The sequence below is a fragment of the Variovorax frigidus genome, assembly GCF_051216515.1.
Classification (GTDB): Bacteria; Pseudomonadota; Gammaproteobacteria; order Burkholderiales; family Burkholderiaceae_C; genus Variovorax.
The window spans coordinates 170751-226711 of sequence record NZ_JBPJZF010000008.1 but is presented as its reverse complement, the minus strand read 5'-3'; the positions used below and the strand labels follow the sequence as shown (position 1 = coordinate 226711).

The 55961-nt window shown below is 69.2% G+C and carries 52 protein-coding genes (1 of these 52 only partly in view); 26 read left to right on the top strand and 26 right to left on the bottom strand.

Features of this window, described 5'->3' with window-relative positions:
- Positions 1-321 carry the 5' end (the start) of a SulP family inorganic anion transporter gene (locus tag ACSFBC_RS24285; protein ID WP_435512895.1) on the bottom strand. Its footprint begins 1131 nt before the window's first position, so 321 of the gene's 1452 nt are visible here — the first part of the coding sequence; it begins with the start codon at positions 319-321; its stop codon lies beyond the left edge, outside the window.
- Positions 322-397: 76 nt separating this feature from the next.
- Positions 398-1663: a phosphatase PAP2 family protein gene (locus ACSFBC_RS24280; protein ID WP_435512894.1), complete on the bottom strand. Its 1266-nt coding sequence runs from the start codon at positions 1661-1663 to the stop codon at positions 398-400.
- 152 nt (positions 1664-1815) lie between these two features.
- Between ACSFBC_RS24280 and ACSFBC_RS24275 the strand changes: the two genes are divergently transcribed.
- Positions 1816-2865, top strand: coding sequence for an adenosine deaminase (locus ACSFBC_RS24275; RefSeq protein WP_435512893.1), 1050 nt, complete (start codon positions 1816-1818; stop codon positions 2863-2865).
- Between the two features lie 9 nt (positions 2866-2874).
- Here the strand turns inward: ACSFBC_RS24275 and ACSFBC_RS24270 are convergent, their stop codons facing one another.
- The 3 genes from ACSFBC_RS24270 to ACSFBC_RS24260 are packed head-to-tail and all read right to left on the bottom strand — an operon-like array spanning position 2875 to position 5990.
- A complete protein-coding gene (locus ACSFBC_RS24270; protein ID WP_435512892.1) occupies positions 2875-3855 on the bottom strand; it encodes a Bug family tripartite tricarboxylate transporter substrate binding protein in 981 nt (326 codons plus the stop codon).
- A 35-nt stretch (positions 3856-3890) separates the two neighbouring features.
- Positions 3891-5042, bottom strand: a complete 1152-nt coding sequence (locus ACSFBC_RS24265; RefSeq protein ID WP_435512891.1) for a CaiB/BaiF CoA transferase family protein — start codon at positions 5040-5042, stop codon at positions 3891-3893.
- 12 nt (positions 5043-5054) lie between these two features.
- Entirely contained in the window at positions 5055-5990 is a 936-nt protein-coding gene (locus ACSFBC_RS24260; RefSeq protein ID WP_435512890.1) for a hydroxymethylglutaryl-CoA lyase, read from the bottom strand.
- A 129-nt stretch (positions 5991-6119) separates the two neighbouring features.
- Between ACSFBC_RS24260 and ACSFBC_RS24255 the strand changes: the two genes are divergently transcribed.
- Positions 6120-7037 (top strand): LysR family transcriptional regulator, encoded by a 918-nt coding sequence (locus tag ACSFBC_RS24255; RefSeq protein ID WP_435512889.1) that lies wholly within the window; start codon positions 6120-6122, stop codon positions 7035-7037.
- Positions 7038-7068: 31 nt separating this feature from the next.
- Here the strand turns inward: ACSFBC_RS24255 and ACSFBC_RS24250 are convergent, their stop codons facing one another.
- Both ACSFBC_RS24250 and ACSFBC_RS24245 read right to left on the bottom strand, forming a co-directional pair.
- Entirely contained in the window at positions 7069-7443 is a 375-nt protein-coding gene (locus tag ACSFBC_RS24250; protein WP_435512888.1) for a DUF1161 domain-containing protein, read from the bottom strand.
- Positions 7444-7492: 49 nt separating this feature from the next.
- Positions 7493-8428 carry a LysR family transcriptional regulator gene (locus tag ACSFBC_RS24245; RefSeq protein WP_435512887.1) on the bottom strand — a complete coding sequence of 312 codons (936 nt, stop codon included), beginning with the start codon at positions 8426-8428 and terminating at the stop codon, positions 7493-7495.
- 113 nt (positions 8429-8541) lie between these two features.
- Between ACSFBC_RS24245 and hpaH the strand changes: the two genes are divergently transcribed.
- The 10 genes from hpaH to ACSFBC_RS24195 all read left to right on the top strand — a co-directional run bounded on the left by hpaH (position 8542) and on the right by ACSFBC_RS24195 (position 18819).
- Entirely contained in the window at positions 8542-9345 is an 804-nt protein-coding gene (gene hpaH, locus ACSFBC_RS24240; RefSeq protein ID WP_435512886.1) for a 2-oxo-hept-4-ene-1,7-dioate hydratase, read from the top strand.
- Positions 9346-9363: 18 nt separating this feature from the next.
- Complete coding sequence (locus ACSFBC_RS24235) at positions 9364-10833, top strand: aldehyde dehydrogenase family protein (RefSeq protein ID WP_435512885.1); 1470 nt, start codon at positions 9364-9366, stop codon at positions 10831-10833.
- Positions 10834-10846: 13 nt separating this feature from the next.
- Positions 10847-11719, top strand: a complete 873-nt coding sequence (locus ACSFBC_RS24230) for a DODA-type extradiol aromatic ring-opening family dioxygenase (RefSeq protein WP_435512884.1) — start codon at positions 10847-10849, stop codon at positions 11717-11719.
- The gene (locus ACSFBC_RS24225) at positions 11716-12663 is read left to right on the top strand and encodes a fumarylacetoacetate hydrolase family protein (RefSeq protein ID WP_435512883.1); all 948 of its coding nucleotides are present in this window, start codon (positions 11716-11718) and stop codon (positions 12661-12663) included. Before ACSFBC_RS24230 ends, ACSFBC_RS24225 begins: the two co-directional genes overlap by 4 nt.
- An 84-nt stretch (positions 12664-12747) precedes the next feature.
- Positions 12748-13854, top strand: coding sequence for a BMP family ABC transporter substrate-binding protein (locus ACSFBC_RS24220; protein WP_435512882.1), 1107 nt, complete (start codon positions 12748-12750; stop codon positions 13852-13854).
- Positions 13855-13911: 57 nt separating this feature from the next.
- The gene (gene guaD, locus ACSFBC_RS24215) at positions 13912-15198 is read left to right on the top strand and encodes a guanine deaminase (protein ID WP_435512881.1); all 1287 of its coding nucleotides are present in this window, start codon (positions 13912-13914) and stop codon (positions 15196-15198) included.
- A gap of 160 nt (positions 15199-15358) precedes the next feature.
- Positions 15359-15925, top strand: a complete 567-nt coding sequence (gene dcd / locus ACSFBC_RS24210; RefSeq protein ID WP_435512880.1) for a dCTP deaminase — start codon at positions 15359-15361, stop codon at positions 15923-15925.
- Positions 15926-16040: 115 nt separating this feature from the next.
- Positions 16041-16295 (top strand): hypothetical protein, encoded by a 255-nt coding sequence (locus tag ACSFBC_RS24205; protein WP_435512879.1) that lies wholly within the window; start codon positions 16041-16043, stop codon positions 16293-16295.
- Between the two features lie 49 nt (positions 16296-16344).
- Positions 16345-17226 (top strand): KPN_02809 family neutral zinc metallopeptidase, encoded by an 882-nt coding sequence (gene ypfJ / locus ACSFBC_RS24200; RefSeq protein WP_435512878.1) that lies wholly within the window; start codon positions 16345-16347, stop codon positions 17224-17226.
- Between the two features lie 111 nt (positions 17227-17337).
- On the top strand, positions 17338-18819 hold the full coding sequence (locus ACSFBC_RS24195; RefSeq protein WP_435512877.1) for a DEAD/DEAH box helicase: 1482 nt from the start codon (positions 17338-17340) through the stop codon (positions 18817-18819).
- Positions 18820-18873: 54 nt separating this feature from the next.
- Here the strand turns inward: ACSFBC_RS24195 and ACSFBC_RS24190 are convergent, their stop codons facing one another.
- Complete coding sequence (locus ACSFBC_RS24190) at positions 18874-20496, bottom strand: rhodanese-related sulfurtransferase (protein ID WP_435512876.1); 1623 nt, start codon at positions 20494-20496, stop codon at positions 18874-18876.
- 31 nt (positions 20497-20527) lie between these two features.
- Positions 20528-21739, bottom strand: coding sequence for an acyl-CoA dehydrogenase family protein (locus ACSFBC_RS24185; RefSeq protein WP_435512875.1), 1212 nt, complete (start codon positions 21737-21739; stop codon positions 20528-20530).
- A 148-nt stretch (positions 21740-21887) separates the two neighbouring features.
- On the opposite strand from ACSFBC_RS24185, the gene ACSFBC_RS24180 reads away from it, so the two are divergent.
- From ACSFBC_RS24180 to ACSFBC_RS24155, 6 genes are all read left to right on the top strand, one after another.
- A complete protein-coding gene (locus tag ACSFBC_RS24180) occupies positions 21888-22994 on the top strand; it encodes an LLM class flavin-dependent oxidoreductase (RefSeq protein ID WP_435512874.1) in 1107 nt (368 codons plus the stop codon).
- 134 nt (positions 22995-23128) lie between these two features.
- Entirely contained in the window at positions 23129-24127 is a 999-nt protein-coding gene (locus ACSFBC_RS24175; RefSeq protein WP_435512873.1) for an ABC transporter substrate-binding protein, read from the top strand.
- Positions 24128-24188: 61 nt separating this feature from the next.
- Complete coding sequence (locus ACSFBC_RS24170; RefSeq protein WP_435512872.1) at positions 24189-25262, top strand: ABC transporter permease; 1074 nt, start codon at positions 24189-24191, stop codon at positions 25260-25262.
- A complete protein-coding gene (locus ACSFBC_RS24165) occupies positions 25256-26050 on the top strand; it encodes an ABC transporter ATP-binding protein (protein WP_435512871.1) in 795 nt (264 codons plus the stop codon). The genes ACSFBC_RS24170 and ACSFBC_RS24165 overlap by 7 nt, the downstream gene beginning before the upstream one ends.
- Positions 26051-26066: 16 nt before the next feature.
- Positions 26067-27215 (top strand): c-type cytochrome, encoded by a 1149-nt coding sequence (locus tag ACSFBC_RS24160; RefSeq protein WP_435512870.1) that lies wholly within the window; start codon positions 26067-26069, stop codon positions 27213-27215.
- Between the two features lie 27 nt (positions 27216-27242).
- A complete protein-coding gene (locus ACSFBC_RS24155) occupies positions 27243-28199 on the top strand; it encodes an ABC transporter substrate-binding protein (protein ID WP_435512869.1) in 957 nt (318 codons plus the stop codon).
- A gap of 264 nt (positions 28200-28463) precedes the next feature.
- On the opposite strand, the gene ACSFBC_RS24150 is transcribed toward ACSFBC_RS24155, so the two are convergent.
- Positions 28464-29306 carry a symmetrical bis(5'-nucleosyl)-tetraphosphatase gene (locus ACSFBC_RS24150; protein ID WP_435512868.1) on the bottom strand — a complete coding sequence of 281 codons (843 nt, stop codon included), beginning with the start codon at positions 29304-29306 and terminating at the stop codon, positions 28464-28466.
- Positions 29307-29328: 22 nt separating this feature from the next.
- On the opposite strand from ACSFBC_RS24150, the gene ACSFBC_RS24145 reads away from it, so the two are divergent.
- The 5 genes from ACSFBC_RS24145 (at position 29329) to ACSFBC_RS24125 (ending at position 35163) form a co-directional block, all read left to right on the top strand.
- Complete coding sequence (locus tag ACSFBC_RS24145; RefSeq protein WP_435512966.1) at positions 29329-30642, top strand: hemolysin family protein; 1314 nt, start codon at positions 29329-29331, stop codon at positions 30640-30642.
- On the top strand, positions 30629-31456 hold the full coding sequence (locus ACSFBC_RS24140; protein WP_435512867.1) for an alpha/beta hydrolase: 828 nt from the start codon (positions 30629-30631) through the stop codon (positions 31454-31456). The genes ACSFBC_RS24145 and ACSFBC_RS24140 overlap by 14 nt, the downstream gene beginning before the upstream one ends.
- A 238-nt stretch (positions 31457-31694) precedes the next feature.
- Positions 31695-33779 (top strand): TonB-dependent siderophore receptor, encoded by a 2085-nt coding sequence (locus ACSFBC_RS24135; RefSeq protein ID WP_435512866.1) that lies wholly within the window; start codon positions 31695-31697, stop codon positions 33777-33779.
- A gap of 29 nt (positions 33780-33808) precedes the next feature.
- Positions 33809-34981 carry a PepSY-associated TM helix domain-containing protein gene (locus ACSFBC_RS24130; RefSeq protein WP_435512865.1) on the top strand — a complete coding sequence of 391 codons (1173 nt, stop codon included), beginning with the start codon at positions 33809-33811 and terminating at the stop codon, positions 34979-34981.
- On the top strand, positions 34978-35163 hold the full coding sequence (locus ACSFBC_RS24125) for a hypothetical protein (protein ID WP_435512864.1): 186 nt from the start codon (positions 34978-34980) through the stop codon (positions 35161-35163). The genes ACSFBC_RS24130 and ACSFBC_RS24125 overlap by 4 nt, the downstream gene beginning before the upstream one ends.
- A gap of 29 nt (positions 35164-35192) precedes the next feature.
- On the opposite strand, the gene ACSFBC_RS24120 is transcribed toward ACSFBC_RS24125, so the two are convergent.
- Together ACSFBC_RS24120 and ACSFBC_RS24115 are read right to left on the bottom strand one after the other, a co-directional pair.
- Positions 35193-36176, bottom strand: coding sequence for a quinone oxidoreductase family protein (locus ACSFBC_RS24120; RefSeq protein ID WP_435512863.1), 984 nt, complete (start codon positions 36174-36176; stop codon positions 35193-35195).
- A 33-nt stretch (positions 36177-36209) separates the two neighbouring features.
- Positions 36210-36593 (bottom strand): DUF4259 domain-containing protein, encoded by a 384-nt coding sequence (locus ACSFBC_RS24115; RefSeq protein WP_435512862.1) that lies wholly within the window; start codon positions 36591-36593, stop codon positions 36210-36212.
- A gap of 193 nt (positions 36594-36786) precedes the next feature.
- Here ACSFBC_RS24115 and ACSFBC_RS24110 point away from each other — a divergent pair, with 193 nt between their 5' ends.
- Positions 36787-37329, top strand: a complete 543-nt coding sequence (locus tag ACSFBC_RS24110) for a CHRD domain-containing protein (protein ID WP_435512861.1) — start codon at positions 36787-36789, stop codon at positions 37327-37329.
- A gap of 90 nt (positions 37330-37419) precedes the next feature.
- The gene (locus tag ACSFBC_RS24105; RefSeq protein ID WP_435512860.1) at positions 37420-37881 is read left to right on the top strand and encodes a GNAT family N-acetyltransferase; all 462 of its coding nucleotides are present in this window, start codon (positions 37420-37422) and stop codon (positions 37879-37881) included.
- A gap of 235 nt (positions 37882-38116) precedes the next feature.
- Here the strand turns inward: ACSFBC_RS24105 and ACSFBC_RS24100 are convergent, their stop codons facing one another.
- The 7 genes from ACSFBC_RS24100 to aptA all read right to left on the bottom strand — a co-directional run bounded on the left by ACSFBC_RS24100 (position 38117) and on the right by aptA (position 47015).
- Entirely contained in the window at positions 38117-39229 is a 1113-nt protein-coding gene (locus tag ACSFBC_RS24100; RefSeq protein ID WP_435512859.1) for a hypothetical protein, read from the bottom strand.
- Between the two features lie 103 nt (positions 39230-39332).
- Entirely contained in the window at positions 39333-41081 is a 1749-nt protein-coding gene (locus tag ACSFBC_RS24095; RefSeq protein ID WP_435512858.1) for an ABC transporter ATP-binding protein, read from the bottom strand.
- The gene (locus ACSFBC_RS24090) at positions 41078-41896 is read right to left on the bottom strand and encodes an ABC transporter permease (RefSeq protein ID WP_435512857.1); all 819 of its coding nucleotides are present in this window, start codon (positions 41894-41896) and stop codon (positions 41078-41080) included. Before ACSFBC_RS24090 ends, ACSFBC_RS24095 begins: the two co-directional genes overlap by 4 nt.
- Complete coding sequence (locus ACSFBC_RS24085) at positions 41893-42837, bottom strand: ABC transporter permease (protein ID WP_435512856.1); 945 nt, start codon at positions 42835-42837, stop codon at positions 41893-41895. The genes ACSFBC_RS24090 and ACSFBC_RS24085 overlap by 4 nt, the downstream gene beginning before the upstream one ends.
- A gap of 16 nt (positions 42838-42853) precedes the next feature.
- Positions 42854-44464 carry an ABC transporter substrate-binding protein gene (locus ACSFBC_RS24080; RefSeq protein ID WP_435512855.1) on the bottom strand — a complete coding sequence of 537 codons (1611 nt, stop codon included), beginning with the start codon at positions 44462-44464 and terminating at the stop codon, positions 42854-42856.
- A gap of 29 nt (positions 44465-44493) precedes the next feature.
- Positions 44494-45588, bottom strand: coding sequence for a C45 family autoproteolytic acyltransferase/hydrolase (locus tag ACSFBC_RS24075; protein WP_435512854.1), 1095 nt, complete (start codon positions 45586-45588; stop codon positions 44494-44496).
- Positions 45589-45629: 41 nt separating this feature from the next.
- On the bottom strand, positions 45630-47015 hold the full coding sequence (gene aptA / locus ACSFBC_RS24070) for an omega-aminotransferase AptA (protein ID WP_475544565.1): 1386 nt from the start codon (positions 47013-47015) through the stop codon (positions 45630-45632).
- Positions 47016-47179: 164 nt separating this feature from the next.
- Between aptA and ACSFBC_RS24065 the strand changes: the two genes are divergently transcribed.
- The gene (locus tag ACSFBC_RS24065; protein WP_435512853.1) at positions 47180-48106 is read left to right on the top strand and encodes a GntR family transcriptional regulator; all 927 of its coding nucleotides are present in this window, start codon (positions 47180-47182) and stop codon (positions 48104-48106) included.
- Between the two features lie 192 nt (positions 48107-48298).
- On the opposite strand, the gene ACSFBC_RS24060 is transcribed toward ACSFBC_RS24065, so the two are convergent.
- From ACSFBC_RS24060 to ACSFBC_RS24030, 7 genes are all read right to left on the bottom strand, one after another.
- Positions 48299-49285, bottom strand: coding sequence for a Bug family tripartite tricarboxylate transporter substrate binding protein (locus ACSFBC_RS24060; RefSeq protein WP_435512852.1), 987 nt, complete (start codon positions 49283-49285; stop codon positions 48299-48301).
- A gap of 104 nt (positions 49286-49389) precedes the next feature.
- Entirely contained in the window at positions 49390-50370 is a 981-nt protein-coding gene (locus ACSFBC_RS24055; RefSeq protein ID WP_435512851.1) for a tripartite tricarboxylate transporter substrate binding protein, read from the bottom strand.
- A gap of 59 nt (positions 50371-50429) precedes the next feature.
- Positions 50430-51194: an SDR family NAD(P)-dependent oxidoreductase gene (locus ACSFBC_RS24050; protein ID WP_435512850.1), complete on the bottom strand. Its 765-nt coding sequence runs from the start codon at positions 51192-51194 to the stop codon at positions 50430-50432.
- Positions 51195-51340: 146 nt separating this feature from the next.
- Positions 51341-52939, bottom strand: coding sequence for a galactarate dehydratase (gene garD / locus ACSFBC_RS24045; protein WP_435512849.1), 1599 nt, complete (start codon positions 52937-52939; stop codon positions 51341-51343).
- A gap of 29 nt (positions 52940-52968) precedes the next feature.
- Positions 52969-54069 carry a lactonase family protein gene (locus ACSFBC_RS24040; protein ID WP_435512848.1) on the bottom strand — a complete coding sequence of 367 codons (1101 nt, stop codon included), beginning with the start codon at positions 54067-54069 and terminating at the stop codon, positions 52969-52971.
- 27 nt (positions 54070-54096) lie between these two features.
- Positions 54097-55392: a TRAP transporter large permease gene (locus ACSFBC_RS24035; protein WP_435512847.1), complete on the bottom strand. Its 1296-nt coding sequence runs from the start codon at positions 55390-55392 to the stop codon at positions 54097-54099.
- 4 nt (positions 55393-55396) lie between these two features.
- The gene (locus ACSFBC_RS24030; RefSeq protein ID WP_435512846.1) at positions 55397-55885 is read right to left on the bottom strand and encodes a TRAP transporter small permease; all 489 of its coding nucleotides are present in this window, start codon (positions 55883-55885) and stop codon (positions 55397-55399) included.
- Positions 55886-55961: the final 76 nt, after the last annotated feature.

Below are 55961 nucleotides of genomic sequence, written 5' to 3'. Positions count from 1 at the left end.
CAGCAGGCCGAACGCGACCTGCATCAAGCCTGCCAGCACGCCGGCCGCGAGCAGATAGGCCAGGCCGTGCGACTGCACCAGCGGTGCGGCCACCAGGGCGACCGAGCCGGCCGCCGCCGAGATCATGGCCGGGCGCCCGCCGGTGAAGGCGATCACCATGCTGATCACGAAGGAGGCGAACAGGCCCACCGCCGGGTCGACGCCCGCCACGAAAGAGAAGGCGATGACTTCGGGGATGAGCGCGAAGGTGGCCACGGCACCCGCCATGAGTTCGCGGGGGATGCTCGGCGCCCATTCGGCGCGCAGTCGGGAAAGAGACATGGGAAGGAAGACGGTGCGTTGGAATTCTGGTGGGACCGTTCGAGGCCCGGAGGTCGATGGCTCCTGTTCGGGCGGCTCAGCCGGCACCCACGAGACTCGGCGTTCTGCCGGTGCGCCGCAGCCGGGTCGGATAGCGACCGAGCCACAGTTGCACCACGGCCAGCAACGCCAGCAGCGGCAGTGAGAGTTCGAGGATCTCCTCCAGGCTCAGGAACAGATAGCGCAGTGCGGCCGGCACTTCGCGCATCGCACCGAAATCGAGCAGCATGGCCGGCATCCGGTCGAGCATCTTCGCCGTCACGAGCGCGACGCCGAAGGCAAGCCCGGTACAGGCGGCCGCGCGCCATCGACGGCGCGCGAGCGCGCTGCGCCACACGCGGTGCGAGCGACGCAACAGCCACCCCGCCGCGAGCACGATGGGCGAGAGCACGGCCAGCGCCACCGCGATCTGCCACAGCGCACCGCCGCTGTAGAAGCGCGCCTTGAGGATGCTGATGCCGAACAGCGCGACGTGCAGATCGGCCTCGCGCGCGGCCAGGGCCAGCAGCACGACGACCAGCGCGCCGACGTCGCGCTTCGACCATGCGGGCGGGCGCATCTTCAGCACCATCAGCGCCGCGAGCAGGTAGAAGAACAGCGTGCCGTTTTCGATGATGCCGCCTTCCTGCAGCAGCGTCGGCTGGATGCGCAACGGCGTGTTCAGACCGACCCCGGTCGCGACCAGCGCGAACGTGACCAGCAGCATGGGGCCGACACGCGGGCCGGCTGCGGTCCGGGCGAGCGCCGTGGTCAGCGCCGTCCACTGCGGCTCGGTGTGCTCGCGCACGCGAACCGTGCCGGCCACGGCGGCCTGCATCGCCAAGGCGAAGCAGCCGCCCAGCAGCGCACCGGCCAGCACGTCCATCGGGAAATGCACTCCGACGTACACCCGCGACCAGGCCGTGACCACCGACATGGCCAACACGGCCCAGCCGACGCTTCGCAGGCGCCGGTCGATCAACAGCATGAAGGCGACCGTGAACATCACCGAGGCATGGGTGCTGGGCATGCCCGCGCGCGCGCCGTGCTCGATGTGCTGCGGGCTGAGACCGAGCATGAAAGGCCGGGGCATGCCGATCGCCGTGGCGAGTTCGCGTGAGACGAAGGATGCCAGGCCCGCCACCAGCAACACCAGCGCGACGCGCGTGCGCACCGCGGGTTGCATCCAGGCCGCGCCGACGATCAGCGCGGCGCACAGCCAGGTGGAGCCCTCGGCGAGCAGCGAGGCGATGCGCAGCAGCGCGGGGTGGGGCGCGAAGCCCGCGCCCAGCAGGTCGAAAAGCGCCAGGTTCAACGCGTTCATCGACGGCCTCTTCGGACGTTGACGGCGGGACCCACTTGCTGCGACATGATGACGACCACTCTCTTCCGGGAAAAGACAGACCCGGCGACCATGGCGACGTCTGCAAAATGCCTATTGTCGCCGCGGCACGGAAATCGATTTAGAGTCCCGGCATGAACCCCCACGATTTCAAGATTTCCGCCGAACGGCTGCCCGAGCTGCTCTGTGCCATGCCCAAGGCCGAGCTGCACATGCACATCGAGGGCTCGCTCGAACCCGAGCTGATCTTCGCGCTGGCGCAGCGCAACGGCGTTTCGATCCCCTATGCGAGCGTCGAGGAACTGCGCCAGGCCTACGCCTTCACCAACCTCCAGAGCTTCCTGGACATCTACTACGCCGGTGCGAGCGTGCTCATCCAGGAGCAGGACTTCTACGACATGGCCTGGGCCTACCTCGAGCGCGCGGCCGCCGACAACGTGGTGCGCACCGAGATGTTCTTCGACCCGCAGACGCACACCGCGCGCGGGGTCGACGTCAAGGTGGTGATCGACGGCCTGCACCGTGCCTGCGTCGATGCCGAGGCCCGGCTGGGCGTGAGCGCCGCGCTGATCCTGTGCTTCCTGCGCCACCTGAGCGAGGAAGAGGCCTTCGAGACGCTCGAACAGGCGCTGCCCTACCGCGACAAGTTCATCGGCGTCGGCCTCGACTCGAGCGAGGTCGGGCATCCGCCCGAGAAGTTCGCGCGCGTGTTCGCACGCTGCCGCGAACTGGGCCTGCGCCTCGTGGCCCATGCGGGCGAGGAGGGCCCGCCGGCCTACGTCTGGAGCGCCCTCGACGTGCTGCACGTGGAGCGCATCGACCACGGCGTACAGAGCGCCAAGGACCCGGCGCTGATGGCGCGCCTGGCGAAGGAGCGCATCCCGCTCACCGTGTGCCCGCTGTCGAACCTCAAGCTCTGCGTGTTCCCCGACCTCGCGCAACACAACCTCGGCACGCTGCTCGACGCGGGCCTGGTCGCCACCGTCAACTCCGACGACCCGGCCTACTTCGGCGGCTACATGAACGAGAACTTCCTGCAGACCTTCGCCGCCACCGGCCTCACGGCACGGCACGCCTGGCAGCTCGCGGCCAACAGCTTCGAGGGCAGTTTCATCGACGACGCGGCCAAGGCGCGCTACATCGATCGGTTGAACGAGACCTTCGCGCGTTTCGCCGCAGCCTGAGTCCAGCGCTCACTCGACCTGCACGTTCGCCTTCTTGACGAGTTGGGCGTAACGCTCCTGCTCGGCCTTGAAGAACTGCACGGCGGCCTCGGGCGTGGTGGGGGCGATGAAGTTGTCCTGCCGCGCCATCGCGGCCTTGACCTCGGGGTCGTTGAAGGCCACCACGATCGCGTCGTGCAGCCGCTTGACCTGCGCCGCCGGCAGCTTGGCCGGCGCCACGAGCGCGAACCAGCCCTCCACATCCACCGTGGGGAAGCCCTGTTCGGCGAGGGTCGGGACGTCGGGCAGCGAGGCCACGCGCTGCTTGCCCATCACGCCGATGGCGCGCAGCGTGCCGGCCTTGAGATGGCCCTGCACCGCGGGCACCGCGCCCACGCCCATCTCGACCTGCCCTCCGACGATGTCGGCCAGCATCGGGCCCATGCCCTTGTACGGGATGTGGCGGACCTCGACGCCCGCGGCCTCCATGTACATCTCGCCCGCGAGGTGGATGATGGTGCCGTTGCCTGACGAGCCGTAGTTGTAGCCGCCCGGCTTGGCCTTGAGGAAGGTCTGCAGCTCCTTGGCGTTCTTCGCCGGCACCTTGGCCGGGTTCACCACCAGCACGAAGGGCGAGCCGCCGATCACGGTGATGGGCGTGAGGTCGGTGATGCCGTCGTAGGGGATCTTCTTGAACACGCTGGGGTTCACCGCGTGGTTGTTCGACACCACGCCCACGGTGTTGCCGTCGGGCGCGGCCTTGACCACCGCCTGCGTGCCGGTGATGCTGCCCGCGCCGGGCAGGTTCTCGATCACCACCGGTTGGCCGCCCAGCGCCTTCGACAGCGCCACCTGGGCCGACCGCATGATGGTGTCGACGCCCGAGCCTGCGCCCACGGGCAGGATCACGCGCAGCGGTGCCGTGCCCTGTGCGCTCGCCAGGCCGGCGGCTGTGCAGAGCGCGGTGGCGCCCAGGGCGAGAAGGGTGCGGCGTGCAATGGATGTGTTCATGTCTTTGTCTCCGTCTGGTGTCAATCGAATGGGGTTCAGCGCGTGTTCAACCCGGCCAGCACTTCGTCGGTGTGTTCACCGATCTTCGCCAGCGCCTGCCGCACGCCGGGCCGGCGCCCGCCCATGAGCAACGGCAGCAGCACGACCTGCGTCTGGCTGCCGTCCTCGGCCTGCATCGGCGACAGGCCGCCGCTGGCCAGCAGGTGCGGGTCGTCGACCAGTTGGTCGGGCCGGGTGATGGGCGCATAGGGCAGGCCGGCGGCTTCGAGCTGCAGCGAGAGTTCGTCGATGCGCCGGTGCGCCATCGTCTCGCCCAGCTGGCGCAGCAGCTCGGGCCGCACTGCCACGCGCTGCGCGTTGGTGGCCAGCGCGGGGTCGGTGGCCAGGTCGGGCCGGTCGATCACGCGGCACAGCGTCTGGAACTGCTTGTCGCTCACCGCGCCGATGAAGAGCTGTGCGCCCTCGGCCAGCGTGAACACGTCGTACACGCTCCAGGCCGACACGCGCGAGGGCATCGGCGGCGCGGGCTCGCCGGTCATGAGGAACTGCTGCACGTGCTGGGCCGACAGGAAGGCGCAGTTCTCGAACAGCGCGCTCTGGATCTCCTGGCCGCGGCCGGTGCGCTCGCGCTCGCGCAGCGCCGCCAGCACGCCGATGGCGCCGAACATGCCGCCCATGATGTCGTTCACGCTGGTGCCCGCACGCAGCGGCCGGCCCTCCGGCCCCGTCATGTACGAAAGGCCCCCCATCATCTGTACCACCTCGTCGAGCGCGGTGCGGTGCTCGTAGGGGCCGGGCAGGAAGCCCTTGTGGCTGACGTAGATCAGGCCCGGACAGCGCTTGGACAGCGATGCGTGGTCCAGGCCCAGCTGCGCCATCAGGCCGGGGCGGAAGTTCTCGAGCATCACGTCGCACTGGCCGATCAGCTCGACCGCGGTGGCGTGGCCCTCGGGCGTGTGGATGTCGAGCACCACGCTCTTCTTGTTGCGGTTGAAGCTGCGGAAGAAACCGATGCCCAGGCCCGGCAGCTTGCGCGTCTTGTCGCCGCCGGGCGGCTCGATCTTGATGACTTCGGCGCCGAGATCGGCCAGGATCATCCCGCAGGTGGGGCCCATCACCATGTGGGTGAATTCGATGACGCGCACGCCTTCGAGCGGCAGGCCGGTGGCGGTGGGGGAAGTGCTCATGGGGGTTTTCTTTCAGTGCGCCGCGGCGCGTCGGAAGGTCTTCGGCAGGCCGGCGCGCCACAGCGCCCCGTTCGTCTGCTCGCCTGCGAGCCAGCCCGCGACCTTGGCGCGCAGCGCGAGCAGGGCGTCCATGTCGAGGCCGGTGTCGATGCCCATCGCGCCGAGCATGAAGCCCAGGTCCTCGGTCGAGGCGTTGCCGCTCGCGCCCGGGGCGTGCGGGCAGCCGCCGATGCCGGCGAGCGAGGCGTCGAAGCGCGTCACGCCCAACTGCGCCGCGGCCAGCACATTGGCCAGCGCGAGGCCGCGCGTGTCGTGGAAGTGGCCGCAGCAGAAGCGGTCGCCCGCGATCTTCAGCGCCTGCTCGAACAGCCGGCTGACCGACAGCGGATCGGCATAACCCACGGTGTCGGCCAGGCTCACGCGATCGGCGCCGGCGTCGAGCAGGGCCTGCATCAGGCGCAGCACCTCGGCCGGCGCGACCGCCCCCTGCAGCGTGCAGCCGAAGGCCGTGCCCACGCCGCCCTCGATCAGCGTCTTGCGGCCCGAGGCGTCGCGCGCCGCGCGGATGCGACCGAGTTCGGCCACCACTTCGTCGGGCGTCTTGCGCAGGTTGGCCAGGCTGTGGGCGTGGCTCGCGGACAGCGGCAGGATCATCAGGTCGGCATCGCCCGCGAGCGCGCTCTCGGCACCGCGCAGGTTGGGCACCAGCACCGAGGCCGCAAGGCCGGGCAGGGTCTTGGCGTAGGCCAGCACCTCGGCCGTGTCGGCCATCTGAGGCAGCAGGCGCGCCGGCACGAAGGAGCCGACCTCGATCTCGCGCTGGCCTGCGGCCACCGCGTCGCGCAGCCATTCGCGCTTGCGTTCGGTCGGCAGCACCGTGGCGATGCTCTGCAGGCCGTCGCGCAGGCCGACCTCGCGCACCGTGGCGCGTGCGGGCAATCCATTCATCGTGTGTCTCCTGGTCGGGCCGCAGGCTGCGGCACGCTGTCGAAAGGACTATAGGAATTCCCGATGGCGCGCTCCAGTGGTAAATGGGAACAGGCAAAATTCCAAATCGGAATCTCTCAGGAAGACGCGATGCACGACCTCGATCTCAAGACTTTGCGCCTGCTGGTCGCGGTCTGCGACCACCGCAGCATCAAGCAGGCCGCGGCGCAGGAGCACATCGAACCCTCGGCCATCAGCAAGCGCATCGCCCAGCTCGAGCACCAGCTGGGCGCGCCGCTGCTGGTGCGCGGGCGGCGCGGCGTCGAGCCCACGCCGGCCGGGCTGGCGCTGCTCGAGCACGCGCGCACGCTGCTGTTCACCCTGGCGCGCATCGAGTCCGACGTGGCGGCCTTCGCGGGCGGCATCCGTGGCCAGGTGCGGCTGGTGGCCAGCGCCTCGGCCATCGCCGAGTCGCTGCTCGACGACGTGGCGGCCTTCATGCGCGAGCCCGCGCACCGCGACATCAAGGTCGACATCGAGGAGCGCTTCTCGCGCGACCTGGTGCGCATGGTGCGCGAGGGCAGCGCGTCGCTGGGCGTGTGCTGGGACAGCATCGGCTTCGAAGGCCTGCAGCACCGGCCGTACCGGCGCGACGAGCTCGCGGTGGCGGTACATGCCGACCATCCGCTGGCGCGCAAGCGCACGCTGCGCTTCGAGCAGACGCTGGACTTCGAGCACGTCGGCCTGCCGCCGGCCACGGCCGTGCACACCATGCTGCACCGCGCCGCGGCGCGCGTCGGCCGCACGCTGAGCTACCGCGTGGTGGTGTCCAACTTCGACGCCGCATTGCGCGTGGTCTCGGCCAACCTGGGCATCAGCGTGATCCCGCGCCAGGTCGGCCTGGCCTACGTGCGCACGGGCACGGTCAAGGTGATCCCGCTCAACGAAGCCTGGGCGCGCCGGCGCTTCGCGGTCTGCTACCGCGAGGCCGAGAGCCTGCAGCCCGCGGCGGCGAAGATGGTGGAGTTCCTGGTGAAGAAGGGCGAGGCCGAGGAGGCCGGCGCATGACGGTCACCGCGCGCGGCGCGGGCCGAGCGTGCTACTTGCGGCAGTCGCCGCCCATCGAGACCGAGCCATCGCGGCATTCGGTGACGATGGCCGGGCCGCGGGGCTTGGGCGCGACCTGGCCCTGCGAAGGCGCGTTGGCATTCGTCACTTCGTAAACGATCTTCTTCGAGCCCAGTTCGCAGCTGCCCACGACCTTGCCCTTCGCGGGGGCGTTGGCGTCGACCGTGGTCACGCTGAACTGTGCGACGCCTGCCGCGGCGATGCGCGATTCGATCTGCGCGCGCAAGGTTTCGCAGCTCGCGCCGGTGTTGTTCTGCGCGTGGGCGGCGCCGGCGAGCAGCGAGGCCGCGAGCCCCAGGCATCGCCAGGCGGCTGCGTTCCGTTGAAAGAGATTTCTTTTTTCCATGAGGCCCCGAGGTTGCCAGCATCCGGCCCCCCGGCTGCAACTGAATGCTTCAGCCACGCGGGCCCTTGGCGGCGCCTTCGGCATGCCAGCGGGGCAGCCATTGCGCGAGGTGCTCGCCGAAGCCCTGCGCGGCCGGCGACAGGTGCCGCCCCTGCGCCTGGTACAGGCAGACCGAGCGGATGGTCTCGGGCTCGACCACGCGCCGCATCACGAGTCCGAAGTGCGATGCCAGCGTCTGCACATAGGCGGGGGCCAGCGTGACCGCCAGGCCCTGCGCGGCGATGCCCATGGCGGTCGTGATGTGGTCCACCACGTCGACCGGCCCGACGCGTGCGCCTTCGGGCACGTTGAGCCGCATCTGCGCCACGCTGCGTTCGTGGTCGTGGCCCGCGGCCACCAGCGGCTGGTCGCGCAGGTCCTGCCAGCGCACGCGGCGGCGCTTCGCGAGCGGATGTGCGGGCGGGCACCAGAGCACCCAGGGGCTGTCGAACAGCGGGCTGCGTTGCACCTCGGCGCCCACGGGGCGATCGGGCCCGACGGCCAGGTCGACGTCGCCCGCGGCCACGCTGTCGACCAGCTGGTCCACCGGCAGGTCGCGGATGCGCACCACCACCTTGGGGCGTTCCCGCGCGTAGTCGCGGATCGCGGCGGGCAGGGCGGTGCTGGCGAGCGCGAGCGGGGCACCGATGCGCACCACGCCGGCGGCGCGGTGGCGCACGTCGTCGGCCGCGCGCTCGGCCGCATCGAGGTGGCGCAGCACCGTCTCGGCCGAGGGCAGGAAATCGCGGCCCGCGCTCGACAGCTCGACGCGCCGCGTGGTGCGGTCGAACACCCGGAAGCCCAGGATCGATTCGAGCTCGGCCACCAGCTGGCTCACGGCCTGCGCGCTCAGGCCCAGACGCTCGGCCGCGGCGCTGAAGCTGTGCAGCTCGGCCACGCCGGCAAAGGCTTCGAGCTGGCGCAGGCTGACGCGGGACAAGGACATGGGGCGATTATCAACCCATGGTTGCGAATGCCTCCAAAACCATTGCTTGTGAGCGGGCCGGGCGCGGCGGAAACTCATGGCCCGCACCCTGAACCACAAGACGGAGACACCCCATGCTCGATGCGTCGATCCACGCCGCGCTGGCGCGCGAACTGCAGCAGTCGCAACGCAGCCGCGTGCAGCTCGAACAGTTCTCGCGCCGCCATCCCGCGATGACCATCGAGGACAGCTACGCGATCCAGGCCGAGTGGATGAAGCTGTGCCTGGCCGAAGGCCGCCGCGTGATCGGCCACAAGATCGGCCTGACCTCGCGCGCGATGCAGCTCGCCTCGCAGATCACCGAGCCCGACTACGGCACGCTGCTCGACGACATGCTGCTGCGCGACGGCGCCGAGGTGGAAGCGAGCCGTTTCATCGTGCCGCGCTTCGAGACCGAGTTCGCCTTCATCCTCGCGAAGCCGCTCAAGGGCCCGGGCGTGACGCTGTTCGACGTGCTCAACGCCACCGACTACGTGGTGCCCGCGCTGGAACTCATCGACGCGCGCATCGAGCAGTTCGACCGCGAGACGAAGGCGCCGCGCAAGGTGCTCGACACCATCGCCGACAACGCGGCCAACGCGGCGATCGTGCTGGGCGGCCGGCCGATGCGGCCCGACGCGGTCGACTGGCGCTGGGCCGGCGCGCTGCTGTTCAAGAACGGCGTGATCGAGGAGTCGGGCCTGGGCGCCGCGGTGCTCAACCACCCGGCCAACGGCGTCGCCTGGCTGGCCAGCAAGCTCGCGGCCTTCGACCAGGGCCTGGACGCCGGCGAGATCGTGCTCGGCGGCTCGTTCACGCGGCCCGTGCCCTGTGCGGCGGGCGACGTGTTCCATGCGGACTACGGCCCGCTGGGTTCGATCTCCGTGCGGTTTGTTTAACCCGAACAAGGCTTTCCCATGACAACCCTCGACGTGGCCGGCATCGCCGTGTCCCCCGACCATTACATCGACGGCCGCCGCGTGCCGTCGGATCAGCATTTCGACCTGCACAGCCCGATCGACCAGCACCTGCTGGGCCGCATCGCCGAGGGCACGGACGCGCATGTGGAAGCCGCGATCGCCGCCGCACAGAAGGCCTTCCCGGCCTGGAGCGCACTGACGGCGGCCGAGCGCCAGCCGCTGCTCGACCGCTTCGCCGAGGAGATCGGCAAGCGTGCCGAGGCTTTCTGCGTGCTCGAGAGCAACGACGCCGGTGTGCTGCTCTCGCGCATGCGCCATGGCGTGGTGCCGCGCGCCATGCTCAACATCCGCTGGTTCGCGCAGCACGCGCTCACGCTGCAGGACCGCCCCATCGACACCGAGCAGGCGCGGCACATCGTGCGCCACGACCCGGCCGGCGTGGTGGTGATCATCACGCCCTGGAACGCGCCGCTGATGCTCTCGACCTGGAAGCTCGGGCCCGCGCTCGCGGCCGGCAACACCTGCATCCTCAAGCCGCCGGAGTGGGCGCCGCTGACCTGCTCGCTGCTGGCCGATGCCGCGCACGCGGCCGGCCTGCCGCCGGGCGTGTTCAACGTGGTGCAGGGCACGGGCGCGCGCACCGGTGCCGCGCTGGTGGCCGATGCACGCATCGCACGCGTGTCCTTCACCGGCTCCGTGCCCACCGCCAGGACCATCGCGCAGGCGGCCGGTGCCAACCTCGTGCCCTGCAGCCTCGAACTGGGCGGCAAGAGCCCCTTCATCGTGCTGGAAGATGCCGACCTCGACGGCGCCGCCGCCACCGGCGCGCTGATGTACCGCAACGCGGGCCAGGTCTGCCTCGCGGGCACGCGCTTCCTGGTGCACGAGAAGGTGGCCGAGGCCTTCGTGGCCGCGATGCGCGCGCATGTGGAGAAGCTCACGGTCGGCGATCCGCGCGAGGAGGCGACCGAGGTCGGGCCGATCATCCATCCGCGCCAGGTCGAGCGCGTGGCGGGCTTCGTCGAGCGTGCGGTGGCCGGCGGCGCGACGCTGCTGTGGGGCGGCGCGAAGCACGGCTTCGGCGCGCAGTACTACCAGCCCACGATGCTCACCGGCCTGAAGCAGGGCGACGAGATCGTGCAGAACGAGGTCTTCGGTCCGGTGCTCACCTTGCAGACCTTTGCCGACGACGAGGAGGCCATCGCACTGGCCAACGGCACCGACTACGGCCTGGGCGGCGTCTGCTACGGCGAGACCGCGCACGCGACCGAGGTGGCGCAGCGCGTGCGCACCGGCTTCATCTGGGTCAACAGCTTCGGCATCCGCGATCTGGCCGCGCCTTTCGGCGGCATCAAGCGCAGCGGCGTGGGCCGCGAGGGCGGCGACTGGAGTTTCGAGTTCTTCTGCGACGTCAAGGACGTGGTGGTCCCGAAGAAGCCGTTCAAGGCCAGTTTCAGCCACCGTTGAAAAGGAAAAAAACATGGGGACGATCGTTGGCGCCGCGCTGGTCTCGCACCACCCGGGCCTGATGCAGTGCGAGGAATTCCGCCGGCTCCAGGGCGCGGGCGAGGACTCGGACCTGATCGCCGGCTACGCCCGACTGCGCGCGAAGATCGCGGAGGTGAAGCCCGACGTGGCGGTGATCTTCGACACCCACTGGTTCACCACCGGCTACCACCTGGTCGACGGCGGCCGGCAGTACAGCGGCATGTACACCTCCGACGAGATGCCCTGGTACCTGCACGGCGTGCCCTACGACTACCGCGGCCATCCGGCGCTGGCGCAGGCCATCGAGACGGCGTCGCGCGAGCGCGGCGGCTACAACCGCGTGATCGCGCACCCGGACCTGGGCCGGCAGTACCCGACCATCAACCTCGTGAAGCACCTGCGCTTCGAGGAGCCGGCGCTGCCGGTGGTCACGGTGAGCTCGTGCCAGAACTGCGAGTGGCCGCACTTCCTGAAATCGGGCGAGGCCATCGGCGAGGCGATCGTGCGCAGCGACCTGCGCGTGCTGCTCATTGCATCGGGTGCGCTGAGCCACAAGTTCAACGGCATCGACTGGAAGCCCAACCATCCGCGCATCTTTCACGAGAGCAACGTGTCGCGGCCCGAGAACATCGCGAGCGACAAGGGCGCGATCGAGCTGCTGCGCCAGGGCCGGCACGACCAGATCCTCGAACGCTGGGACACCGAGTACCGCCGCCTGCCCTGGGAGGCCTTCGGCGCGCACTACCTGCAGATGCTGGGGGCGATGGGTGGGGCGCAGTGCCGCACGCCGGGCGAGACGCTTTCCGTGTATGAAAACGCCCGTGGCACAGGCAACATCCACATGTGGTTTCAGGGGACGCCATGAACTTCGAATTTCCATTCAACGAACTGCCCGCCGTGATGCGCGGCCCGCGCGTCGAGCGCCGCCGCGTGCTGGTGGGCGGCAGCGCCTTCTGGGGCACGGTGGTGGAGGAGGGCGCCGAAGCCGGCCGGCTGCGGCTCGACGATGGCCGGCTGCTCGAGGCCGAGGGCCAGCACTGCCTGCCGCCGGTGTCGCCCAGCAAGATCATCGCGGTCCACATCTCGTACAGCTCGCGCAGCCACGAGACGCGCAACAAGCCCAAGCCCAGCGAGACGCCGACCTACTTCACCAAGCCGCCGACGGCGCTCAACGGCCACGGCGGCCAGATCCTCAAGCCGGCCGACGTGAAGTACCTCAACTACGAGGGCGAGTACGCGGTGGTGATCGGCAGGACCTGCCGCAACGTGACGCCCGACGAGGCCTGGGACTTCATCGAAGGCTTCTGCCCCGCGCTCGACATGGGCCTGCAGGATTTCCGCGACACCGACCAGGGCTCGATGCTGCGCGTGAAGGGTGCCGACACCTTGCTGCCCATCGGGCCCGGCATCGTGCGCGGCGTCGACCTGTTCGCGCAGACCCTGCGCACCACGGTCAACGGCCGGGTGGTGCAGGAGGCGAACATCGGCGACGAGACGATCTGGGGCCCGCACTACGTGATCGCCGACATCGCGCGCCACATCACGCTGGTGCCGGGCGACGTGATCCTCATGGGCACGCCCTGCCATTCGCGCTCGGTCGATGCGGGCGACGTGGTGGCCTGCGAGATCACCGGCATCGGCCGGGTCGAAGGCACGGTGGTGGCCGTCGACGCGCCGCGCGCCAGCGTGCTGGGCGTGGGCCATGCGCCCACCGATACGTCCGAGGTGCGCCGCGTGGCGCTGGGCTTCGACGAGCGCGTGCCGCAGCATTTGAAGGACAACCTGCGCCAGGCAAAGGCGGGGCGCTGACGGTCGCTTAAAATACTGCCCCGCGTTGCAGGCGTCCCGGCTGCAACGCGTTTTTCATTCACCGGGGCCATGTAGAGGAACACCATGTACAAAAACCTCGTGGCCGCGCTCGCGGCTGCCTGTTGCTTTTCGTCTCCCGCCTTTTCTCAACCGAGCACCGCGCCTGCCGCACCCGCAGCACCGCCGCTCAAGATCGGCTTCGTCTACGTCGCGCCGCTGGCCGACGCGGGCTGGGTCTACCAGCACGACCAGGGCCGCAAAGCCGTCGAGGCCGCGCTGGGCGCCAAGGTGCAGACCACCTTCGTCGAGAACGTGCCCGAAGGTGCCGATGCCGAGCGGGTGATCCGCGACCTGGCCCAGCAGGGCAACAAGCTGATCTTCACGCCCAGCTTCGGCTACATGGAGCCGACGCAGAAGGTCGCGAAGGATTTCCCGGACGTGAAGTTCGAGTCGATCACCGGCTACAAGACCACGCCCAACGTCGCCACCGCCAACGCGCGCTACTACGAGGGCCGCTACCTGGCCGGTGTGGCGGCCGGACGCATGACGAAGACGCACGTGGCTGGCTATGTCGCAGGCTTCCCGATCCCCGAGGTGCTGCAGGGCATCAACGCCTTCACGCGGGGCATGCGCTCGGTCGACCCGAAGGCGCAGGTCAAGGTGGTGTGGCTGGACGTCTGGTTCGACCCGCCCAAGGAGCGCGACGCGGCCATGACGCTGTTCAACCAGGACGCCGACGTGATCGCCTTCCACACCGGCTCGACGGCCGTGATGGCGGCGGCGCAGGAGCGCGGCAAGATGGCCGTGGCCTATCACTCCGACATGCGCAAGGTCGCGCCCGATGCGCAGATCGTCGCGGTCACGCACCAGTGGGGCGGCTACTACACGCAGCGCGCGCGCGCCGTGCTCGACGGCAGCTGGAAGACCGGCAACGTCTGGGGCGGCGTGAAGGAGGGAATGATCCGCGTGGGCGACTTCGGCCCCAAGGTGCCCCGAGTGGTGCAGGACGAGGTGCTGGCGCGGCAGAAGGACATCGCCGCGGGCAAGCTGCGGCCCTTCGCTGCGGTGGCGGCCGATGTGCGCGACAACGACGGCCACGTCGTCATCGCGAAGGGCACGCAACTGAGCGACGAACAGATCCTCAAGATGAACTGGCTGGTCGAGGGCGTGCAGGGGCGTGTCGCCCGATAGCCGCTATACGCGAGGGCGGATTGGCGCCGGCACGTCTTGCGCTAGGCTTCGGCCACGATGAAAAGAGCCTACCGCGCCGCCCTCCTGCGCTTCGACGACCACGGTCGCCCCCTGTACGACGAAGACGGCCTCCTGGTCGTCGCGCCCGATGCCCAGGGCCGCCAGCGCGTGCTCGACGCCGGCAGCCATGCGACGCTGGCGCCGCGCCATCCCGATGTGGCGGTCACGCACTGGCCTGGCCGCATCCTGGCGCCGGGCTTCATCGACATGCACATCCATTTCCCGCAGACCGACATCATCGGCGCGCCCGCCGACGGCCTGCTGCCCTGGCTGGAGAACTACACCTTCCCGGCCGAGAGCCGCTTCGCCGACCCGGCCCATTCGGCCGCGGTGGCCGAGGTCTTCTTCGACGAGCTGCTGCGCAACGGCGTGACCACGGCGCTGGCCTTCGCGACCTCGCACGTGCCTTCCGTGCAGGCCTTCTTCGCCTCGGCGCAGCGGCGCCAACTGCGCATGATCACCGGCAAGGTGCTGCAGGACCGCCACTCGCCCGACGGCGTGCGCGACGACACGGTGCAAAGCCTGGTCGACACCGAAGACCTGATCCGGCAATGGCACGGCGTCGACCGGCTGGGCTATGCCATCACGCCGCGTTTCGCGCCCACCAGCACCGACGCGCAGCTTCGCGGCGCGGGCGAACTGGCCGCGCGCTATCCCGACACCTGGGTCCACTCGCACGTGGCGGAAAACAAGGACGAGGTGAAGTGGGCGCGCGAGCTGTTCCCGCATGCGCGCTCCTACCTCGAGGTCTACAACGGCTTCGGCCTGATGCGCGAGCGCGCGGTCTATGCGCACTGCATCCATTTCGACGACGCCGACCGGCAACTGATGCGCGACACCCGCACCGCCACCGCGGTGAGCCCGACCAGCAACCTGTTCCTGGGCAGCGGCTTCTTCGATTTCGAGGGCGCCGACCGCATCGGCTACCGCTACGGCCTGGCCAGCGACGTGGGCGGCGGCACCAGCTTCAGCCCGTTCACCACCATGATGGCCGCGTACTACGTGGGCCGCGAGGGGCAGACCAAGCCCGGCATCAGCATCGCGCCGTCCGAACTCTGGTGGCGCCACACCGGCGGCGCGGCCGAAGCGCTGGGCCTGGCCGGCACCATCGGCAACCTGCAGCCGGGCTGCGAGGCGGACTTCGTGGTGATCGACCCCCGGGCCACGCCGCTGCTCGCGCGCAAGACCGGGCTGGCGCAGAACCTCGAGGAGCTGCTGTTCGCGATGATCGTGCTGGGCGACGACCGGTTGATCGAGCGCACGGTGATTTCGCAGGCGGGCTGATCGGGGCACGCGATCCGTCGTGCCACAATCGCCGCCCCAGCGAGCGCAGCGAGGTCCCTTCGGGAAACGCCGCGGAACCGGCTTTGCCGGGCCGCTGGTGTTGCCCCCTTGAGGGGGTTGGCGAAGCGACACGAAGTGCGCGAAGACTGGGGGTGTTTTTATGTCTATCAAGAGCGACAAGTGGATCCGGCGCATGGCCGAGCAGAACGGCATGATCGAGCCTTTCGAGCCGGGCCAGGTGCGCGAGGCCGCGGGTCAGAAGATCATCAGCTACGGCACCTCGAGCTACGGCTACGACATCCGCTGCGCGCCCGAATTCAAGGTCTTCACCAACATTCACAGCACCGTGGTCGACCCGAAGAACTTCGACGAGAAGAGCTTCGTCGACATGCATGGCGACTACTGCATCATCCCGCCCAACAGCTTCGCGCTGGCGCGCACCGTCGAGTACTTCCGGATCCCGCGCAACGTGCTGACCATCTGCCTGGGCAAGAGCACCTACGCGCGCTGCGGGATCATCGTCAACGTCACGCCCTTCGAGCCCGAGTGGGAAGGCTACGTGACGCTGGAGTTCAGCAACACCACGCCGCTGCCGGCCAAGATCTACGCGGGCGAAGGCTGCGCGCAGGTGCTGTTCTTCGAGAGCGACGAGGTCTGCGAGGTCAGCTACAAGGACCGCGGCGGCAAGTACCAGGGCCAGCGCGGCGTGACCCTTCCCAAAGCCTGAGGCACGGGGCCGCTGCGGTCCTACAGCCGTTTGCGCTCCGACGCCCGTGGGCCGAGGGCTTCGGCGCGGCAATATCGCACCCGGCCGCGCTGTGCCCGCGGTGACGGAGTCCCCCATGCGCAAGTCGACCGCCCTTCGTGAACAGAGCCCCTACCGTTGGCTGCTGCTCGCCGTCCTGTTCAGTGTCGTGCTGGTCCAGATCGTCTGGATGGTGTCGCTGACCCGTTCGCAGGTGGAGAAGGCCGCCCAGTTCTACGCGGCCGAACGCCAGGGCACGACCGCGTCGAACATGCAGCGGTCGCCGACCGCGTCGCAGCGCGCCGCCGCCCCGGCCGGCGTGGTGAGCGTCAGTTACGTTTCGGCCCGTTGAACGCGTACGATCCGGGCGTCGCCGTCATGCATCGGCGAAGGAGAGCGCGATGAAGTGGGAAGGCAACGAACAGTCGGACAACGTCGAGGACCGTCGCGGTAGCGGGGGTGGAGGCGGCGGTGGTTTCCCGATCGGGGGCCGCAGCGTCGGCATCGGCACGGTCGCGGTCGCGCTGATTGCCGGCTGGATCTTCGGCATCAACCCGCTCACCGTGCTGGGCCTGCTCAGCGGCGGCGAATCCGCCCCCCAGGTGCAGCAGCAAGGCCCGGCCCAGAAGCCGCCGCCCGAGGACCGCGAAGCGGCCTTCGTCTCGACCGTGCTCAAAAACACCGAGGTCGTCTGGACCGCGGCCTTCCAGCAGAACGGCGGCAGCTACACGGCGCCGCGGCTGGTGCTGTTCCGGGGCGCCACGCCCACGGCCTGCGGCACCGGCCAGTCGGCCATGGGCCCCTTCTATTGCCCCGGCGACAAGAAGGTCTACATCGACCTCGGCTTCTTCGACACGCTCAAGCGCGACCTCGGTGCGCCCGGCGAATTCGCCCAGGCCTACGTGATCGCGCACGAGGTCGGCCACCACGTGCAGGACGAACTCGGCATCACGGCCAAGGTCGATGGCATGCGCGGGCGTCTGAGCCAGGCCCAGAACAACGCCCTCAGCGTGCGGGTAGAACTCCAGGCCGACTGCTTCGCGGGCGTCTGGGCCAACCGGTCGCAGCAGTCCAAGCAATGGCTGGACCCGGGCGACATCGAGGCGGCCATGAACGCGGCGCAGAAGATCGGCGACGACGCACTCCAGCGCTCGGCCGGCCGGGCGGTGGTGCCCGACAGCTTCACGCACGGCACCAGCGCCCAGCGTCAGCGCTGGTTCGGCAACGGCTACAAGACGGGCAACATGCAGGCCTGCGACACCTTCGCAGCCAAGCAGTTGTAAAGACTGTAAGCGCCCCGGCGCGTGGTTTTCGCGCCACCCGAGGGGCTCGGAAAGCCGCTTTTCCGCGTTGTCATCGCCGTTTTTTGCCGCGGTGCGACAATAGCGGGCTTCATGACAAGCTCCTTCTCCAATCTTTCGCTGGCAGAACCGCTGGCGCGCGCCGTAGCCGAAATGGGCTACGAGACCATGACTCCGATCCAGGAACAGGCCATTCCGGTGGTGCTGTCGGGTCAGGACGTGATGGGTGCCGCCCAGACCGGCACCGGCAAGACGGCCGCCTTCTCGCTGCCCCTGCTGCAGCGCATGCTCAAGCACGAAAACAGTTCGACCTCTCCCGCGCGCCATCCGGTCCGGGCGCTGGTGCTGTTGCCGACGCGTGAACTGGCCGACCAGGTCGCCCAGCAGGTCAAGCTCTATGCCAAGTACACCAACCTGCGCTGCGCGGTGGTGTTCGGCGGCATGGACATGAAGCCCCAGACGCTGGAGCTCAAGAAAGGCGTCGAAGTGCTGGTCGCCACGCCCGGCCGGCTGCTGGACCACATCGAGGCCAAGAACGCGGTGCTCAACCAGGTCGAGTACGTGGTGCTCGACGAGGCCGACCGGATGCTCGACATCGGCTTCCTGCCCGATCTGCAGCGCATCCTGAGCTACCTGCCCAAGAAGCGCATCACGCTGCTGTTCTCGGCCACCTTCTCGCCCGAAATCAAGCGTCTGGCCGGCAGCTACCTGCAGGACCCGATCACGATCGAGGTCGCGCGCCCCAACGAAACCGCATCGACCGTCGAACAGCGCTTCTTCAGCGTGGGCGACGACGACAAGCGCCGTGCGCTCAAGCAGATCGTCCGCCAGCGCGGCATCACGCAGGCCTTCGTCTTCGTGAACAGCAAGCTGGGTTGCGCCCGGCTGGCGCGCTCGCTCGAACGCGAGGGTCTCAAGACCACCGCGCTCCACGGCGACAAGAGCCAGGACGAACGCCTGAAGGCGCTCGAGGCCTTCAAGAAGGGCGAAGTCGACCTGCTGGTGTGCACCGACGTCGCGGCCCGCGGCCTGGACATCAAGGACGTGCCGGCGGTGTTCAACTTCGACATCCCGTTCAACGCCGAAGACTACGTGCACCGCATCGGCCGCACCGGCCGTGCCGGCGCTTCCGGCCTGGCCGTGAGCTTCGCCAGCGGCGGCAACGACGCACGCCTGGTGGCCGACATCGAGAAGCTGATCAAGAAGCCGATCGAGCTCGAGGCCATGGAGTACGAGGAAGACCTTCCGCGCGGCCGCATCAACGACGGCCGCCGCCATTGGCGCGAAGAGGGCGAGGCCGGCGACGCACGCGATGTGCTCGACAAGCTCGATGCCCCGCGCGAACAACGCCCCGATGTGCGCAGCAGCGTCCCCGCGCGCGGCCCTGCCGGCGGCCGTCCGCACCGCTCGGCTTCGCGCGACCCGTTCTTCGACAAGCCCTACGAACCGGGCGAGCCCGACGCCACCCCCGCCTGGGAAGCCGCCGCCAAGGCCGCGCCTGCGCGTGGCATCTCGAGCAACATCAAGCCCAAGCGCAAGGTCGCAGCGCTGTTCAAGAGCGCCGAGACGAGCTGAGCGCCCGCTTCGGCGCAGCGATAGGAACGGGCCCCTCGGGGCCCGTTTTCATTTTCAGATCACCTGGAAGTGGTGCGTGCCGTCGCGCCCCAGCTGCGCGACCAGGCCGAATTCCCAATCCAGGTAGGCCTGCATGGCCTCGGCCGGCGCATCGGTGCCTTCGTAGGGCCGGCGGTAGCGGTCGGTGCGCGGGGTTGCCAGATGCGTCTCGCCGCTCTCGCCGGCGAAGCCGGCGGCGAACCAGGCGGTGTTGCCGCCTGCCAGCACCTGCACTTCGACATCGGCCTGCCCGCGCGCATCGAACAGTGCGCGCAGATCGGCTGCGGCATAGCGTGCGAGCAGGCTGCTGCCGCAGGTCAGCACGTAGCGCTTCGCGGCCGGGATCACTTCCAGCGCATCCGCGAGCTGCGCGCGGATCGCCCACCAGGCGCCCGGGATGTGCCGCTTCACATGGTTGGCGCTGGTCGTCACGTCGATCACGGCAATGCCAGAGGGCTGCTTCAGCAGCGCCGCGAGCTCGGCCGGCGTGATCTCCTGCACCACGGCGGCCACCGGTGGCCAGGCGGGCGAGGGCGCGGCCTTCTCGCTGAATGCCGCGGCCTCGGGCAGGGCATCGGGCACATAGACCTCCCAGCCCATCTGCGCGAGCCAGGAGGCGCTCATCGAAGCGCGCACGCCGTCGTCGTCGGCCAGCACGATGCGCGCGCCGCGCACCGGCACCTGGTGGTCGGTCTCCTGCACCAGCTGGCCGCCGGGCGCGCTGGCGAAGCCCGGCAGATGGCCGGCCGCGTACTCCTCGGGCGTGCGCACGTCGAAGCGGTAGACGGTGCGTCCGGGCGCCTCCAGCGTGGGCAGGGTCGCCAGGGCGATGCGGCGCACGCCGGCCTGGTCGGCCACGCGGCGCGCATCGGCCTGGGCTTGTGCGCGCTGCGCGTCGGTCAGGGGTGCCGTCGCCCGGCGGTCGGCGCCATGGTCGAGCGTCTGGCCGGCCAGCTTCCAGCCGATGGTGCCGTTGCGCAGCGCGGCCACGGGGTTGGGGATGCCCGCGTTCACCAGCGACTGCGTGCCGATGATGCTGCGCGTGCGGCCCGCGCAGTTCACGATCACCTGCGTCGCCGGGTCCGGCGCCAGCGTGCGCACGCGCAGCACCAGCTCGGCGCCGGGCACGCTGGTGGCCGAGGGGATGCTCATGGTCTGGTATTCGTCGAAGCGGCGCGCGTCGAGCACCACCACGTTGGCCCGGGCCTCGACCAGCGCCTTGACTTCGGGTGCCGACAGCGAGGGCGTGTGCCGCTCGTGTTCGACCAGTTCGCCGAAGGACTTGCTCGGCACGTTCACGTCGCGGAACAGCTCGCCGCCGGCCGCGCGCCAGCCTTCGAGGCCGCCTTCGAGCCGGTGGACATTCGTGTAGCCCAGCGCGGCGAAGGTCTTCGCGGCCTGGGGCGCGAGGTCGATGCCGCCGTGTTCGCCGTACAGCACGATCAGCGTGTCGCGCCGCGGGATCCGGCGCCAGGCCTCGATCTCGATGCGCGACAGCGGCAGGTTGGCGGCCCACAGCGGGTGCGCCTGGGCGAAGGGGTCTTCCTCGCGCAGGTCGATCAGCGCGATCTCGGTGTCGCGCGCGAGCAGGTGGCGGCGGACGTCGGCGGGGGTGAGCGTGGCGTTGGCAGTGGTCATGGAAAGGGATTGTCGATCGTTCGGCGGCCCGTCAGGCCGCGGTGCGCAGCGCAGCCTTGCCCGCGGCCAGCAGGATGGCGTCGTTCTGCGGTGTGTGGATGCGGCTGCAGAGCACGTCGCGGTAGTGGCGCTCCAGCGGGTTGCGGCGGTTCAGGCCGTGGTTGCCGCACAGCTGCAGCGCGATCTCCACGGCGCGCACCGCGTCGCGCGTCACGGTGTATTTCAGCAGCCCGCTGTCGACTGCGCCGGGCGCGCGGCCGGCATCGACCTCGGCCGCGGCATGGTCGAGCAGCACCCGGTTGCTGCGCAGCAGCGCGCGGATCTCGCCCACCTGTTCCTGCACGCGCGGCAGGCTCGCCAGCGGCGCGCCCAGGCTGCCCGGCGCGCGTTCGTTGAGGAAGCCGGCCAGCCAGTCGGCCGCGGCCTGCGCGACGGCGTCGTAGAGGGAGCCCAGCAGCACCACCATCCACGCCTGCTGCGTGGCGTGGCCGTCGATGTCGGTCTGGCTGCCGGCATCGGGCGCCCAGTCGGCCGGCGCGCGCAGGTCGACCGCATGGTCGAGCGGGATGCGCACGTTCTCGAACACCACCTCGTGGCTGCCGGAGGCGCGCAGGCCCAGGTGGTCCCAGCTCTCGATCACGCGCACGCCGGGTGCATCGCGCGGCACGAGGAAGGTGCCGACCCGTGGCGCGGCCTCGTCGGTACGGCCCCAGACCGCCAGCCAGCGCAGACCCTCGATGCCGGTGGTGTAGAGCTTGTGGCCGTCGATGGCCCAGCCGTCGCCCTCTCTGCGCGCCACGGTGCCGGGCAGCCCGCCCCGTGCGGGCGAACCCAGCGCCGGCTCCACGCGCAGCGAATTCATGAGGGCACCGCGCTGGACCGCGTCGTGCAGCACGCGCTCGCGCAGGTGCCGCGGCCAGCGGCTGTCGGCCCGCGCGATGGCGTTGTGCTGCAGGTAGGTCATGGTGAGGATCAGCGCGGTGGCGGGCTCGCCGCGCGCCACGGCCGCGATCACCCGCCGTGCCGTGCCCAGCGACGCACCGCCCCCGCCGACGGCGGTGGGCGCCACCAGCGCGATCAGCCCGTGCTGCTGCAGCGCGGCGAAGTTGTCGTGCGGGAAGCCGCCGAAGCGGTCGTGGTCGGCGGCGGTCGCGGCGAAGCGCGCCGAGAGTTGCGCCAGCAACACATCGTCTAAGCCGGTGTCGGGTGAAGGGGCGGGGCGTTGCAGGGCATGGGTGCTCATGGCACCGAAGGTAAAGCCGGGCCCCCGCAGCGCGAACAAAGTTTCGCGCATATCCAAACACGCTTTTCCTCCTTGGGTTTCGCGCGCTCGGCGCTTACGGTCTCGGTCCTGCATCTCCGCTTTGCACGTCCACGTCGAAGGAAATCCCATGCGCAGTCCCATCGAATTCATCGGCATGATCCAGGGCCAGAAGGTCTCGGAAGTCCATGCACCCAGCGGTCCCGCGATCGACCGCGATTACGTCCGGGCCTTCGCCCAGGCGCACGAGAACGCGGGCTTCGACCGCATCCTGGTGCCGCACCATTCGACCGGCCCCGACGCGACGCTGACCGTCGCCTACGCCGCCTCGGTCACCGAGCGCATCCACTTCATGCTCGCGCACCGGCCCGGCTTCGTGTCGCCCACGCTGGCCGCGCGGCAGTTCGCCTCGCTCGACCAGTTCAGCGGCGGCCGGCTCGCAGTGCACTACATCTCGGGCGGCTCCGACGACGAGCAGAAGCGCGACGGCGACTGGCTCGACCACGACCAGCGCTATGCGCGCACCGACGAGTACCTCGAGGTGCTGCACAAGGTGTGGCAGGCCGACAAACCCTTCGACCACGAAGGCGCGCACTACCGCTTCCAGAGCACCTTCTCGGAGGTCAAGCCGGTGCAGACGCGCAACGGCAGGCCGCACGTGCCGGTGTACTTCGGCGGCGCGTCGGCGGCGGCGATCCCGGTCGCGGGAAGGTACGCCGACGTGTATGCGCTGTGGGGCGAGTCGCTCGACCAGGCCCGCGAGCTGACCACCCGCGTGCGTGCCGAGGCCGCGAAGCACGGGCGCAGCGTGCGCTTCTCGGTGTCGTTCCGCCCGATCCTCGCGCAGACCGAAGAGGCCGCCTGGGCGCGTGCCGAGACCATCCTCGCCGAGACCAAACGCCTGCGCGTGGTGCAGGGCTACAACCGCGGCGGACCGCAGCAGAGCGAAGGCGCGAAGCGCCTGCTGGCCGCGGCCGCGCAGGGCTCGCGCGTCGACAAGCGGCTCTGGACCGCGGTGGCCGAAGAGATCGGCGGGCGCTCCAACAGCACCGCGCTGGTGGGGACGCCCGAGCAGGTCGCCGATGCGCTGCTCGACTACTACGACCTGGGCGTGACCACCTTCCTGATCCGCGGTTTCGACCCGCTGGAGGACGCGGCCGACTACGGCCGCGCGCTGATCCCGCGCACGCACGAACTGGTGGCGCAACGCATCGCGTCGGCCCGCAAGGCCGCCTGATTTTTCTCCTTCTCCCTCCCCCGTCGGGGGAGGGCAGGGGTGGGTGCCCGCAGCCGTCGATGCCGTGACGTTGGTTGACGCCGTCGAGCCCGAGCCCGAACTTCTCCTGTCATTTCCCTGCGAGGTCCATCCACATGAACACATCCCTTTCACGCCGCGGCGTCCTGCGTGCCGGTGGTGCCGCCGCCGTGGTCGCATCGAGCGGTCTGCTCGCTTCGCGCGCCTGGTCGCAGCCGCGCAAGCTCACCTTCGCCTGGAACGCCTCGGCCTTCTGCCTGTCGCCGGTGGTGGTGGCGCAGGAGCGTGGCTTCTTCGAGAAGAACGGCCTGCAGGTGGACCTGATCAACTACACCGGCTCGACAGACCAGTTGCTCGAGTCGCTGGCCACGGCCAAGGCCGATGCGGCGGTCGGCATGATCCACCGCTGGCTCAAGCCGCTGGAGTCGGGCTTCGACGTGAAGATCGTGGGCAGCTCGCACGGCGGCTGCGTGCGGCTGGTGGGCGTGAAGGAGGCCGGCATCACCGACCTGCAGAAGCTCAAGGGCAAGACCATCGGCGTGTCGGACATCGCGAGCCCGGGCAAGAACTTCTTCTCGATCCTGCTCAAGAAGAACGGCATCGACGCCGACAAGGACGTGAGCTGGCGGCAGTACCCGGCCGACCTGCTCGACATCGCGGTCAACAAGGGCGAGATCCAGGCCATCGCCGACGGCGACCCGACGCTCTACCTGATCGAGAAGCGCAACAAGGGCCGCTACGTCGAACTCGCGTCGAACCTCTCGGGCGAATACAAGGACAAGGTCTGCTGCATCGTCGGCGCGCGCGGCGAGCTGGTGCGCAAGGACAAGCCCACGGTGGCGGCGCTGGTGCGTTCGATCGTGCAGGCCTCGGACTTCGTGGCCGAGAACCCCAACGAGTCGGCCAAGCTGTTCGCCAAGTACTCGCCCAAGGTGCCGGTCGAAGACCTGCAGGCGCTGCTGGGCACGCTCACGCACGGCCACCATCCGGTGGGCAAGAACCTGCGCGACGAGGTCGAGTTCTATGCGCGCGACTTCCGCTCGGTCGGCGTGCTCAAGGCCTCGACCGATCCGGCGCGGCTGGCGAATCACGTGGCGGTGGACGTGCTCTCATGAGCGCCGCGCCGGGCCGCCCCAAGCAAGCTCGCACCGCAGTGCGCAGCACGGAGGTGCTCCTATGACGACGGCAGAACAGCTTCTGGGCGGTCGCATCGACAGGCCTGCGCCTGCGGCTGCGCGGGTGCAGCCCGCGCGCGCGGCGGCCGTGCCCGCATCGCTGCACGACGTCGTCGTCACCGGCCTCTGGCGCACCGGCATCGTGGCGGCCCTCGCCTGGCTGGCCTTCGGCGCGCTCACGCTCTACTGGCCCAACAAGGAAGTGGGCTTCAACGACTGGACCTTCACCACCGAACTCGGCGTGGCCGCGCTGGTCGCGGGCGTCGTGCTGCTGCTCGTGGCACTGCTCGGCGCGCACGCCGGTGCGGCAGGCCGCCGGTTGCGGCCCGCGGGCCAATGGCTGATCGCCGCGCCGCTGCTGCTCGCGCTGTGGGAAGTGCTGACCGCCAAGCTGGGCCTGCTGCCGCCGCCCTTCTTCGCGCCGCCGCAGAGCCTGATCGACGTGGCCTACGAGGACTGGGCCCGGCTCGGCCTCTCGACCGCGCATTCGCTGCGCCTGCTCGCGCACGGCTTCGTGCTGGGCGCGCTGGTCGGCTTCGGCACCGGCGTGTGGATCGGCTGGTCGCGCATCGCGGGCTACTGGGTGCATCCGGTGCTGCGCTTCCTCGGGCCGGTGCCCGCGTCGGCGCTGCTGCCGCTGGCCTTTTTCTTCGCGCCCTCGAGCTACGCCGCGGCGGTGTTCCTGGTCGGGCTCGCCACCTTCTTCCCGGTGGCGGTGCTCACCTGGTCGGGCGTGGCCTCGGTGAACAAGAGCTACTACGACGTGGCGCGGACGCTGGGCGCGTCGGAGTGGTTCCTGGTGCGGCGGGTGGCGATCCCGGCCGCGCTGCCGCAGGTCTTCGTGGGCCTGTTCATGGGCCTGGGCGCTTCGTTTTCGGTGCTGGTCACGGCCGAGATGATGGGCGTCAAGGCCGGCCTGGGCTGGTACCTGCAATGGGCCCAGGGCTGGGCCGCCTACGCCAACATGTACGCGGCGCTGCTGGTGATGGCGGTGCTGTGCTCGGGCCTGATCACGCTGCTGTTCACCGTGCGCGACCGTGCGCTGTCGTGGCAGAAGGGGACCGTCAAATGGTAGGCGCCGCATCGGCAACGCGTGCGCCCGCCAAGGCTGGCGCGCACATCGACATCGAGGGCGTGAGCCACTGGTTCAAGCAGCAGGACGGCGTGCTGCAGGTGCTCGACCACATCGATCTGCGCGTGCAGCCCGGCGAGTTCGTCGCGCTGCTCGGGCCCAGCGGCTGCGGCAAGTCGACGCTGCTGCGCCTCGTGGCCGGGCTCGAGCCCGCGACCGTGGGCCGCATCGCGCAGGACGGTGAAGCGATCACCCGGCCCGACCCGTCGCGCATCGTCGTGTTCCAGGACCCGACGCTCTACCCCTGGCGCAACGTCCGGGACAACGTGGCGCTGGGCCTGCAGGCGCGCGGCCTGTGGAAGACGCAGCGTTCGCGTGTCGACGATGCGCTGGCGCTGGTGGGCCTGACTGACTTCGCGAAGAGTTTTCCGCACCAGCTCTCGGGCGGCATGGCGCAGCGTGTGGCACTGGCGCGCGCGTTGGTCAACGACCCGCAGCTGCTGGTGCTCGACGAGCCGCTGGGCAAGCTCGATTCGCTCACGCGCATCGCGATGCAGAGCGAGCTGGTCAAGCTCTGGCAGCGCGCGGGCTTTTCGGCGCTGCTGGTCACGCACGACGTGGAGGAGGCGCTGTTCCTCGCCAACCGCGTGATCGTGCTGAGCGACCGCCCGGCGCGCATCGCGGCCGAACTGGTGGTCGACCTGCCGTACCCGCGGCACCGCAATCATCCGCGGTTGGTCGAGTTGCGCCATCAGGCGCTGCGGCACCTCGGTTTGGACGCCAGCTGGTGAGGGAGTCGGTCGAGCCGTGGACGCTGTGATCGAGAGCGGCTGGCTCAACGCCCTGATCACGTTGCTGCATTCGGTGCAACTCTCGCTCCTGCGCGTGCTCGGCTGGCTGGGCTTGGCGGACACCAGCCATGGCCAGACCGCATGGCCCTGGGCATGGCGGCTGTCGGGCGAGAACCTGCTGATCGACGGGGGCCAGGCGCGGCGACTGGGCTCGACGGTGGCGGTGCTCGTGCTGTGCGGGCTCGTGCTGTTGCTGGCGATCTTCTGGCGCCGGCGTCGCTGGTACTTGCTGGCCACCGTGCCCCTGCTGCTGCTCGTCGCGCCCTGGCCCGACGCGCACGTGGTCTGGGTGCCGGCCACGCCGAGCAGCTTCCATCGCTCGCCCAGCGGCTTCACGGTGCAATCCATCGCGCAGGGCCGTGCGCTGTATGCGCAGCATTGCCTGGCCTGCCACGGCAGCGACGGGCGAGGGCAGGGGCCGCTCGCGGCGGCGCAGCCGGTGTGGCCGCCCAACCTGAGCGGCCCGCTGCTGTGGCGGCGCGCCGACGGCGACCTGCTGTGGCATGTGCTGAACGGCACGCGCGATCGCCATGGCGCACCGTCGATGCCGGCCTTCGGCGGCGTGCTGCGCGACGACGAGGCCTGGGCCCTGATCGATTTCATGAAGGCGCAGGCCGCGGGCGAGACCTTGCGCGCGACCGGCGCCTGGGCGCTGCCGGTGGCGCTGCCCGATGCTGCGGTGCGCTGCGATGGCGGCCCGGCACGCACGCTCGCGAGCTGGCGCGGCCAGCGCGTGCGCATCGTGGCCGCGGGCGAGCCGCCCCTGGAGGACCCGCGTCTCGTGACGGTCTGGCTGCGCCCCACCGCCTCGGCCGGGCCGAGCGCGGGCTGCGTGCTCGAGGGCGATGCCGCCTGGGCCGCGTTCTCGCAGGTCGCCGGCAGCGCTGCGCTGGCGGGCGCCGAACTGCTCGCCGACCGCGACGGCTGGCTGCGCGCGCTCGGACGACCGGGGCAGGCGGGCTGGTCCGACGACGACCTGCTGTGCCGCACCGAACTCGCGCCGCGCGCCGCCGACGCGTCACCGCCCACCGACGGCCTGGAGGCGCTGATCCGCCGCATGGACGCGCAGCCGGTGCGCTTCGTCAAGGGCGGCTTCGTCCACTGAATTCACTCGTCTCTCAAGGAAAAAACCATGACCTTCGCATCCCGCCGCCAGTTCGTGGCCCAGGCCCTCGGCACCGCCGCGGCGCTGGCCTTGCCCGCCGTCGCCTCGCACGCACAGGCCCGCCCGGTGCTCAAGGCCGGCGACCAGAAGGGCGGGCTGCGTGCGCTGCTCGAGGCCGCGGGCGGACTCGAAGGACTCGGCTACGACATCCAGTGGTCGGAGTTCCCGGCCGCCGCGCCGCTGGCCGAGGCGCTCAATGCGGGCGCGGTCGATTCGGGACCGATCGGCGATGCGCCGCTGATCTTCGCGCTGGCCGCGGGCACGCGCGTGAAGGCCATCGGCGCGAACCGTTCCGACGCCTACGGCACGGCCGTGCTCGTGCGCCCCGACTCGCCACTCAAGACCGCGGCCGACCTCAAGGGCAAGAGCATCGCGACCAACCGCGGCTCGATCGGGCACTACGTGGCGCTCAAGGCCATCGGCTCGGCCGGCCTGAAGCCCGAAGACGTGAACATCCGCTTCCTGGCGCCCGCCGATGCCAAGCTGGCGCTCACGCAGGGCTCGGTCGACGCCTGGGCCACCTGGGAGCCCTACACCGCGCTGGCCGAGGTGAGCAGGCACGCGCGGGTGCTGGTGAGCGGGCGCGGCCTGCTGCCGGGCCTGAGCTACCTCGCCGCCACCGACAGCGCCATCGCCACCAAGCGGCCGGTGCTGCAGGATTTCCTGCAGCGCGTGGTGAAGGCGCAGCACTGGTCGTACAACAACGTCGACGCCTACTCGGCGGCGCTGGCCCGGATCATCGGCATCCCGCCCGAGGCGGCCAAACTGCAGTTCGAGCGCCGCCAGCAGAAGTGGGTGGCGATCGACGCGCAGGTCATCGCCGACCAGCAGGCCACGGCGGACTTCTACCTGCAGGTCGGGCTGATCAAGCAGCGGCTGGATGTGAAGGGGACCTTCGACACCGGGTTCGGGGTCGCGGGCTAGGGCCTGTGAGCGCTATTTCCGGGGATCGCGTTGGTTGAGCCAGGGGCTGGATGCAAGGCGCACGCGCGCAGCAAGGCTGAAGCCTTGCAAGCGTGGGCAACGCCGCAGACGGCCCCTGGCTCAGCCAACCCTTCGGGAAGGCCCGCCATGACGGGCCACTCGGCGTTGCGTTCCTTGCGCGTGCTTCAGCACGCGCGGCGTCACGCGCCTTGATTGGCCCGCCATGGCAGGCCTTCGCGACCCCGGAAATAGCGTTCACAGGCCCTAACCCGGCTTCTGCGCCTGGTCGCACTGCACCTCGAGGTGCTCGATGTCGTCCAGCGTGGCGCCGATGCGTGCCGCGCTGAGGCAGCCGCCCCAGACGCAGCCGGTGTCGGTCGAGAGCAGGCCGGGCCGGTCGATCCAGCCCAGTGTCGACCAGTGGCCGAAGGCGACGGTGGCGTTCGCGGCGCGGCGCTGCGGCACCTCGAACCAGGGCATGAAGCCGGCCGGCGGGGCGTCGGCGCTGTCCTTGGTGTCGAAGTCCATCACGCCGTCGGCGGTACAGAAGCGCAGCCGGGTCAGCCCGTTGACGATGGCGCGCAGCCGCGCCGTGCCGGTCAGCGCGTCGCTCCATTGCGCGGGCTCGTTGCCGTACATGGTGCGCACGAACTCGCCCAGCGTCGGGCCGCGCAGCACCGACTCGACCTCCGAGGCCAGTACCAGCGTCTGCGCCACGCTCCATTGCGGCAGCACGCCGGCATGCACCATCAGCAGGTCGCGCCCGCCCACGGTCTGGTGCAGCGCCATCGCCTGGTGGCGCAGCCAGTCGATCAGCGCGTCGCGGTCGGGCGCGTCGAGCACGCCGTCGAGCGTGTCCTTGCGGCCCGATTTGCGTGCGCCGTGCGCCACGCCCAGCAGGTGCAGGTCGTGGTTGCCCAGCAGGCTGCGGGCCGCGCCGCCCAGCGACTGCACCCGGCGCAGCACCTGGGCCGAGGCCGGGCCGCGGTTGACCAGGTCGCCCAACAGGACCAGCGTGTCGCGGCTGGGAGAGAAGTCGATGCGCTGCAGCAGGCGGCCCAGGGCTTCATCGCAGCCCTGCACGTCGCCGATCAAGTAAAGTGCCATGTCCCCATTCTCTCCTTCGTTCATGGATGTTTTCCTGCTGGCCTTGCTGACCACGCTCAACGCGCTGTTCGCAATGTCCGAAATGGCCCTTTCCACCAGCCGTCGCGCACGGCTCGCCGCATTCGCAGAAACGGGGGATGCCGGCGCTGCCGCAGCGCTCAAGCTGATGCAGGACCCGACCCAGTTCCTGTCGAGCGTGCAGATCGGCATCACGTCCATCGGCATGCTCAGCGGCATCGTCGGCGAAGCCGCGTTCGCGGCCCCGCTGGCGGTCTGGATGGAAAGCGTGGGCATGGGGGCCGGCACGGCGAGCATCGCCTCGACCGCGGCAGTCGTGACCTGCATCACCTTCTTCACCATCATCTTCGGCGAGCTGGTGCCCAAGCGCATCGGCCAGCTCTACCCCGAGCCGGTGGCGCGTTTCGTGTCGCGGCCGATGCGTGCGCTGGCCACCGGCGCCAAGCCCTTCGTGCTGCTGCTGTCGGGCGCCACCGCGATGATCCTGAAGCTGCTGCGCATCGACTCCAACGCCGCCCGCACGGTGACGGAAGAAGAAATCTCCGCCAGCCTGGAGGAGGGCGTGGATGCCGGCGTGATCGAGATGCACGAGCACCAGATGGTGCGCAACGTGTTCCACCTCGACGACCGTCGCCTCAGTTCGCTGATGGTGCCGCGGGCCGACATCGAATGGCTGGACGCCACCGACACCGTGGCCTCCAGCCTGCAGAAGGTGGCGGACGCCGGCGCGCTCAACCTGGTGCATTCCTGGTACCCGGTCTGCCGCAACTCGCTCGACGACGTGGTGGGCGTGATCAGCGTGGCGCACCTGCTGCGGCTCGGCCCGCAGCACGACGGCACCATCGAGGGCGTGGCGCAGCCGGCCTCCTTCGTGCCCGAGACGCTGACCGGCATGGAGCTGCTCGAGCAGTTCCGCATGCGCGCCGGGCGGCTGGTGTTCGTGGTCGACGAGTACGGCGTGGTGCAGGGCCTGATGACGCCACGCGACCTGCTCGAAGCCATCACCGGCGAGCTGCAGTCCAACACCACCACCGACGCCTGGGCCCACAAGCGCGAGGACGGCGCCTGGGAGCTCGACGGCCTGATGCCGGTGTCGGAGCTGCGCGCGCGGCTCGCAATCCGCGAACTGCCCGAGGAAGAGCGCGGCCGCTACAACACCGTGGCCGGCCTGCTGATGGCGGTGTCGGGCCAGTTGCCGATCGTCGGCGAGCGCATCGAGTGCGCGGGCTGGACCTTCGAGGTGAAGGCCCTCGAAGGTCGCCGAATCGACCGCGTGGTGGCCCATGCGAGCACCGAGGCCGACGATGGACGATCCTGAATTCGAGTACCTGAAAGGCCAGGCCCGGCCGGGCTTTCCCGCGCTGTTCGCCGAGTTCGCGCAGAGCAGCGCCGAGGCGGTGCGCCAGGGCCCGTGCACGCTCGACCTGCACTACGGTGTCGGCGAACGCTGCACCTTCGACTTCTTCGACGCCGGGCCGCGCGCCCGGGGCGTGCTGGTGTACCTGCACGCGGGCTACTGGCAGTGGCGCGACAAGGCGGGCTTCCGCTTCGTGGCGCCGTCGCTGGTGCAACGCGGGCTGCACGTGGCGATGGTCAACTACCCGCTGTGCCCGGGCGTCTCGCTGGCCGCGCTGACCGAGACCGTGCGCAGCGCCATGCCGGCGGTGCTCGCCCATGCCGACGCCGCATTGCCCCTGATTGCTGCGGGCCATTCCGCCGGCGGGCACCTGGCGATGGAGATGGGGCTCACCGACTGGGCGGCGCGCGGTCTGCCCACGGTGGAAGTGGCGGGCGTGCTGGCGCTGAGCGGTCTCTACGACCTCGTGCCGCTGGCGCAGACCTCGCTCAACGAGAACCTGCGGCTCGATGCCGACAGCGCGATGGCCGCGTCGCCGCTCTACCGCGCGGTGTCGAACGGCCCGCCGCTGCTGCTGGCCGCCGGGGCCGACGAGACGCCCGCGATGCGCGAGCAGAGCCGGCGCATGCACGAGGTCTGGCTGGCCATGGGCAACCACTCCGCGCTGCACTTCGAGCCCGGCGCCGACCATTTCAGCCTGCTGCAGCGGCTGGTCGAACCGGGCAGTGCGCTGGGGCGGCAGGTCGATCTGCTGCTGGAACATGCCTTGAGCTGAGAGCGTGCGAATGAGCCTGCTGCGCACGCCGATCCCGCATCTGCGGTGCTCACGGCACGGCAGTGCGGCTCCGCTCCAGACCCCAGCCTTGGCAGGCTCGGCGCGCTCGCGACGGCTCCTTCACACGTTCTGAGCCGTTGAGGCGTCCATGCAACGCTTCGGCGTGCGCAGGCACCGCGAAGGTCGATCGATGGGTAGAATGCGAATCCTTCTCATTTAACCATCGGTGACGATTCGCATGACGCCACATTTCGCCCGTCGATCGACGCTTTCCCTTGCACTGGGCCTTCTGTCGCTGCAGGCGGCCGCGCAGGGTGCCAGCGCCACGTTGCCCGAAGTGCGTGTCGACGCCAACGCCGAGCGGGAGACCGCCACCTCGGCGGTGATCGGCTACCGCGCGAAGAACGCCGTCACCGCGACCAAGACCGACACGCCGCTGGCCGAGACGCCGCAGGCGGTCACCGTCGTGACCCGCGACCAGATCGTCGACCAGGGCGCGACCAGCCTGCAGGACGCACTGGGCTACGCGGCGGGCGTGCGTTCCGACGCTTACGGCCTCGATGCGCGGACCGACTCGGTGCGCGTGCGCGGCACCAGCCCCGACGTCTACCTCGACGGCCTGCGCCAGGCCTATGGCTACTACACCAGCACCACCCGAACCGAGCCCTACACGCTGGAGCGGCTCGAGGTGCTGCGTGGGCCCGCGGGCATGCTGTTCGGCTCGGGCACGGCCGCCGGCATCGTCAACATGGTCAGCAAGCGGCCGCAGACCGAGACGCAGCGCGAAGTCGGCGTGCAGTTCGGCAACTGGGGCCGCAAGCAGATCCAGGCCGACCTGACCGGTGCGTTGAGCGCGGACGGCGACTGGTCGTACCGCCTGATCGCCCTGCACCGCAATGCCGACACGCAGGTCGACCACGTGCCCGACGACCGCAGCCTGATCGCGCCTTCGCTGACCTGGCGCCCCAGCGCGGCCACCTCGCTCACGCTGCAGGCGCTGTGGCAGAAGGACAAGAGCGGTTCGAGCTCGCAGTTCCTGCCGTGGGAAGGCACGATCCTGCCCAACCCCAACGGCCGCATCCCCGCGAGCCGCTTCATCGGCGAGCCTGGCGACTACTACAACAGCGAACGCAAGACCTTCGGCTGGCTGTTCGAGCACAAGTTCAACGACACCTGGACGGTGCGCCAGAACTTCCGCATGGCCCAGAACGACAACGACAACCGCTACCACTACGGCGACTTCTTCAGCACCGTCGGCGGCTGGGGCCAGGACCCGATCAACAAGCGCCTGCTGGGCCGCGTGACCGACAGTTCGGCCACGCGCAATCGCATCACCGCGATCGACAACCATGCCGAGGCGCACTTCGCCACCGGCGAGGCTCGGCACACGCTGCTGATCGGCGCCGATTTCTCGCGCCAGACCGAGAACGTCGCGAGCGGCTATACCTTCAGTGCGATCGATGCGTACGCGCCGGTCTATGGCAACTTCACCGAGCCCGTGCGCTCGGACCGGCCGCGCACCACCCAGCGCAACGCGGGCCTCTACGCGCAGGACCAGATCAAGTGGAACCAGTGGATCTTCCTGGCCGGCCTGCGCCATGACCGCGCCGTGTCGGGCTCGGCCGGCAGCGAGGACCAGACGACCAGCGCCACGACCAAGCGCTTCGCCGTGATGTACGCGCTGCCCTCGGGCTTCTCGCCCTACGTCAGCTACGCCGAGTCCTTCACGCCGCAGGCCGCGGCCATGGGCCAGACCTTCAAGCCGCTGCGCGGCGAGCAGTGGGAAGTGGGCGTCAAGTACGAGCCCAAGGAACGTGCGATGGCCTACAGTGCCGCCGTCTACGACCTGCGCGAGAAGAACCAGATCCGCCAGCCGATGCCGGGCGTCTTCACCCAATTGGGCGAGACCCGAAACAAGGGCGTCGAGCTCGAGGCCAAGGGTTCGATCGGCCGCGACCTCGACCTGATCGCGAACTACCACTACATCGATGCCGACGCGCAGCTCGAAGGTCTGCCCAAGAACCAGGCCAGCGTCTGGGCCAAGTACCGCTTCGCGCTGGCCGGCACCACCGGCTTCTCGGTCGGTGCAGGCGTGCGCTACCTGAGCAACTTCCGCGACACTTCGGGCGGCGGCTACGGCCCGAACATTCCGAGCGTGGCGTTGCTCGACGTCGTGCTGGCCTACGAAACCGCCCAGTGGCGCTATGCGCTCAACCTCAACAACGCCACCGACAAGACCTACTTCAGCACCTGTTTGGCGCGCGGCGACTGCTGGTACGGCAAGGGCCGGGAAGTGGTGGCCAGCGCCACCTACCGCTTCTGATCCGCAGCTGAAAAATGACAAAGACCACGATGAACAGCCGAAGAATCAAGACCTGGGCCTGGGTCCACAAGTGGAGCAGCCTGGTCTGCACCGTGTTCATGCTGCTGCTGTGCATCACGGGGCTGCCGCTGATCTTCCACCACGAGATCGGCCACCTGCTGGGCACCGAGATCGAGGCGCCGAAGATGCCGGCGAACACGCCGCGCGTGAGCCTCGACCGCGTGCTCGAGGTCGCCAAATCGAAGCACCCCGATCGCGTGGTGCAGTTCGTCTCGCAACCCGAAGACGACGACGGCCTGTGGTTCGTCACGCTCACGCCCACGCCCGCGCCCACCGACGATTTCAAGTCGGTCGCGGTCGATGCGCGCACCGGCGACGTGCTGGCGCAGCCCAAGTTCGACGAGGGCTTCATGTACGTGATGTTCAAGCTGCACGTCGACCTGTTCGCGGGCCTGCCGGGCAAGCTCTTCCTCGGCTTCATGGGCCTGCTGCTGCTGGTCGCCATCGTCTCGGGGGTGGTGCTCTACGCGCCCTTCATGCGCAAGCTCGAATTCGGCACGGTGCGCCACGACAAGCGTCCGCGCCTCAAGTGGCTGGACCTGCACAACCTGCTGGGCGTCGTCACGCTGGTGTGGGCCTTCGTGGTGGGCGGCACCGGCATGATCAACACCTGGGCCGATCTGGTGATCAAGTACTGGCAGTACGACCAGCTGAGCGCACTGCTCGCGCCCTACAAGGACCAGCCGGTGGTGGCAGTGACCGAGCGGGCTTCGGTGCAGAAGTCGCTCGACGCGGCCTACGCGCAGGCGCCGCAGTCCAAGCTGTCCTTCATCGCGTTCCCGGGCACGGCCTTCTCGAGCCCGCACCACACGACGGTGTTCCTGAAGGGCAACGAGCCCTTCACCTCGAAGCTGCTGCAGCCGGTGCTGGTCGACGCCAAGACCGCGACCGTGACGGCCGCGCCCAAGCTGCCCTGGTATCTGACGGCACTGCTGGTCTCGCAGCCGCTGCACTTCGGCGACTACGGCGGCATGCCGATGCAGATCCTCTGGGCACTGCTCGACATCGCGACCATCATCGTGTTGGGCAGTGGCCTCTACCTGTGGCTCAAGCGCGGCAACAGCGTGCCGCTGCCGAAGGGCAAGGCGCCCGCGGCAGCGCAGCCCCAGCCCGCGCTGGCCCTGAAGGAGGGCCGCCCATGAAGCCCAGGCACGCGTTTCGGAAACTCTGGGGCTGGCCGATCGCGCTGGGCCTGCTGACCACCGTGGGCCTGATCTCCGCGCTGTTCAGCGACGGCGGCGCGGGCGACATGCTGGCCTGGCTCACGCTGGGCATCCCGGTCGGCGTGTGCGTCTGGTTCGGATGGGTGCGCAAGCCGCGTTAAGCCCTTTGCACGCCGGGCCTGCGCTGTCGTCAGGGGCGCAACACGATCGCGCCGGTGCTTGCGCGGCTCTCCGCGGCCCGGTGGGCGTCCGCCACCTGGTCGAGGCGGAAGGTCGCGCCGATCGTGGCACGCACGGCGCCGCTCTGCATGGCGGCGAACACATCCGCTGCGTTGGCGCGGAAGGTCGCCACGTCGGCGTTGTGTGGAAACACGGACGGTCGGGTGAGGAACAGGCAGCCCTTCTTGTTCAGCAGTTCGGGGTCGATGGCGGGCGCCGGTCCGGAGGCTGCGCCGAAGAGCACGACCATGCCGAAGGGCGCCGCGCAATCCAGCGAAGCCATGAAGGTGTGCTGGGCCACCGAGTCATAGACCACGCGGGCCTTGCGTCCGTCCATGGCCGCGAGGACCTGGGCCACCCAGTCGGGCTGTGAATAGTCGATCGCGGCGTCGCAGCCGGCGGCCAGCGCCGCCGCACACTTGGCCTGCGAACCGGCGGTGCCGATCACGGTGGCCCCCAGCGCCTTGGCCCAGCCGCTGAGGATCTGCCCGACCCCGCCCGCCGCGGCGTGGACCAGCACCATGTCGCCCGGCTGCACGGCATAGGTCTTCTTGACCAGGTACTGCGCCGTCATGGCCTTGAAGAACACGGCCGCGGCGTCTTCGTCGCTGATGCCGTCCGGAATCTTCACCAGCTTGCTGGCCGCCACATTGCGCCGGTCCGCGTAGGCGCCGACACCGGCATTCATGTAGACGACGTGGTCTCCCACCGCCAGATCGGCAACGCCCGCGCCCAGCACCTCCACCACGCCGGCAGCTTCGTGGCCCAGGCCGGTCGGCGTCGGCAGCGGGTACTTGCCGGCGCGCTGGTAGATGTCGATGTAGTTGAAGCCGATCGCGGTCTGGCGCAACTGGACTTCGCCCGCGGCCGGCGGCGGCAGGTCGACCCGTTCGAGGCGCATGACCTCCGGTCCGCCGAAGGCCGTGAGTCGGATGGCGTGTGCAACGTTCGTCATGGAAGATTTGCTCCTGTGGGAATGGCCGCAGCCTCAGCGAAGTCCGGCCTGGATGCGCCTCAGCGTCGAGAGCCACGCGAGATAGTCCGCATCGTCTTCGCCCAGCTCCGCCCAGGTGTCGTGTCCGTCCGCCTCGGGGTCGTCGAGGATGGCCTGGATGGCATCGACGGCGGCTTGCCTGAGCGCGGCCGGGGGTGCCGCCTTTCCGACGCACCAGGCGGCGACGTCCGGATGAAGGTCGATGCCGTCGTGGCCGCCGAGCACGGCCAGCACCGCCCCGGCCGCGACGACGCTTTCCGTCGAACCCGTGTTCAACGTCTCCTGGATGAACGACAGCGGGTTCGGCGCTTCGCGCAGTTCGCCAAACCAGTCCAGTGCATCGTCATTGCCAAAACTCTCGGTAGACCACGTGCCCATCTTCAGACTCCCATGTCGATGTGTGGATGCCAATGCCGCATTCTCGTCGCGATCCGCTGGCACCCGCGCTGCTGCGCTTCAATCACCACGGTGAGCGGACCGGGGCGCGGTCGGCCCCGGCATCGGCTATCGTGCTGACCCCGGGCCGCTCGCCCGCACTCTGGTCCTTTCCGCCATGCCTCATCCTGTCCCCATGACTCTCGGACGAAGATTCCTGCTCTTCGGCGCCGCACTGGCAGCGCTGGTCGCATCGGGCTGCGGGAGGATCGTTCGAGCCGAACCTTCGGCGCTCGCGACGGAACCGGCACGCGGCGATGCGCCGGAGTGGCTCACGGTCGACTGCTCGCTGGAACCCGGGGACGTGGTCCCGAGCCGCGCGGGCAATGCGGGCGGCTCGATGTCCGGCACCCTGACGCTGAACACGGGCGACTTCAGATGGCGCCTGAACTACGCGCGGCTGAGCGGGCCGGCGACGCTCGCCGGCTTTTACGGCCCTGCCGCCCCGGGCAGCAACGGCCCGCTGGCGATCCAGTTGCCGCCGCACAGCCAGGCCGTGCAGCACAACCCGGGCCCCGACGCCGGCTACGAGCTGACTGGCCACAGCAGGTTGACGCCGACACAGGTGGCCGAGGTCAGGGCCGGCCTCTGGTACGTCAGCGTGTCGACCCGCGCCTGGCCGGCGGGTGAAGTCCGCGGGCAGATGAAGCGCAGTACCTTCGGCGCGCACGGTGTCTGAGCGATGCGCTTCGAGACATCGCTCGGCTGCAGCCGAAATTCGAAGCTCACCCGCCCTTCGCTTTTCCCCAACCCCACTTGAGTTCATCCCGTGCCCGAACAGTTCCTCATTCGCCCCGCCGTCGAAGGCGACTTCGATGCATGGCTTCCCCTGTGGGACGGCTACAACGCGTTCTACGGCCGCAGCGGTGCGACAGCGCTACCGAGCGACATCACACGAACGACATGGTCGCGCTTCCACGATGCCGACGAACCGATGCACGCGCTGGTGGCCGAAGGCGAGGCGGGCCTGCTCGGCCTCGCCCACTTTCTTTTCCATCGAAGCACGACGCAGATGGGGCCGAGTTGCTATCTGCAGGATCTGTTCACGGTCGAAGCCGCCAGGGGAAAAGGCGTCGCGCGCGCCCTCATCGAGGAAGTCTATCGGCGGGCGAAGGCCGGCGGTTCCCCGAGGGTGTACTGGCAGACCCACGAGACCAACACAACGGCGATGAGGCTCTACGACCAGGTGGCAGAGAAATCGGGCTTTGTTGTGTATCGCAAGATGCTTTGACCCGACATCGGCGCGACGCATGTCGATCCGGTTGCGCACTTGATGAGCGCGCACGCCGATGGGCGCGTCGGCATGCATGCACTGTCGGTCCGCTTCGTCGAACGCTCTCATGGCCGCGGCGACGCAGGTGCGCCGTGGTCGGGCGCAGACGCCGCCGAACGCATCGGTGAAGACCGCTTGCGTCCGGCCACGGCCTCTGGCGATCCCCGAAACGTGACGGGGTCGCGGGTCGCTGTCAGTTCTGGTCGCTCGTCTCGGTGCGGTCCGGCGACAGGCACAGCGGGCCGGTGCAGGCCGATGCCCGGAAGAACAACGGCGAGTCGGGCTGGCCGAAGTAGCGCAGACCGTTGGCCGTCTGTGCGTTGGCCTGGATGGCGTTGGCCTCCTGCAGGCCGAACACCGGATCCGGGTTGTCGAGGAACTCGTAGGCGAAGCTGCTCGACTGCGTCGTGTCCTTCACGTAGAAGAAGAAGTTCTTGCTGTCTTCCATGAACTGGTTCTTCAGCATCCGGAAGCCCTGCGTCCCCTGGTCGCGTATCTGCGCCTTGAGGTCGTCGGGCGTGCCGCCGACCACGCTCAGCGGGCTGATCACCGCCTTCACTTCGTAGCGTGCCGCGCTGCTCAGGTCCTTCAGGAAGAACTGGTAGTTGCCCTGGTTGTACAGGCCCGGCGTGGCCCACGGCCGGTAGCCGCTCGCACCCTGCGCGTTGGCCCGGTTCACGTACTCGGCGGAGGTGGTGGCATAGGGTTCGGCCGACAGGTCGTAGGTGGCCGATGTGCCGAGGTCCTTGCGGTAGAGCACGGCGAACTCGGGCTCGTTGTTGCTGTTGAGGTCGATGGGCGCCAGGATCTTGAGCAGCACCATGCCGCGCGAGCCCTGGTCCTTCGCCTGCGCCAGCAGCGCCTGCAGCGCGTTGGTCTGCAGGATGTTGTAGGTCAGCCGCTTGTATTCGTAGCTGTAGGTGGTGTCGCTGTCCTTGACCATCATGAAGCGGTCGTGCAACGACAGGGTGCCGCCTCCGGTCTCGCCCTCGAGGTAGCGGTAGCCGGCCGCGCCTTCGCGGTTGAGCAACGCGATGTAGTCGTCGAATCGCTTCTCGGCCGAGTCGGTGTCGGAGTCGCGCTCCTGCTGGAAGGTCAGGAACTTGTAGTTCGCGTTGATCGGCGTGGGTTCCGGGTTGGGTTCGGGGTTCGGCACGGGATCGGTGCCAGGGCCCGGGCCTGTGCCACCGCCGGGATTGGGCGTCGGCACCACGTCGATCGGCGCGCCATCGCCGCCGCCTCCGCCGCCTCCGCACGCCACCAATGCAGCGGCCGCCAGCGTGGCCAGAAACAACTTCGTCTTCATGATCTTCTACCTCCGGTGTTGTCATGCTCGCCGTCACGGAACGGTCCGTGGGGCGATGACTGCGAAGATAGGTGTGCACGCGTCGTGGCACCAGTGCCCAAAGTCACTGTTCTCGGCGAGGGGCCTCGACGTTGCGGTGCCCCGACCGCGCCCCGGGTGCACGCTGGAACGTCGCCGCCATCACGTCCACGCATTCGTCATGCGACTGCGGAAACTGCGCCAGCGAAGCCAGCGGTCGCGGTGTGGCCGCGAGCAACGCCTGCGTATAGGCATGGCGCGGGTCGTCGAACACCGTGTCGCGCGCACCCTGCTCCACGATGCGGCCGCGCTCCATCACGATCACGCGGTCCGCGATCTGCTCGACGGCCGCCAGGTCGTGGCTGATGAACAGGCAGGCAAAGCCGTGGTGCGCCTGCAGGCTCTGGAACAGGCGCAGCACTTGCGCCTGAATGGTCATGTCGAGCGCGGACACCGGCTCGTCGGCGACCACGAAGGCAGGGCGCCGCACCAGCGCGCGTGCAATGGCCACGCGCTGGCGCTGGCCACCCGACAGCTCGTGCGGGTAGCGGGCGCCCAGCCCGTCCAGGCCCACTTCGTCCAGCGTTTCCTTCACACGGCGCAGGCGCGCGGCCGCATCGAGCTCGGGCAGGTGGCGCAGCGGCTCGGCCACGATGTCGTGGACACGCATGCGCGGGTCGAGCGAGGAGAACGGGTCCTGGAACACCAGCTGGCAGGCCAGCCGGAAGCGGTGCAGCGCCGCGCGGTCGGCGGTGCGCACGTCTTCGCCGCGAAACAGGATCTGCCCGCCGTGCGACGGCGCGAGCCGCAGGATGGCCCGGCCCAGCGTGGTCTTGCCCGAGCCGCTGCCGCCCACCAGTGCGACCATTTCGCCGGGGTGGATGTCGAGGTCGAGCGTGTCGATCACGCGTTGCGTCGGATGACGCTTGAAGAGGCCGGCGCGCGCACCGGGGTAGCTCACGCACAGGCCGCGCACCTGCACCAGCGGCGGCTGCGATGCAGCGGGGTTCGCTTTCGTGGCCTGGCGGCGCGGCAACGCATCGACCAGCTTGCGGGTGTAGGGCTGCTTGGGCGCCAAGAGAATTTCGGGCACGTCGCCGGTTTCGACCAGGCGGCCTTTCTCCAGCACGATGGCGCGCTGCGCATAGCGCCCGACCAGGCCCAGGTTGTGGGTGATCAGCAGCACGGCGGTGCCCTGGTCCTTGGCGAGGCCGACCATCAGGTCGAGCACCTCGCGTTGGCTCAGGGTGTCGAGTGCGGTGGTCGGCTCGTCGGCGATCAGCAGACGCGGCTTGAGCAGCATCACGCTGGCCAGCATGATGCGCTGGCGCATGCCGCCCGAAAACTCGTGCGGGTAGGCGTCCATGCAGCGCTCGGGCTCGGCAATCTGCACGCGGCGCAGCATGTCGAGGCAGTGCGTGCGGATCTCGGGCGTCGACAGTTTGGTGTGCATGCGCAGGCCTTCGGCCATCTGCTCGCCGACGCGGTGCACCGGGTTGAGCGACACCATCGGCTCCTGGAACACCATGCCGATGCCCGGCCCGCGGATCGGGCGCATGGCCTTCACGTCGCGCGTGCTCAGGTCTTCGCCGTCGAACACGATCTGCCCGCCGGCCTGCGCGATGCCCGGAGGCAGCAACTGCAGGATGGCGCGTGCGGCCATGGTCTTGCCGCTGCCCGATTCGCCCACCACCGCGAGAAATTCGCCGGGGTGCACGTCGAACGACAGGTCGTGCACCAGCGTCTGGGCGCCGCCGTGCAGGTCGATCTTCAGCTGCCGCACCGACAGCACGGGCTGCGAGGTTTGAGTGCTGGGAGAGGTGGTGTTGCTCATGACTTTTCCGTCCGCGGATCGAGCCGGTCGCGCAGCGATTCGCCCAGCAGGTTGATGCCCAGCAGCGTGAGCGCAATGCACAGGCCCGGCACCACGCACAGCCATACGGCCGAGGCCATGTAGGGGCGCGCGCTCGACAGCATGTTGCCCCAGGTGGGCGCGGGCGGCGGTACGCCCAGGCCCAGGAAGCTCAACGCGCTTTCGGACAGCAGCACCCAGCCGAACATGCTGGTGGCCAGCACGGCGACGGGCGCCACGCAGTTGGGCAGGATGTGGCGCCACATGGTGTAGATCTCGCCGTTGCCGATCATGCGCGAGGCCTCGACGTATTCGCGCTCGCGCAGCGACAGCACGGTGCCGCGCACCACGCGCACCACCGAGGGCGCATAGGCCATGCTCAGTGCCAGCACGATGCCCCACTGGTTGGCGCCGACGATCACCATCACGCCTAGCGCCAGCAACAGGCCTGGAAAGGCCAGCAGTGTGTCGTTGAAGGCCATCAGCACGCGGTCGGTCCAGCCGCGCACGAAGCCCGCGACCACGCCGACCACCAGGCCGATGGCGGTGGCCAGCGCCACGGTAAGCAGCGCGATCAGGCAGCTGGTGGACGCCGCGCGCATGGCGCGACTGGCGACGTCGCGGCCGAACTCGTCGGTGCCGAGCCAGTGCGCCATCGACGGCGCCTGCAGCTTGTTGCGCAGGTCGATGCCCAGCGGGTTGTAGGGTGTCCACAGCGCGGCCACCACCGCCAGGACCAGCAGCACGCCGATGAGCACGCCGCCGATGAGGGTATGGGTCTTGAGCTTCTTCATCACTGCACCGACACCCGTGGATCGAAGAAGGGGTAGCACATGTCCACGATCAGGTTGATGACGACGTAGATGCAGGCCGTGAACAGCAGGCAGCCCTGCAGCACCGGGTAGTCGCGCGCGAAGATCGCATCGATCATCAGGCGGCCGAGGCCGGGCAGGGTGAACACAGTTTCGAGCACCGCGATGCCGCTCAGCAGGTGGCCCAGGATGAGCCCGATCATGGTGAGCGTGGGGTTGAAGGCGTTGGGCAGCACGTGGCGGCGCAGCACCTGCGATTCGGGCACGCCCTTGGCGCGCGCATGCGTCACGTACTCCAGCCGCAGGATCTCGATGGTGCTGGCGCGCGACATGCGCGTGAGCACACCGGTCTCGACCAGCACCAGCGTGACGATCGGCAAGACCACGTACAGCACGCCCTGCGAGAAGTTCTCCGACATCGGCACGTAGCCCACCACCGGCAGCCAGCCAAGGAACTGGCCGAAGAACATCAGCAGCAGCAGGCCGAGCCAGAAGCTCGGCACCGAGAGCATCAGCGTGGCCGCGCCGATGATGGCCAGGTCGGTCGGGCGGTCCTTGCGCCAGGCGGCGACGAGGCCGGCCGGCACCGCGATCAGCGAGGCCAGTGCCACGGCGGTGAGCACGATGAAGGCGCTCACGTGAAAGCGCTCCCAGATCAGCGGCAGCACCGGCAGTGCGTTGGTGGTCGACACGCCGAGGTCGCCGGCCAGCGCATGGCGAAGCCACACGAAGTACTGGGTGACCAGCGGCTGGTCGAGCCCCATCTGGTGGCGCATGAGTTCGAGCTGCGTGGGGTCGGCGCCTTCGCCGAGCATGAGCTGGACCGGGTCGCCCGGAATCAGCCGCATGAGCGTGAAGACGGCAATCGACACCAGCAGCAGCGTCGGGACCGTCATCGCGATCCGGCGCAGGAGGTAGGCGAGCATGGAAGCGGCGCCTCGGTCAGGAGCGGGCGTCGAGCCGGACGTTCCAGAAGCGCGGCTTGGCCGGGGCCCAGCCCTTGAAGCCCACCACGTTCTTGCGCATGGCCGTGGCGTCGCTGGCGTTGAACAGCACGATCATCGGCACGTCCTGCAGCATCTGCTTGTGCATTTCGTCGAACAGCACCTGGCGGCGCGCCTTGTCGCGCGAGACCATCGATTCGGTGAGGCGGGTCTGCGCATACGGGCTGTCCCACACCTTGCGCGGCTGCGCAGCCTTGTCGCCGGACACCATCTCGTAGTTGAGCGAGGGGTCGATGCGCGCCGAGTAGATGAAGGCCATGCTCTGGTACTGGCCCTTGGTGTAGCGGTCGAGCTGCGTGGCCCAGTCGAGCACCTCGAGCTCGACGTTGATGCCGGCTTCGGACGCCATCGCCTGCACCAGCACGGCGGCCGAGTACAGCGCCTCGTAGCGCTTGTTGGCCATGAGCTTGATCGGCTGGCCGCGGTAGCCGGCTTCGGCCAGCAGCTTCCTGGCGGCCGGAACGTCGCGCTTGAAGCCGCCCGTCTGCACGGCGCTGTAGTAGGGGCTGGACGAAGGCACGGCCGAGTTGTTGACGGCCGACAGCCCTTCGGTGACCGACTTCGCAATCTCGGGCGTGTCGAGCGCCAGCGCCAGGGCGCGGCGCATGCGCACGTCTTTCAGCACCGGGTCGTTGGTCTGCAGCAGCAGCGCGACCATGGTCATCACCGGCGTGGTGTCGACCACGACGTCGCTGCGCCCTCGCATCTCGATCACGTCGGAGGGGCTGGGGCTGACGAAGGCGTCGATGCCGCCGCTGTACAGCGCGGCCTTGGCCGCGGCGGAGTCGGGAATGACGACGAAGCGCAGGTTTTCGATCTCGGCCTTCTTGCCGCCGGTGAGACCGTCGCGCGGCTCGCTGCGCGAGGTGTAGCCGTCGAAGCGCGTGAGCTCGATGTACTGGCCGCGCTTCCAGTCTTTCAGCTTGTAGGGACCGGTGCCCACGGGTTCTTTCCACTGGCCGTCGGCACCGACCGAGCTGCGGTGAATGATGGCAGCGCTGCCGCAGTCGGGCCGCGCCATCATCGTGAGGAACAGCGCGCTGGGGCGTTCGATCTTGAAGACCACGGTCTTGGGATTGGTTGCTTCCACCGAGAGCAATTTGGTCATGCCCTTGCCGTCGAACTCGGGCAGGCAGCGCCAGCCGCTGGTGGGCTTCAGGTAGCGCTGCCAGCTCCAGACCACGTCGTCGGCCGTCAGCACGGCGCCGTTCTGGAACTTCACGCCGTCGCGCAGCGTGAAGGTGTAGGTCAGGCCGTCGACCGAGGTGTCGATCTTGCTGGCCAGCATGGGGCCGACCGAGGTGTCTTCGCGCAGCGCGACCAACCCTTCGACGACGTGGATGAGCACGTTGTCGGTGTTGTCGTCGCGGCTGCCGCCAGGGTCGGTGGAGCGGATGTCGGAGTTGATCTGGATCCGCATCGTCTGGCCGGCGCCGGCGCCGGCACCGGGTTGGGCGCTGGCCGCGCCGGCGGCAAGGCCGAGGGCCAGCAGCGCGGCGGCGGCAGCGGCGGCAGCGGGAGGGCGGGATGGGGGCATGGGCACGGACATGGCGACACTCCTGGCGAAAGCTGGGCGGATCAGAGGGAATACTCGGTGAAGCGATGGGCCTTGAAGGGCGCCGGTGCAATGCGCATCTTTCGTGCCGCCGGGTCCATCACGATGGTTGCCACGGTGGCCGACGATGCGCCGCCGGGGCCGGCGCTCGGGCTGCGGCACACGGCGCGCGGTGCGCCGAAGCGGTCTTGCAGCGCGTCGAGCACGTCCTGTTCGGTGAGATCCCCCGCGCGCTTGGCGTGCAGCGCCTCGGTCACGCGGCGGTCGCGGTACAGCGAGTCGGGCGTGGTCTCCAGGCTGCGGTCGACCACGCGGGCCAGCGCCGCCGGTGTCTTGAAGTGGTTGGCGTGCACCAGGATGCCGGCCTCGGGCTGCTGCCAGAACACCTGCGCAGGGCAGGTCTCCAGGCTCACGGCCTCGCCCTCGGCGTGCGTGACGATCATGTTGTTGGAGATCGAGCGCGCGCTGCGGCACACCACGCCCAGTGCGTTGGCATACAGCTCCGACTGCAGGATGCCGCGGCGGATCAGCGCCAGCGGCACGCCTTGCTGCTGGCCGTCGCCATCGGCCTTGATGAAGTTGCCGGTGACGGCGATGCCGACACTGTTGAGGCCGGCGCGTGCCAGCGTGCCGGCTTCGGCAAAGGTCAGAATGGCGGGGCCCTTGGCGGGCTGGATGCGCAGCACCACGCCCAGCTCCAGGCTCTCGACGCGCCAGTCCCAGTTCTGTGCATGGATGAGCTTGCCGTCACGCGCGGCCGAGGGCATCACCACCACACCGGTGCAGCCGTCGGGCGGCTCGGTGGCTTCGAGCTGCTGGAAGGCATAGAGCATTTCGCTGCGCGCGTTGAGCGCCACGATGTCTTCGGGCGGCACGCCCGCGCCGTCGGCCACGCCCTCGATCTCGCGCAGCATGCCGGCGTCGAAGGCTTCGATGATCGGCATGAAGCGGCGTGCCAGTGCGCGGGTGCGATCCCAGCTCAGGCCCACGCGCTCGAAGGCCAGGCGGTAGGTGCGAAGGCTCAGGTCGATGCGGTCGCCGGCGGCGCGGCCGTACTGCTGGCCGCACTGGCGCGCGTCGCCTTCGATGTCGTAGAGGGGGAACGATTCGATGTCCATGGCTGTATCTCCTTGTCTCTGAGGTGTGGCGCGGTGCGGGGTCAGGCCGCCGCGTCCGTTGCCTGCGCAGTCTGCGCGATGGCGGCGCGCAGGCTGTCGATGATTTGGTCGATGTGCCGGCGCTCGATGGTGAACGGCGGCGATAGCGCAATGGTGTCGCCCACCGAGCGCACCAGCACGCCGCTTTCCAGGCAGTGCTGCGCCACGGTCTGTGCGTGCGTGCCGGGGCCTGAGGCCCATGCCTGCAGTTCGATGCCCGCGAGCAGGCCCACGTTGCGGATGTCGATCACGCCCGGCAGGCCGCGCAGTGCATGCAGGCCGTCTTCGAAGTACGGTGACAGCTCGGCCGCCTGGGCAATCAGGCCGTCTTCGGTGTACGCGTCGAGCGTGGCCATGGCGGCTGCGCAAGCCAGCGGATGGCCTGAGTAGGTGTAGCCATGCGACAGCTCGACCGCGCTCACGCTGCCGTGCATGAAAGCGTCGTGCACCGTGTCGCGCGTCAGCACCGCGCCCATGGGCACCGCGCCGTTGGTCAGGCCCTTGGCGGTGGTGATGATGTCGGGCGTCACACCGAAAAGGTCGGCCGCGAAGTTGCTGCCCAGGCGCCCGAAGCCGGTGATGACCTCGTCGAAGATCAGCAACACGCCGTGCTTGTCGCAGATTTCGCGCAGGCGTTTGAGGTAGCCGCGCGGCGGCGGCAGCACGCCCGTCGAACCTGCAACGGGCTCGACGATCACCGCGGCCACGGTCGAGGGGTCGTGCAGTGCGAGCATGGCTTCGAGCGCGTCGGCCTTGTCGATGCCGTGTTCCGGCTCACCGCGCGAGAAGGCATTGCGCGCCAGGTCGAGCGTGTGCGGCAGGTGATCGACGCCGTTGAGCAGCGGCCCGAAGGTGCTGCGCTGGCGCCCGATGCCACCCACCGAGATGCCGCCGAAACCCACGCCGTGGTACGAGCGTTCGCGGCCGATCAGCCGGTAGCGACCCGCGTCGCCGCGCGCCCGGTGGTAGGCCAGCGCGATCTTCAATGCGGTGTCGACCGACTCCGAACCCGAATTGGTGAAGAACACGTGGTTCATGCCCGCTGGCGCGAGCTGCGTGAGGCGCTGCGCCAGCTCGAAGGCGGCGGGGTGGCCGATCTGGAAATTCGAGGCGTAGTCGAGCAGGTCGATCTGCGCCTTCAGCGCCGCGCTGACGCGTGGGTTGCGGTGTCCGGCGTTCACGCACCACAGGCCGGCAATGGCGTCGAGCACGCGGCGACCGTCGGCCAGGTCGTAGTGCAGGCCTTCGCTGCCGACGATCAGGCGCGGCGACTGCTTGAACTTGCGGTTGGGGGTGAAGGGCATCCAGAACGCATCGAGCGAGGCGGGCGTGTTCGCTGCGTCGGCGGTTCGGGCGGGGGAGGAAGAGAGGGTGTCGGCTGGGGCCACGAGTTGTTTTCTCCGGTGGAAACGACCCGTATTTCGGGTCGGCGTGGGGCCGATCTTGAAACTCAAATTGTATTTTTAATGAGAGATGTACATGGTTTTTTATGGCGAAAAGTACAAAATGGCGCAATGATCGGCATCCTCCCACCCATTCCGGAGAACCATGGATGGCCCAGCAGATGGACAAGGCGAATCCGCCGCTCACGCAGCGCGTGAGCCGCTACATCCTCGACCAGGCGCTTGCCGGAGGCTACGAGAACGGCCGCCACATGACCGAGACCGACCTGGCGGGCCGGCTCGGCATTTCCCGCACGCCGGTGCGCGCCGCGCTGCGTTTCCTGCACGAGTGCGCGCTGCTGACGCATGTGCCCAACCGCGGCTACACCCTGGTCGCCGACCGCGAGGCGCTGGAGCAGGCGCGGCGCGAGATGCCGGAGGACGAGGAGAAGACCCTCTACTACCGCTTGCTGCGCGACCGCCTCGCGGGCAAGCTGCCCACGCGCGTCAACGAGCTCGAACTGGCGCAGACCTACGGTGTGCCGCGTGCGTTGCTTCGCAACGTGATGACCACGCTGCTGCAGGACGGTGTCTTGCGCGGGCGCCATTACCAGCGCTGGGAGTTCACCGAAACGCTGGATTCGGTCGAGAGCGAGCGCGAGAGCTACCGCTTTCGCCTCACGGTCGAATGCGCCGCGCTGCGCGAGCCCGGTTTCCAGCTGGAGCGCGAGCGGCTGCTGGCCTGCCGCGAGCAGCAGCAGGCGCTGCTGGCCCATGCCTCGCGCCACTCGTGGATGGAGTTCTTCGAGGCCAACGCACAGTTCCATGAACTGCTGGCGAGCGCTTCGGGCAACCGCTTCATCCTCGATGCCGTGCGCCAGCAGAACCGGCTACGCCGCATTTCAGACCTGTCCGACTACCCGCTCGTGAACATCGACCTGCTGCGCAAGTCGTGCCGCGAGCACCTGCAAATCCTCGATGCGGTCGAGGACGAGAAGCTCGGGCTTGCCGCGGAGCACATGCACGCCCACCTGAGCCGTGCCAGCGACATCCTGGAGCGCCGCGTGATGGGCGAGCTGGATACGCTCGGCGAATGAGCGCCACCGGAGGACCATGACACTCCCCGAAACGACGGTCGAGGTCCGCCAATGCCGCTGGCCATGTCATCGAATGACGCCTGCCAGACATGAACGCTGCCAGCGCGGCTGGCAGAGATGCCGTTTCGCAGATCCACACTACGGCCGGCTCGCCAGGGCGGGCAGCTGATCAAGGCCGCCGAGCAAAGGGCGTCACTCGACCTTCACCCCCGCCGCCTTGATTACCTGCGCCCATTTCTCGACCTCGGCCTTCTGGAAGGCGGCGATCTGGGCGGTCGTCAAGTCGGCCGGTTCCATGCCGAAGCCCTTCATCTTCTCCTGCATGTCGGGCTGCGCGAGGATGGTGCGGATCTCCTTGTGCAGCCGGTCGACGACCGGCGCCGGCGTGCCGGCCGGCACGAAGATGGCCTGCCACGACACGACCTCGAAGTCCTTCAGGCCCGCAATGCCCGATTCGGCGATCGTCGGCACGTCGGGCAGCGAGGCCAGGCGCTTGGCCGAGGTCACGGCGATGGCGCGCAGCTTGCCGCTCTGGATGTGCGGCGCGGCCACCACCGTGGTGTCGAACATCATGTCGACCTGGCCGCCGATCACGTCCTGGATCGCCGGGCCGCTGCCTTTGTAGGGCACATGCGTGAACTTCACGCCCGACTTGAAGGCCAGCAGCTCCAGCGACAGGTGCTGCGAGGTGCCGGTGCCGGCCGAGGCCGACGACAGCCCGCCTTGCTTGCCCTTGCTCGCATCGAGCACGTCCTTGAGCGTCTTGTAGGGGCTCGCGGCGTTGACCACCAGCACGACCGGGTTGGTTCCGATCAAGGTGACCGGTGCGAAGGACTTGATCGGGTCGTAGCCGATCTTCGGGTACAGGCTCACGTTGATGGCGTGCGAGCTGATGGTGCCGCCCAGCATCGTGTAGCCGTCGGGGGCCGCGCGCGAGGCGATCTCCGAGCCGACGCTGCCGCCCGCGCCGCCGCGGTTGTCGATCACGACGCTGGTGCCCAGCGCCGCGCCCAGCTTCTGGCTGATCAGGCGGCCGAGCACGTCGGTGGTGCCGCCGGCAGGGAAGGGCACCAGGTAGGTGATGGCCTTGCCGGTGGGCCAGGTGCTTTGGGCAAAGGCGGGCAGGGCGCCCGCGGCGAGGCTGGCGATGGCGGTCTGGATGAGGGTGCGGCGTTGCATGGTCTTGTCTCCGTTCGGTGGTCGAAAAGGGCCCGCAGACGCGACGCGCCTGAGGGAGGGTGCCGTGTTGTTCTAGGTCTTCGGCACGCGTTGGGTGAAGCCCGTCAAGGTTTCAGGTTCAGCTTGGTGATCAGGCTCTTGAAGTAGGTGTTGTCCTTGGCCAGCGTTTCCTTGAACACGGCGCCGTCGGTGTAGACGTAGCCCAGGTTCTGCTTGTCCATCACCTCGTGCATCAGCGGCTCGGCGGCGGTCTTGGCGGCGATCTCGCGCAGCCGCGCCATCACTTCGGGCGGTGTGTTCTTCGGCGCGCCGAGGCCGCGCCAGGTGCCGATCGAAAGATCGATGCCGCGCTCCTTGGCGGTCGGCACCTTCTCGAAGCCCTTGACGCGCTTGTCGGCCATCACCATCAGCACCTTGAGCTTGCCGCCCTGCACATGGGTCGTGACCTCGGCCGGGCTCACGGCCACGGCCTCGATGTGGCCGCCCAGCAGTGCCAGCACGGCGGGGGCCGCGCCCTGGAACGGGATGTGGTTGAACTTGGTGCCGGTCTTTTCCTCGAGCGCGGCGGCGGCCAGGTGCCAGATCGAGCCGTTGCCGGAGTTGCCCACGCGGATGCTCTCGGGCGCCTTCTTCGCGTCGGCGAGGAACTCCTCGACCGTGTTCCACGGTGCGTCGGACTTCACCGTGATCGCGGCCGGGTCGGCGTTGAGTTGCGCGATGGGCTGGAAGTCGTCGTAGTTGAACTTGGCCAGGCCCAGGTGCGGCAGCGTGAGCAGCTCGACCGTGAGCACGGCCAGCTTGTAGCCGTCGGGCCGCGCGTTGATGACCTCGGTCCAGCCGATCGCGCCGCCGGCACCGGGCCGGTTGACGATCACGATGCTCTGGTCGATGTGCTTGCGGCTCGCGTCGGCAAAGGCGCGTGCCAGGCCATCGGTGCCGCCGCCGGGCTGGTAGGGCACCAGCAGCTCGATGGTGCGGGTCGGGAACTTGGCGGTCTGCGCGGCGGCCGGTGCGGCGACGCCGAAGGCCAGCGCGGTGACGGCGGACAGCGCGGCGATGCGGCGCAGCAGGGGTTGGTGTTTCATGGGCTTTCGGATGTCTCTGATGTTGGAATGAAGAGGAAGCGGTGGGCGTCAGGGGATGGTCAGGGCATGTACTGCCCGCCGTTCACCTCGAGGATCTGCCCGGTCACGTAGCCCGAGAGCTGCGCCGAGGCGAGGTACAGGAAGGCGCCGGTGCAGTCGTCGGGCTCTCCGATGCGGCCCATCGGGATGCCGGCCTTGAAGGACTCGAGGATCGCGGGCGTGGAGAAGCGGTCCTGGAAGGGCGTCTGGATCACGCCCGGCGCCACCGCGTTGACGCGGATGTTGTCCGGGGCGAGCTCCTTGGCCAGGCCGTGCGTGGCAGTGCTCACGAAGCCCTTGGCACCCGCATAGAGGTAGGCGCCCGGCCCGCCGCCGTTGCGCGCGGCCACCGACGACACGTTCACGATGCTGCCGCCCTGGCCGCGCGCGCGCATCAGCGGCACCACCTCGCGGCAGAAGGCCAGCACCGAGCGCGCGTTGATGTGCAGCACCTCGTCGAACAGCGCGTCGTCGAACTCGGCGATGGGCGCACGCTTGACCAGGCTGCCTGCGTTGTTCACCAGCACGTCGATGCCGCCGAGCCGCGCGTGGGTGTCGCGCACCACGCGGGCGATGGCGCTCGAGTCGCGCACGTCGCCCTGGATCGCGAAGGCCTTGCCGCCGGCCTGGACGATGGTGTCGACCACGGCCTGCGCCGGCCCGGCCGACTGGTTGTAGTGCACGGCCACGCGCATGCCGCGCGCGCCGTAGGCGATGGCCACGGCCGCGCCGATGCCGGTGCTCGCACCGGTGACGAGGGCGGTCTTGCCTTGGAGGTCTTCCATGCTTTGTCTCTCTTTTCGAAGGTTGATTCAATGCGCAATGCGTCAGCCCAGAAACATCGCGGAACCGGCTTTGCCGGGCCGCTGGTGTTGCCCCCGGTGAGGGGGTTGGCGAAGCGACACGAAGTGCGCGAAGACTGGGGGAGAGCTCATGTCACTGGTGCGGGGTTGAAGAGCACCAATGCGTTGTGCAGTTTCCAGTGCTCGGCCCAGGTCTTCTTGCGGCCGCTGGCCACGTCGAGCATCAGCTGGAACATCTCCCAGCCGACGTCCGCGATGCTGGCGTCGCCGTCGGCGATGCGGCCCGCGTTGATGTCCATCAGGTCGTGCCACCGGCGCGCGAGGTCGGTGCGCGTCGCGACCTTGATCACCGGCACCTCGGCCAGGCCATAGGGCGTGCCGCGGCCGGTGGTGAACACGTGCAGGTTCATGCCTGCGGCCAGCTGCAGCGTGCCGCAGATGAAATCGCTCGCGGGCGTGGCCGCATAGAGCAGGCCCTTCTGCCGGGCCTTCTCACCCGGCGGCACCACGCCCGAGATCGGCGCGCTGCCGCTCTTGACGATCGAGCCCATGGCCTTCTCGACGATGTTCGACAGCCCGCCCTTCTTGTTGCCCGGCGTGGTGTTGGCGCTGCGGTCGACGCGACCCTTGTCGAGGTAGGCGTCGTACCAGGCCATCTCGCGGATCATGGCCTCGGCCACCGCGGGCGTGGTGGCGCGCGCGGTCAGCTGGTCGATGCCGTCGCGCACCTCGGTCACTTCCGAGAACATCACGGTCGCGCCCGCGCGCACCAGCAGGTCGGTGCAGAAGCCCACGGCCGGGTTGGCGGTCACGCCCGAGAACGCGTCGCTGCCGCCGCACTGCACGCCGACCACGAGTTCGCTCGCGGGCACGGTCTCGCGCCGGCGCGCGTTGAGGCGTTCGAGGTGTTCCTCGGCCTGGCGCAGGATGGAATCGACCATCGACATGAAGCCGACGTGCGCCTCGTCCTGCAGGCAGACCACGTCGAGCTTGGCCTCGGCCGTGTCGCCCGCACCGATGACGGCGGCCACGTTGCGCTCGTCGATCAGCGGGATCGTGCCCGGCGGCATCAGGCGCTCGGGCTGCAGCTTCTCGCAGCCCAGGCTGATCACCATGACCTCGCCGCCGAAGTTGGGGTTGAGGCTGATGTTGCGCAGCGTGCGGATCGGAATGATCGCGTCGGGCGCATCGATGGCCACGCCGCAGCCGTAGCCGTGCGCGAGGCCCACCACGCCGTCGACGTTGGGGTATCTGGGCAGCAGCTCGGCGCGGATGCGCTGCACCGCGAAATCGACCACGCCGGCCACGCACTGCACGGTCTGCGTGATCGCCAGCAGGTTGCGCGTGCCGACCGAGCCGTCGGGGTTGCGGTAGCCCTCGAAGCTGTAGCCCTCGAGCGGCGGCATGGCGGGCGCCGCGGCAGTGGCGATGGGCAGGCCTTCCAGCGAGCGCGCCTCGGGCATCCGCAGCAGCCGCTCGTGCACCCAGCTGCCCGCGGGGATGGGCTTGAGCGCATAGCCGATGGGCACGTCGTAGCGCCGCACCACGCCACCCTCGGGGATGTCCTCGAGCGCGACCTTGTGGGCCTGCGGCACCTTGTCGACCAGCACCAGGCCCGAGGCGAACACCGTGCCGGCGGGCAGGCCGCCGTCGTTGGCGACGATCGCGACGTTGTCCGCCGGATGCATGCTGATGGCGAGCGGTGTGGGGGCGTGGGGCGCATTCATGTTCTTGGAGCGTCGGCGTGAGGCAGTGGTCAGGGCAGATCGACGATCGTGACCCAGTTGGGGTTCTTCCCCGCCGGCGTGCGCGTGGCGGGGCCGGGGAGGCCGGTGGACGCATCGATCGGATGGACCGACACGCTGTGCGATTCCTGGCCCGCGGCAATGAGGAAGCGGCCTGAAGGGTCGATGGCGAAACCGCGCGGCGTCTTCTCGGTCGGCACCTGGCCCACGGTCTCGAGCCGGCCGGTGGCCGGGTCGACGCGGAAGCTCGACAGCGTGCTCGACGTGCGCTCCGATGCGTAGAGCGTGCGCCCGTCGGGCGACAGGTGCAGGTCGGCGCCCCAGGGCTTGCCGCTGAAGCCGGCCGGCAGGGTCGTCGTGCGCTGGACCGCTCGCAGAGTGCCGCGCGCGGCGTCGTAGGCCATCACGTGCAGGCCGGCGTCGAGTTCGTCGAGCACGTACATGTAGCGCTGTGCCTTGTCCCAGACGAAGTGGCGCGGCCCGGACTTCTCGGGCGCCACGGGGGTCAGGGCGGGCTCGTTGGCGACCAGCCTGCCGCTCTCGGCGTCGAAGCGCCAGCTCGACAGGTTGTCGCCACCCAGGCTGGTGGCGAAGACGAAGCGGTTGCTCGCGTCGGCATGGATGGCATGCGCGTTCGGCGCGGTCGGGATCAGCTGCTGCACCGCGCCGACGATGCCGTCCTTGTCGATGCTGTTGACGGTGATCTTGTGGCCCGGGTAGGAGGCCGCGAACAGCCATCGGCCGGTGGCGTCGGTGTCGATGTTGGCCATGCTGTCGGCCAGCGGCGCCTCGCCCAACTTGCGCAGCCTGCCGCTCGCCGGATCGATGGCCAGGCTCAGCACCCGGAAGGGTTGCGAGCGCAGCGCGACGTACAGCACGCGCCGGTTCGGCGACAGTGCCATCGGCATCGCCATGCCGCCGACAGGCACCGTCTCGACCGGCGTCAGCGTGCCGGCGCTGCGGTCGAGCGCATAGACCGACAGGTCCTGGCTGTCGGCGTTCGCGACATAGACCCAGGTGGCCGCCGACGCAGGAGCGCCGACGGACAAGGCCAGCGCGGTCAGGGCCGCGGCGACGTGCTTCCTGGTGCGGTGCATGGCCGGTGTGGTCATCGTGTGGGCTCCAGCGTTGGTTTCATTTCACTTCACCGACATGAACAGGCCGGGCAGCCAGGTGGAGAAGGCCGGCACGAAGGTCACCAGGCCCAGCGCGAAGATCAGTGCGCCGTAGAAGGGCCAGATGGTGCGCATCACCGTGCCCACCGACACGCCGCCGATCGCGCAGCCCACGAACTGCGTGGTGCCCACCGGCGGGGTGTTCAGGCCCAGTGCGCAGTTGATCAGCATCACGATGCCGAACTGCACCGAGGTCATGCCGTACTGCTGCGCGATCGGCAGGAAGATCGGCGTGCACAGCAGGATGGTCGCGGCCATGTCCAGGAAGGTGCCCAGCACGAACAGGATCACGTTGATCATCAGGAAGATGACCCAGGGCGTGCTGGTGATCTGCGACAGCATCTGGCCCGTGAGTTCGGCCACGCCGTAGAGGCTGATCAGGTAGCCGAATGTGCTCGAGATGCCGATCAGCAGCAGGATCACGCCGGTGGTGCGCACCGCCTTCGAGGCGGCCTTGATGAAGTGCTCCCACTTGAGCGTGCGGTACAGCAGGATGGTCAGCGCCAGTGCATAGAGCACGGCCACCGCAGCCGACTCGGTGGCGGTGAAGATGCCCGAGAGAATGCCGCCCAGGATCAGCACCACGATGAACAGGCCCGGCAGCGCTGCCGCGAAGGAACGCGCCACGATGGCCCAGCCCGGGAAGGTGCCGGCGGGGTAGCCGCGCTTCACGGCCACCAGGTAGGCGGCCGCGAGGTTGCTGATGGTCAGGATCAGCGCGGGCAGCAGCGCCGCGAGGATCAGTGCCGCGATCGACACCTTGCCGCCCGCGGCCAGCGAATAGATGATCAGGTTGTGGCTGGTGGGCATCAGCGCGCCCACCAGCGCCGCGTGCGTGGTCACGTTGACCGCGTAGTCGGCGTGGTAGCCCTCCTTCTTCATCATCGGGATCATCACCGCGCCCATGGCCGACACGTCGGCCACCGGCGAGCCCGAGACGCCGCCGAACAGCGTGCAGGCCACCACGTTCGACATGCCCAGCCCGCCGCGCACATGGCCCACCAGGTTGCGCGCGAAGTCGACGATGCGGTCGGCGATGCCGCCGTAGAGCATGAGCTCGCCGGCGAAGATGAAGAAGGGGATCGCGAGGAAGGAGAAGATGCCCATGCCCGAGGTCATCTGCTGGAAGCCCACCGCGAGCGGCAGGCCTTCGTAGGCCAGCGTGGCCAGGGCCGAAAGACCGATCGAGAACGCGACCGGCACGCCCAGCAGCAGGAACAGCGTGAAGGAGATGCAGAGAATCAGCAGAGGGATGGTCATGCGGTCAGGCCCATGAAGGTTCGACTTCGCGGCCCTGGGCCAAAGCGATGATGTGTTCGATCGAGAACATCACGATCAGCACGCCGGAGATCGCGGCAGGCACGTACTTCCAGCCTTCGGAGATCCACAGCGTGGGCAGTCGGTAGTCCCACACCGACTCGGCCAGCGAGGCGCAGTTCCAGGCCATGGCGGCGCCGAAGACCAGCACCAGTGCGTGGATCAGGTATTCCATCTTCAGGCGCAGCCAGTCGGGTGCGAGCACCAGAAAGGACTCGAGCCCGATGTGGCCCGCGTCGCGCACGCCGACGGCGACGCCGAACATCGTGACGTAGAGCACCAGCAGCAGCGCCAGACTCTCGGCCCAGGTGGGTGTGTTGTTCATGACGTAGCGGCCGAACACCTGCCAGCTCACGGCGCAGATCACCGCGACGAGACCGACGATGCCCAGCCACATGCAGGCACGCGCGAGCGTGCGGCAGAGTTTGGTGTACATAACTTTCGATGCGAAAAAGAGAGAGCCGCTCTGTTCGTGAAACACCGCGGGTCCGGCTCTGCCGGCCCGCTGGTGT

Coding starts and splice junctions, on each gene's coding strand:
- ACSFBC_RS24280 (WP_435512894.1), bottom strand. CDS start 1,663: ATGAACGCGTTGAACCTGGCGCTTTTCGACCTGCTGGGCGCGGGCTTC.
- ACSFBC_RS24275 (WP_435512893.1), top strand. CDS start 1,816: ATGAACCCCCACGATTTCAAGATTTCCGCCGAACGGCTGCCCGAGCTG.
- ACSFBC_RS24270 (WP_435512892.1), bottom strand. CDS start 3,855: ATGAACACATCCATTGCACGCCGCACCCTTCTCGCCCTGGGCGCCACC.
- ACSFBC_RS24265 (WP_435512891.1), bottom strand. CDS start 5,042: ATGAGCACTTCCCCCACCGCCACCGGCCTGCCGCTCGAAGGCGTGCGC.
- ACSFBC_RS24260 (WP_435512890.1), bottom strand. CDS start 5,990: ATGAATGGATTGCCCGCACGCGCCACGGTGCGCGAGGTCGGCCTGCGC.
- ACSFBC_RS24255 (WP_435512889.1), top strand. CDS start 6,120: ATGCACGACCTCGATCTCAAGACTTTGCGCCTGCTGGTCGCGGTCTGC.
- ACSFBC_RS24250 (WP_435512888.1), bottom strand. CDS start 7,443: ATGGAAAAAAGAAATCTCTTTCAACGGAACGCAGCCGCCTGGCGATGC.
- ACSFBC_RS24245 (WP_435512887.1), bottom strand. CDS start 8,428: ATGTCCTTGTCCCGCGTCAGCCTGCGCCAGCTCGAAGCCTTTGCCGGC.
- hpaH (WP_435512886.1), top strand. CDS start 8,542: ATGCTCGATGCGTCGATCCACGCCGCGCTGGCGCGCGAACTGCAGCAG.
- ACSFBC_RS24235 (WP_435512885.1), top strand. CDS start 9,364: ATGACAACCCTCGACGTGGCCGGCATCGCCGTGTCCCCCGACCATTAC.
- ACSFBC_RS24230 (WP_435512884.1), top strand. CDS start 10,847: ATGGGGACGATCGTTGGCGCCGCGCTGGTCTCGCACCACCCGGGCCTG.
- ACSFBC_RS24225 (WP_435512883.1), top strand. CDS start 11,716: ATGAACTTCGAATTTCCATTCAACGAACTGCCCGCCGTGATGCGCGGC.
- ACSFBC_RS24220 (WP_435512882.1), top strand. CDS start 12,748: ATGTACAAAAACCTCGTGGCCGCGCTCGCGGCTGCCTGTTGCTTTTCG.
- guaD (WP_435512881.1), top strand. CDS start 13,912: ATGAAAAGAGCCTACCGCGCCGCCCTCCTGCGCTTCGACGACCACGGT.
- dcd (WP_435512880.1), top strand. CDS start 15,359: ATGTCTATCAAGAGCGACAAGTGGATCCGGCGCATGGCCGAGCAGAAC.
- ACSFBC_RS24205 (WP_435512879.1), top strand. CDS start 16,041: ATGCGCAAGTCGACCGCCCTTCGTGAACAGAGCCCCTACCGTTGGCTG.
- ypfJ (WP_435512878.1), top strand. CDS start 16,345: ATGAAGTGGGAAGGCAACGAACAGTCGGACAACGTCGAGGACCGTCGC.
- ACSFBC_RS24195 (WP_435512877.1), top strand. CDS start 17,338: ATGACAAGCTCCTTCTCCAATCTTTCGCTGGCAGAACCGCTGGCGCGC.
- ACSFBC_RS24190 (WP_435512876.1), bottom strand. CDS start 20,496: ATGACCACTGCCAACGCCACGCTCACCCCCGCCGACGTCCGCCGCCAC.
- ACSFBC_RS24185 (WP_435512875.1), bottom strand. CDS start 21,739: ATGAGCACCCATGCCCTGCAACGCCCCGCCCCTTCACCCGACACCGGC.
- ACSFBC_RS24180 (WP_435512874.1), top strand. CDS start 21,888: ATGCGCAGTCCCATCGAATTCATCGGCATGATCCAGGGCCAGAAGGTC.
- ACSFBC_RS24175 (WP_435512873.1), top strand. CDS start 23,129: ATGAACACATCCCTTTCACGCCGCGGCGTCCTGCGTGCCGGTGGTGCC.
- ACSFBC_RS24170 (WP_435512872.1), top strand. CDS start 24,189: ATGACGACGGCAGAACAGCTTCTGGGCGGTCGCATCGACAGGCCTGCG.
- ACSFBC_RS24165 (WP_435512871.1), top strand. CDS start 25,256: ATGGTAGGCGCCGCATCGGCAACGCGTGCGCCCGCCAAGGCTGGCGCG.
- ACSFBC_RS24155 (WP_435512869.1), top strand. CDS start 27,243: ATGACCTTCGCATCCCGCCGCCAGTTCGTGGCCCAGGCCCTCGGCACC.
- ACSFBC_RS24150 (WP_435512868.1), bottom strand. CDS start 29,306: ATGGCACTTTACTTGATCGGCGACGTGCAGGGCTGCGATGAAGCCCTG.
- ACSFBC_RS24145 (WP_435512966.1), top strand. CDS start 29,329: ATGGATGTTTTCCTGCTGGCCTTGCTGACCACGCTCAACGCGCTGTTC.
- ACSFBC_RS24140 (WP_435512867.1), top strand. CDS start 30,629: ATGGACGATCCTGAATTCGAGTACCTGAAAGGCCAGGCCCGGCCGGGC.
- ACSFBC_RS24135 (WP_435512866.1), top strand. CDS start 31,695: ATGACGCCACATTTCGCCCGTCGATCGACGCTTTCCCTTGCACTGGGC.
- ACSFBC_RS24130 (WP_435512865.1), top strand. CDS start 33,809: ATGAACAGCCGAAGAATCAAGACCTGGGCCTGGGTCCACAAGTGGAGC.
- ACSFBC_RS24125 (WP_435512864.1), top strand. CDS start 34,978: ATGAAGCCCAGGCACGCGTTTCGGAAACTCTGGGGCTGGCCGATCGCG.
- ACSFBC_RS24120 (WP_435512863.1), bottom strand. CDS start 36,176: ATGACGAACGTTGCACACGCCATCCGACTCACGGCCTTCGGCGGACCG.
- ACSFBC_RS24115 (WP_435512862.1), bottom strand. CDS start 36,593: ATGGGCACGTGGTCTACCGAGAGTTTTGGCAATGACGATGCACTGGAC.
- ACSFBC_RS24110 (WP_435512861.1), top strand. CDS start 36,787: ATGACTCTCGGACGAAGATTCCTGCTCTTCGGCGCCGCACTGGCAGCG.
- ACSFBC_RS24100 (WP_435512859.1), bottom strand. CDS start 39,229: ATGAAGACGAAGTTGTTTCTGGCCACGCTGGCGGCCGCTGCATTGGTG.
- ACSFBC_RS24095 (WP_435512858.1), bottom strand. CDS start 41,081: ATGAGCAACACCACCTCTCCCAGCACTCAAACCTCGCAGCCCGTGCTG.
- ACSFBC_RS24085 (WP_435512856.1), bottom strand. CDS start 42,837: ATGCTCGCCTACCTCCTGCGCCGGATCGCGATGACGGTCCCGACGCTG.
- ACSFBC_RS24080 (WP_435512855.1), bottom strand. CDS start 44,464: ATGTCCGTGCCCATGCCCCCATCCCGCCCTCCCGCTGCCGCCGCTGCC.
- ACSFBC_RS24075 (WP_435512854.1), bottom strand. CDS start 45,588: ATGGACATCGAATCGTTCCCCCTCTACGACATCGAAGGCGACGCGCGC.
- ACSFBC_RS24065 (WP_435512853.1), top strand. CDS start 47,180: ATGGCCCAGCAGATGGACAAGGCGAATCCGCCGCTCACGCAGCGCGTG.
- ACSFBC_RS24060 (WP_435512852.1), bottom strand. CDS start 49,285: ATGCAACGCCGCACCCTCATCCAGACCGCCATCGCCAGCCTCGCCGCG.
- ACSFBC_RS24055 (WP_435512851.1), bottom strand. CDS start 50,370: ATGAAACACCAACCCCTGCTGCGCCGCATCGCCGCGCTGTCCGCCGTC.
- ACSFBC_RS24050 (WP_435512850.1), bottom strand. CDS start 51,194: ATGGAAGACCTCCAAGGCAAGACCGCCCTCGTCACCGGTGCGAGCACC.
- garD (WP_435512849.1), bottom strand. CDS start 52,939: ATGAATGCGCCCCACGCCCCCACACCGCTCGCCATCAGCATGCATCCG.
- ACSFBC_RS24040 (WP_435512848.1), bottom strand. CDS start 54,069: ATGACCACACCGGCCATGCACCGCACCAGGAAGCACGTCGCCGCGGCC.
- ACSFBC_RS24035 (WP_435512847.1), bottom strand. CDS start 55,392: ATGACCATCCCTCTGCTGATTCTCTGCATCTCCTTCACGCTGTTCCTG.
- ACSFBC_RS24030 (WP_435512846.1), bottom strand. CDS start 55,885: ATGTACACCAAACTCTGCCGCACGCTCGCGCGTGCCTGCATGTGGCTG.